52 protein-coding genes, 3 tRNA genes, 3 rRNA genes and 7 pseudogenes (2 of these 65 running past the window's edge) are annotated in these 56,157 nt (G+C 59.4%); 35 read left to right on the top strand and 30 right to left on the bottom strand.

Features of this window, described 5'->3' with window-relative positions:
* Window positions 1-64, top strand: partial view of a DUF3299 domain-containing protein gene (locus tag AU14_RS18045; RefSeq protein WP_236744657.1) — the 3' end only. Its footprint begins 338 nt before the window's first position; the window shows 64 of its 402 coding nt (coding positions 339-402); its start codon lies beyond the left edge, outside the window; it ends in the stop codon at window positions 62-64.
* A gap of 2 nt (window positions 65-66) precedes the next feature.
* Here the strand turns inward: AU14_RS18045 and AU14_RS18050 are convergent, their stop codons facing one another.
* On the bottom strand, window positions 67-660 hold the full coding sequence (locus AU14_RS18050) for a ZrgA family zinc uptake protein (RefSeq protein WP_041343230.1): 594 nt from the start codon (window positions 658-660) through the stop codon (window positions 67-69).
* Window positions 661-797: 137 nt separating this feature from the next.
* On the opposite strand from AU14_RS18050, the gene AU14_RS18055 reads away from it, so the two are divergent.
* From AU14_RS18055 to AU14_RS18075, 5 genes and pseudogenes are all read left to right on the top strand, one after another.
* A complete protein-coding gene (locus tag AU14_RS18055) occupies window positions 798-1,397 on the top strand; it encodes a UPF0149 family protein (RefSeq protein WP_041343233.1) in 600 nt (199 codons plus the stop codon).
* A 26-nt stretch (window positions 1,398-1,423) separates the two neighbouring features.
* Window positions 1,424-2,743, top strand: coding sequence for a Xaa-Pro aminopeptidase (gene pepP / locus AU14_RS18060; RefSeq protein ID WP_041343236.1), 1,320 nt, complete (start codon window positions 1,424-1,426; stop codon window positions 2,741-2,743).
* Between the two features lie 4 nt (window positions 2,744-2,747).
* Window positions 2,748-4,026, top strand: a pseudogene (gene ubiH, locus AU14_RS18065) (2-octaprenyl-6-methoxyphenyl hydroxylase).
* Entirely contained in the window at window positions 4,019-5,242 is a 1,224-nt protein-coding gene (locus AU14_RS18070) for an FAD-dependent monooxygenase (protein WP_041343239.1), read from the top strand. Before ubiH ends, AU14_RS18070 begins: the two are co-directional and overlap by 8 nt.
* A 43-nt stretch (window positions 5,243-5,285) precedes the next feature.
* A complete protein-coding gene (locus tag AU14_RS18075; RefSeq protein WP_041343242.1) occupies window positions 5,286-6,209 on the top strand; it encodes a DUF808 domain-containing protein in 924 nt (307 codons plus the stop codon).
* A gap of 1 nt (window position 6,210) precedes the next feature.
* On the opposite strand, the pseudogene AU14_RS18080 reads toward AU14_RS18075, so the two are convergent.
* From AU14_RS18080 to hisI, 6 genes and pseudogenes are all read right to left on the bottom strand, one after another.
* A pseudogene (locus AU14_RS18080) lies at window positions 6,211-6,928 on the bottom strand (16S rRNA (uracil(1498)-N(3))-methyltransferase).
* Entirely contained in the window at window positions 6,925-7,704 is a 780-nt protein-coding gene (gene tatC, locus AU14_RS18085; RefSeq protein ID WP_041343245.1) for a twin-arginine translocase subunit TatC, read from the bottom strand. The pseudogene AU14_RS18080 and the gene tatC overlap by 4 nt, the downstream one beginning before the upstream one ends.
* On the bottom strand, window positions 7,701-8,177 hold the full coding sequence (tatB, locus tag AU14_RS18090; RefSeq protein ID WP_041343248.1) for a Sec-independent protein translocase protein TatB: 477 nt from the start codon (window positions 8,175-8,177) through the stop codon (window positions 7,701-7,703). The genes tatC and tatB overlap by 4 nt, the downstream gene beginning before the upstream one ends.
* Window positions 8,178-8,188: 11 nt before the next feature.
* Complete coding sequence (locus AU14_RS18095; RefSeq protein ID WP_041343251.1) at window positions 8,189-8,431, bottom strand: Sec-independent protein translocase subunit TatA; 243 nt, start codon at window positions 8,429-8,431, stop codon at window positions 8,189-8,191.
* A gap of 89 nt (window positions 8,432-8,520) precedes the next feature.
* Window positions 8,521-8,850, bottom strand: coding sequence for a phosphoribosyl-ATP diphosphatase (locus tag AU14_RS18100; RefSeq protein WP_041343253.1), 330 nt, complete (start codon window positions 8,848-8,850; stop codon window positions 8,521-8,523).
* A 12-nt stretch (window positions 8,851-8,862) separates the two neighbouring features.
* Window positions 8,863-9,240 carry a phosphoribosyl-AMP cyclohydrolase gene (gene hisI / locus AU14_RS19250; RefSeq protein WP_041344108.1) on the bottom strand — a complete coding sequence of 126 codons (378 nt, stop codon included), beginning with the start codon at window positions 9,238-9,240 and terminating at the stop codon, window positions 8,863-8,865.
* A gap of 35 nt (window positions 9,241-9,275) precedes the next feature.
* On the opposite strand from hisI, the gene AU14_RS18110 reads away from it, so the two are divergent.
* The 12 genes and pseudogenes from AU14_RS18110 to fusA all read left to right on the top strand — a co-directional run bounded on the left by AU14_RS18110 (window position 9,276) and on the right by fusA (window position 24,577).
* Window positions 9,276-9,351: transfer RNA gene (locus tag AU14_RS18110), tRNA-Trp, on the top strand.
* Window positions 9,352-9,384: 33 nt separating this feature from the next.
* Entirely contained in the window at window positions 9,385-9,753 is a 369-nt protein-coding gene (gene secE / locus AU14_RS18115; RefSeq protein WP_041343256.1) for a preprotein translocase subunit SecE, read from the top strand.
* Between the two features lie 13 nt (window positions 9,754-9,766).
* The gene (gene nusG / locus AU14_RS18120; protein ID WP_041343260.1) at window positions 9,767-10,300 is read left to right on the top strand and encodes a transcription termination/antitermination protein NusG; all 534 of its coding nucleotides are present in this window, start codon (window positions 9,767-9,769) and stop codon (window positions 10,298-10,300) included.
* Window positions 10,301-10,418: 118 nt separating this feature from the next.
* A complete protein-coding gene (rplK, locus tag AU14_RS18125; protein ID WP_041343263.1) occupies window positions 10,419-10,850 on the top strand; it encodes a 50S ribosomal protein L11 in 432 nt (143 codons plus the stop codon).
* 1 nt (window position 10,851) lies between these two features.
* Entirely contained in the window at window positions 10,852-11,550 is a 699-nt protein-coding gene (gene rplA, locus AU14_RS18130; protein WP_041343266.1) for a 50S ribosomal protein L1, read from the top strand.
* A 221-nt stretch (window positions 11,551-11,771) separates the two neighbouring features.
* Window positions 11,772-12,301: pseudogene (gene rplJ / locus AU14_RS18135) on the top strand (50S ribosomal protein L10).
* A gap of 39 nt (window positions 12,302-12,340) precedes the next feature.
* Complete coding sequence (gene rplL, locus AU14_RS18140) at window positions 12,341-12,718, top strand: 50S ribosomal protein L7/L12 (protein ID WP_007154024.1); 378 nt, start codon at window positions 12,341-12,343, stop codon at window positions 12,716-12,718.
* A gap of 244 nt (window positions 12,719-12,962) precedes the next feature.
* Window positions 12,963-17,042, top strand: a complete 4,080-nt coding sequence (rpoB, locus tag AU14_RS18145) for a DNA-directed RNA polymerase subunit beta (RefSeq protein WP_041343269.1) — start codon at window positions 12,963-12,965, stop codon at window positions 17,040-17,042.
* A 76-nt stretch (window positions 17,043-17,118) separates the two neighbouring features.
* Window positions 17,119-21,332 (top strand): annotated as a pseudogene (gene rpoC / locus AU14_RS18150) (DNA-directed RNA polymerase subunit beta').
* A 164-nt stretch (window positions 21,333-21,496) separates the two neighbouring features.
* On the top strand, window positions 21,497-21,871 hold the full coding sequence (gene rpsL, locus AU14_RS18155; protein WP_012139854.1) for a 30S ribosomal protein S12: 375 nt from the start codon (window positions 21,497-21,499) through the stop codon (window positions 21,869-21,871).
* Window positions 21,872-21,982: 111 nt separating this feature from the next.
* Window positions 21,983-22,453: a 30S ribosomal protein S7 gene (gene rpsG / locus AU14_RS18160; RefSeq protein WP_041343272.1), complete on the top strand. Its 471-nt coding sequence runs from the start codon at window positions 21,983-21,985 to the stop codon at window positions 22,451-22,453.
* Window positions 22,454-22,471: 18 nt separating this feature from the next.
* Window positions 22,472-24,577: an elongation factor G gene (gene fusA, locus AU14_RS18165; protein WP_041343275.1), complete on the top strand. Its 2,106-nt coding sequence runs from the start codon at window positions 22,472-22,474 to the stop codon at window positions 24,575-24,577.
* On the opposite strand, the gene AU14_RS24075 is transcribed toward fusA, so the two are convergent.
* Genes AU14_RS24075 through imuA form a run of 3 tightly spaced genes read right to left on the bottom strand, consistent with a single transcriptional unit; the run spans window position 24,526 to window position 26,499 of the window.
* Complete coding sequence (locus AU14_RS24075) at window positions 24,526-25,083, bottom strand: DNA polymerase Y subunit UmuC family protein (RefSeq protein ID WP_236744212.1); 558 nt, start codon at window positions 25,081-25,083, stop codon at window positions 24,526-24,528. The genes fusA and AU14_RS24075 overlap by 52 nt on opposite strands.
* Window positions 25,071-25,802 carry a Y-family DNA polymerase gene (locus AU14_RS24080; protein ID WP_236744213.1) on the bottom strand — a complete coding sequence of 244 codons (732 nt, stop codon included), beginning with the start codon at window positions 25,800-25,802 and terminating at the stop codon, window positions 25,071-25,073. Before AU14_RS24080 ends, AU14_RS24075 begins: the two co-directional genes overlap by 13 nt.
* Window positions 25,803-25,809: 7 nt before the next feature.
* Entirely contained in the window at window positions 25,810-26,499 is a 690-nt protein-coding gene (gene imuA / locus AU14_RS18175; protein WP_041343279.1) for a translesion DNA synthesis-associated protein ImuA, read from the bottom strand.
* Window positions 26,500-26,746: 247 nt separating this feature from the next.
* Here imuA and AU14_RS18180 point away from each other — a divergent pair.
* The 4 genes and pseudogenes from AU14_RS18180 to AU14_RS18195 all read left to right on the top strand — a co-directional run bounded on the left by AU14_RS18180 (window position 26,747) and on the right by AU14_RS18195 (window position 30,067).
* Window positions 26,747-27,749, top strand: a pseudogene (locus AU14_RS18180) (DctP family TRAP transporter solute-binding subunit).
* Between the two features lie 70 nt (window positions 27,750-27,819).
* Window positions 27,820-28,326 (top strand): TRAP transporter small permease, encoded by a 507-nt coding sequence (locus tag AU14_RS18185; protein ID WP_041344109.1) that lies wholly within the window; start codon window positions 27,820-27,822, stop codon window positions 28,324-28,326.
* Window positions 28,316-29,620, top strand: a complete 1,305-nt coding sequence (locus tag AU14_RS18190; RefSeq protein ID WP_041343282.1) for a TRAP transporter large permease — start codon at window positions 28,316-28,318, stop codon at window positions 29,618-29,620. The genes AU14_RS18185 and AU14_RS18190 overlap by 11 nt, the downstream gene beginning before the upstream one ends.
* Before the next feature lie 99 nt (window positions 29,621-29,719).
* Window positions 29,720-30,067, top strand: coding sequence for a 4a-hydroxytetrahydrobiopterin dehydratase (locus AU14_RS18195; protein ID WP_041343285.1), 348 nt, complete (start codon window positions 29,720-29,722; stop codon window positions 30,065-30,067).
* 148 nt (window positions 30,068-30,215) lie between these two features.
* Here AU14_RS18195 and AU14_RS18200 read toward each other — a convergent pair whose 3' ends face one another.
* Window positions 30,216-30,533: a CcdB family protein gene (locus AU14_RS18200; protein WP_041343288.1), complete on the bottom strand. Its 318-nt coding sequence runs from the start codon at window positions 30,531-30,533 to the stop codon at window positions 30,216-30,218.
* Window positions 30,533-30,778, bottom strand: a complete 246-nt coding sequence (locus AU14_RS18205) for a type II toxin-antitoxin system CcdA family antitoxin (RefSeq protein ID WP_041343291.1) — start codon at window positions 30,776-30,778, stop codon at window positions 30,533-30,535. Before AU14_RS18205 ends, AU14_RS18200 begins: the two co-directional genes overlap by 1 nt.
* 210 nt (window positions 30,779-30,988) lie before the next feature.
* On the opposite strand from AU14_RS18205, the gene AU14_RS18210 reads away from it, so the two are divergent.
* Both AU14_RS18210 and AU14_RS18215 read left to right on the top strand, forming a co-directional pair.
* Window positions 30,989-31,231: a type II toxin-antitoxin system Phd/YefM family antitoxin gene (locus AU14_RS18210; protein WP_041343294.1), complete on the top strand. Its 243-nt coding sequence runs from the start codon at window positions 30,989-30,991 to the stop codon at window positions 31,229-31,231.
* Window positions 31,228-31,491: a Txe/YoeB family addiction module toxin gene (locus AU14_RS18215; protein ID WP_041343297.1), complete on the top strand. Its 264-nt coding sequence runs from the start codon at window positions 31,228-31,230 to the stop codon at window positions 31,489-31,491. Before AU14_RS18210 ends, AU14_RS18215 begins: the two co-directional genes overlap by 4 nt.
* A gap of 109 nt (window positions 31,492-31,600) precedes the next feature.
* On the opposite strand, the gene AU14_RS22445 is transcribed toward AU14_RS18215, so the two are convergent.
* Window positions 31,601-31,789, bottom strand: a complete 189-nt coding sequence (locus AU14_RS22445) for a hypothetical protein (RefSeq protein ID WP_236744668.1) — start codon at window positions 31,787-31,789, stop codon at window positions 31,601-31,603.
* On the opposite strand from AU14_RS22445, the gene AU14_RS22450 reads away from it, so the two are divergent.
* On the top strand, window positions 31,710-31,889 hold the full coding sequence (locus AU14_RS22450; protein WP_041343300.1) for a thiamine pyrophosphate-dependent enzyme: 180 nt from the start codon (window positions 31,710-31,712) through the stop codon (window positions 31,887-31,889). The two genes, AU14_RS22445 and AU14_RS22450, sit on opposite strands and share 80 nt — an antisense overlap.
* 70 nt (window positions 31,890-31,959) lie before the next feature.
* On the opposite strand, the gene AU14_RS18225 is transcribed toward AU14_RS22450, so the two are convergent.
* From AU14_RS18225 to AU14_RS18280, 11 genes are all read right to left on the bottom strand, one after another.
* Window positions 31,960-32,205, bottom strand: coding sequence for a hypothetical protein (locus AU14_RS18225; RefSeq protein WP_041343303.1), 246 nt, complete (start codon window positions 32,203-32,205; stop codon window positions 31,960-31,962).
* Between the two features lie 19 nt (window positions 32,206-32,224).
* Window positions 32,225-32,623: a TIGR00366 family protein gene (locus tag AU14_RS24010; protein ID WP_407942863.1), complete on the bottom strand. Its 399-nt coding sequence runs from the start codon at window positions 32,621-32,623 to the stop codon at window positions 32,225-32,227.
* Between the two features lie 53 nt (window positions 32,624-32,676).
* A complete protein-coding gene (locus AU14_RS18240; RefSeq protein WP_041343312.1) occupies window positions 32,677-32,859 on the bottom strand; it encodes a hypothetical protein in 183 nt (60 codons plus the stop codon).
* A 139-nt stretch (window positions 32,860-32,998) separates the two neighbouring features.
* A complete protein-coding gene (locus AU14_RS18245; protein WP_041343316.1) occupies window positions 32,999-33,898 on the bottom strand; it encodes a hypothetical protein in 900 nt (299 codons plus the stop codon).
* Window positions 33,888-34,367, bottom strand: a complete 480-nt coding sequence (locus tag AU14_RS18250) for a hypothetical protein (RefSeq protein WP_041343318.1) — start codon at window positions 34,365-34,367, stop codon at window positions 33,888-33,890. Before AU14_RS18250 ends, AU14_RS18245 begins: the two co-directional genes overlap by 11 nt.
* A complete protein-coding gene (locus AU14_RS18255; protein ID WP_041343321.1) occupies window positions 34,268-35,479 on the bottom strand; it encodes a hypothetical protein in 1,212 nt (403 codons plus the stop codon). The genes AU14_RS18250 and AU14_RS18255 overlap by 100 nt, the downstream gene beginning before the upstream one ends.
* A complete protein-coding gene (locus AU14_RS18260; protein ID WP_041343324.1) occupies window positions 35,425-36,315 on the bottom strand; it encodes a hypothetical protein in 891 nt (296 codons plus the stop codon). The genes AU14_RS18255 and AU14_RS18260 overlap by 55 nt, the downstream gene beginning before the upstream one ends.
* Window positions 36,312-38,108 (bottom strand): hypothetical protein, encoded by a 1,797-nt coding sequence (locus AU14_RS18265; RefSeq protein ID WP_041343327.1) that lies wholly within the window; start codon window positions 38,106-38,108, stop codon window positions 36,312-36,314. Before AU14_RS18265 ends, AU14_RS18260 begins: the two co-directional genes overlap by 4 nt.
* A 23-nt stretch (window positions 38,109-38,131) precedes the next feature.
* Complete coding sequence (locus tag AU14_RS18270; RefSeq protein WP_052472126.1) at window positions 38,132-39,550, bottom strand: poly-gamma-glutamate biosynthesis protein PgsC/CapC; 1,419 nt, start codon at window positions 39,548-39,550, stop codon at window positions 38,132-38,134.
* Window positions 39,543-39,902 (bottom strand): response regulator, encoded by a 360-nt coding sequence (locus AU14_RS18275; RefSeq protein WP_094191261.1) that lies wholly within the window; start codon window positions 39,900-39,902, stop codon window positions 39,543-39,545. Before AU14_RS18275 ends, AU14_RS18270 begins: the two co-directional genes overlap by 8 nt.
* Before the next feature lie 15 nt (window positions 39,903-39,917).
* Window positions 39,918-40,562: an ATP-binding protein gene (locus AU14_RS18280; RefSeq protein WP_094191262.1), complete on the bottom strand. Its 645-nt coding sequence runs from the start codon at window positions 40,560-40,562 to the stop codon at window positions 39,918-39,920.
* Window positions 40,563-40,933: 371 nt separating this feature from the next.
* Between AU14_RS18280 and AU14_RS18285 the strand changes: the two genes are divergently transcribed.
* The 5 genes from AU14_RS18285 to rrf all read left to right on the top strand — a co-directional run bounded on the left by AU14_RS18285 (window position 40,934) and on the right by rrf (window position 46,170).
* Window positions 40,934-42,473: ribosomal RNA gene (locus tag AU14_RS18285) — 16S ribosomal RNA — on the top strand.
* An 89-nt stretch (window positions 42,474-42,562) separates the two neighbouring features.
* A tRNA-Ile gene (locus tag AU14_RS18290) sits at window positions 42,563-42,639 on the top strand.
* Window positions 42,640-42,684: 45 nt separating this feature from the next.
* Window positions 42,685-42,760 (top strand) — tRNA-Ala (locus AU14_RS18295).
* A gap of 319 nt (window positions 42,761-43,079) precedes the next feature.
* Window positions 43,080-45,972 (top strand): 23S ribosomal RNA (locus AU14_RS18300).
* 83 nt (window positions 45,973-46,055) lie between these two features.
* Window positions 46,056-46,170, top strand: a 5S ribosomal RNA gene (gene rrf, locus AU14_RS18305).
* Together the 16S, 23S and 5S rRNA genes with 2 tRNA genes alongside form the textbook arrangement of a ribosomal RNA operon.
* 2 nt (window positions 46,171-46,172) lie before the next feature.
* Here the strand turns inward: rrf and AU14_RS19565 are convergent.
* The 6 genes from AU14_RS19565 to AU14_RS18330 all read right to left on the bottom strand — a co-directional run bounded on the left by AU14_RS19565 (window position 46,173) and on the right by AU14_RS18330 (window position 51,470).
* Window positions 46,173-46,334 carry a hypothetical protein gene (locus tag AU14_RS19565; protein WP_158498340.1) on the bottom strand — a complete coding sequence of 54 codons (162 nt, stop codon included), beginning with the start codon at window positions 46,332-46,334 and terminating at the stop codon, window positions 46,173-46,175.
* On the bottom strand, window positions 46,331-47,623 hold the full coding sequence (locus tag AU14_RS18310; protein WP_041343334.1) for a hypothetical protein: 1,293 nt from the start codon (window positions 47,621-47,623) through the stop codon (window positions 46,331-46,333). Before AU14_RS18310 ends, AU14_RS19565 begins: the two co-directional genes overlap by 4 nt.
* Window positions 47,624-47,736: 113 nt before the next feature.
* Window positions 47,737-49,566 carry a hypothetical protein gene (locus tag AU14_RS18315; protein WP_041343337.1) on the bottom strand — a complete coding sequence of 610 codons (1,830 nt, stop codon included), beginning with the start codon at window positions 49,564-49,566 and terminating at the stop codon, window positions 47,737-47,739.
* On the bottom strand, window positions 49,556-50,287 hold the full coding sequence (locus tag AU14_RS18320; protein WP_148312787.1) for a hypothetical protein: 732 nt from the start codon (window positions 50,285-50,287) through the stop codon (window positions 49,556-49,558). The genes AU14_RS18315 and AU14_RS18320 overlap by 11 nt, the downstream gene beginning before the upstream one ends.
* Entirely contained in the window at window positions 50,263-50,679 is a 417-nt protein-coding gene (locus AU14_RS19450; RefSeq protein WP_148312788.1) for a hypothetical protein, read from the bottom strand. Before AU14_RS19450 ends, AU14_RS18320 begins: the two co-directional genes overlap by 25 nt.
* Window positions 50,680-50,807: 128 nt before the next feature.
* Window positions 50,808-51,470: a hypothetical protein gene (locus AU14_RS18330; RefSeq protein ID WP_236744669.1), complete on the bottom strand. Its 663-nt coding sequence runs from the start codon at window positions 51,468-51,470 to the stop codon at window positions 50,808-50,810.
* On the opposite strand from AU14_RS18330, the gene AU14_RS18335 reads away from it, so the two are divergent.
* From AU14_RS18335 to AU14_RS18355, 5 genes and pseudogenes are all read left to right on the top strand, one after another.
* Entirely contained in the window at window positions 51,441-52,094 is a 654-nt protein-coding gene (locus tag AU14_RS18335; protein ID WP_407942864.1) for an NAD(P)H-hydrate dehydratase, read from the top strand. The two genes, AU14_RS18330 and AU14_RS18335, sit on opposite strands and share 30 nt — an antisense overlap.
* Window positions 52,091-52,587: pseudogene (gene tsaE, locus AU14_RS18340) on the top strand (tRNA (adenosine(37)-N6)-threonylcarbamoyltransferase complex ATPase subunit type 1 TsaE). The gene AU14_RS18335 and the pseudogene tsaE overlap by 4 nt, the downstream one beginning before the upstream one ends.
* A gap of 90 nt (window positions 52,588-52,677) precedes the next feature.
* A complete protein-coding gene (locus AU14_RS18345) occupies window positions 52,678-53,991 on the top strand; it encodes an N-acetylmuramoyl-L-alanine amidase (RefSeq protein ID WP_094191264.1) in 1,314 nt (437 codons plus the stop codon).
* 20 nt (window positions 53,992-54,011) lie between these two features.
* Window positions 54,012-55,136 (top strand): annotated as a pseudogene (mutL, locus tag AU14_RS18350) (DNA mismatch repair endonuclease MutL); the annotation flags it as partial.
* Window positions 55,137-55,270: 134 nt separating this feature from the next.
* Window positions 55,271-56,157, top strand: the 5' portion of a protein-coding gene (locus tag AU14_RS18355; protein ID WP_041343352.1) for a biotin--[acetyl-CoA-carboxylase] ligase. It continues 79 nt past the right edge of the window; 887 of the gene's 966 nt are visible here — the first part of the coding sequence; it begins with the start codon at window positions 55,271-55,273; the stop codon falls past the right edge of the window.

Here is a 56,157-nt window from a genome sequence, read left to right on the forward strand (position 1 = left end):
GAATGATCTGGGTACTTCATCCTACTCGATCGTTGCTGAGTCCGTGGAGCTATATGAGCAGTAAGCTCAGGGTTCAAGGCTAAATTCTGCAATGCCCGGCTCCAGGCGCAGGGCGCCCTGGCCCTCAGGCCCGGCCCATTCGATGTCCAGATCTTCGATGGCCGGGAACTGCTCTCTCAGGGGCGTGACCAACTGGCTGTCAGGTGCCAGGTCCGGGCAATTCAGGGTCTGGAAAACTTCAATGTCGGTGTGAGTGGCTTCCCCGCCGTCGTGGTGTTCGTGTTCATGATCGCCATACTCCTCATAATGGCCATGATCCTCTTGATGAGCATCATCGCCCTCGTCGCCCGCATAAGCGTAGTGAACTTCACTGGTCTGAATGCTGCAGGACCCGCTCACGGTATTAATAAGCGGGGTATCCGTCAGCCATGCAAGCGCTGACTCTACCGCTTCCCGCTCTGCTTCCGTGCGGGGTTCGTGCTCGAATCCCAGTAAATTATGGGCAGGTGACAATGCCATCAGTTCAACCGACTGGCCGTCCATAGCCAGTTGCAGTTCTGCTTGACCGTGCTGATGGGCATTCAGATTTTCGGCGGATGCAGTCAGGGCGCTGAGCAATAGCACCGGCAATGGCAGTAGGCGGGTTGTGGTGGAGAGCATGGCGTCGTCCCTTGTCTGGATTGATATGTTATAACATTTTGATCAGTTGCACCGGGATTGGCAATGGAAAAGTGTCTTGGATGCGCCTGAATGCTAGGATAGAGACTTCATTCAACAACACAGGAATGGCACGGTTCATGTCCGAAACCGATACCTCCGGTGCTGCCCGCGCCGCTGAATTCGAGCGCTGGGCCAACGTATTTACCGCTCACAAGGCGTTTAGTCATCCGTCCGAGCTGCACGGTGTGCTCTGTGGTCGGCTGGCGGCCGGCTCACGTATTGAAGAGCCGGAATGGCTGAACATGGTGTGTGAGCATATGGGGCTGCCCGAAAACGCGGCCGATGACTCTGAAGATCTGGCGCCATTCATGAATAAGGCGTATGACCAGACGCTGTCGCACTTGAAATCGACTGACATGAGTTTCCATCCTTTGCTGCCGGACGATGATTACGCTATCGAGCAGCGTCTGGAGGCCCTGGTGGCCTGGGTCCGTGGTTTCCTTGAGGGAATGGCACTGTCCGCCGGTGAAGCCCTCGGACAGGCACCCGATGAAATCCGCGAACTGATCGAAGACATGGTCGCGATCAGTCAGCTCGCGGATGACGAAGAGGCCAGCGACGAAAGTGAACAACAGTTGCTGGAAATCACCGAATACATCCGGCTGGGGGCGCTGGCGGTCTTTACCGAATTCAATGCGCCCGAGCGGCCGGCTTCGCCATCGCCGACCCTGCACTGAGCAGGTTAACCATTGCGGGAGAGTTTATGCCGTCCATGATACCCGTTAAGGAATTTGCCGAACGCCGGCGCAAGCTGATGGAGCGCATGGCCCCTGAGAGCATTGCGATCATCCCGGCAGCCCCGGAGCGAGTGCGCAATCGCGATGTGCTGCACCCGTTCCGCCAGGACAGTGATTTCCAGTACCTGACCGGCTTTGGTGAGCCCGAAGCTGTACTGGCGCTGATTCCAGGTCGGGAGCATGGCGAGTCGGTACTGTTCTGCAAGGAGCGCAATCCCGAAAAAGAGCTGTGGGATGGCTTCCTGGTAGGCCCAGAAGGGGCTATTGAGCGCTATGGTCTGGACGATGCCTTCCCGATTTCCGACATCGACGACATCCTGCCGGGCATGATCGAAGGTCGCAGCCGGGTCTACTACCCGCTGGGCAAAGACCAGTACTTTGACGGCAAAGTGATGGAGTGGGTCAAGACCATTCGCAGCAAGGTCCGCACCGGAGCCCACCCGCCGGGGGAGTTTGTGTCCCTGGAGCATTTCCTGCACGACCTGCGCCTGTTCAAGAGCGCCAATGAAATCAAGGTGATGGCCAAGGCTGCCGAGATCAGTGCAGAGGCGCATTGCCGCGCCATGAAGCGTGCACGTCGAGGTGGCAATGAGTACAACCTGGAGGCGGAGCTGATCCACACCTTTATGGATCACGGTGCGCGCTCCACGGCCTATCCGTCCATCGTCGGTGGCGGCGCCAATGGCTGCATCCTGCACTACATCGAAAACAGTGCACCGCTGAACGACGGCGATCTGGTGTTGATCGATGCCGGCTGCGAGTACGACTGCTACGCCTCGGACATTACCCGCACCTTCCCGGTCAGTGGTACCTTCAGCCCCGAACAGCGCGCTCTGTACGAGGTAGTGTTGTCAGCCCAGTACGCGGCGATTGATGCGGTGCGTCCGGGTAACCACTGGAACCATCCCCACGAGGCGGCCCTCCGGGTGCTGACCCAGGGGCTGATTGATCTCGGCCTGTTGTCAGGAACCCTGGACGATGCCATTGCGGCGGAAGCCTACAAACCCTTCTTCATGCATCGCACCGGACATTGGCTTGGGCTGGATGTGCACGATGTGGGTGACTATAAAGTCGGAGATGCCTGGCGTTTGCTGGAGCCTGGCATGGCGTTGACGGTGGAGCCGGGGCTTTACATCGCACCGGACAACACTAGCGTCGACGAAAAATGGCGCGGTATCGGCATCCGCATCGAAGACGATGTGGTGGTCACCAAAGACGGCTGCCGGGTGCTGACCGACGGCGTTCCCAAGACCATCCCTGATATTGAAGCCCTGATGGCGGACTGAGCCTGTGAGTCAATTCGACACCGATCTGATCATTGCCGGCGGCGGCCTGGCCGGGGCGACCCTGGCCCTGGCGCTGGCCCGCGCGGTGCCCAGCCTGCGAGTGACGGTGGTCGAAGCCTTCCCGCTGTCGGCCGAGGCGCTGCCGGAAGACTACCAGCCAGCTACGATGCCCGCTCCACCGCCCTGGCGTGGGGCTCACGGCTGATCTTCGAGGAGCTCGGGCTGTGGCGCCGGTTGTCTGAACACGCCACGCCGATTCGGCACATCCATGTGTCGGACCGGGGGCGCTTTGGTGCCACCCGCCTGAATGCCGACGAACATCAGCAGGATGCCCTGGGCTACGTGGCGGACAACCGCTGGATGGGGCTCTGCCTGATGCGTGAGCTGCTCGATACCAACGTGCAATGGCAGGCGCCGACGGAAGTGGTCGACATGACGCCGATTGCAGCTGGCGTGGACGTCGCTTGAAAACCGGTGACGACAGCCACCGTATGACTGCCCAGTGCCTGGTGGTCGCGGATGGTGGCCGGTCCGGTTTGCGGGAGCGACTTGGATTTCAGGTGCGCCACCGCAGTTACGGCCAGAACGCCCTTATTGCCAACGTATCCACCAGTGAAAGCCATCAATTCAGCGCCTACGAACGCTTTACCGACGCCGGTCCTATGGCGCTGCTGCCCCATGGCGGGGCCAACCGGGCCGGCCAACAGTCGGCGCTGGTCTGGACGCTGACCGATGAGATGATGGAAGAGGTGCTCGCACTGCCTGACGCCGATAAATGTCAGCGGCTGCAGGAGCGCTTTGGCTGGCGTCTGGGTCGGTTCACTCGCATTGGTGAGTGCAGCCACTACCCACTAAAGCTGTCTACCGTGGATGAGCCGGTGCGACCCGGCGTCGCGCTGGTAGGCAACGCCGCCCACGCCTTGCACCCGGTGGCCGGGCAAGGCTTTAATCTGGCGCTGCGCGGTTTGATGACGCTGGTGGAGCAATTCCGACTGGCGGTGGAGCAGGGGCAGTCCCTTGGGGATCTGCAGGTTCTGAGCCGCTACCAGCAGCTGCACCGGCAAGACTGGCAGCAGACCGCCCAGTTCTCCGACTCGTTGATCCGTCTGTTCGGTCCCTCCCTGACACCGCTGGCTGTGGCTCGCGATGCTGGGCTGGTGGGGTTAGACCTGGTGCCCGGGGCGAAACGCTGGTTCGCGCGCAAGGCCATGGGGCTGGGCGGTCGCCGGGCAGTTATCCACAAACCGAAGACCGGTACCGGAGAGCCCGCGAGCCATGACTGAATTCCGTGCCTTTGACATCCTGGTGGTCGGTGGCGGCATGACCGGTTCCGCCCTGGCCCTTGGCCTGTCCCGTCAGGGCTGGCAGGTGGGATTGGTTGAGGGTAGTGCGCGAGCGACGCTGCTACAACAACTCGAGCCCGCCGAAGGCGTGGCCGAGTTTGAGCCTCGGGTCAGTGCCATTTCCCGGGCCAGTCAGCAGTTGCTGGAGAGCCTGGGGGTTTGGCCGGCCGTGGTATCGGGGCGCCATTGCCCTTACCAGAAAATGACCGTGTGGGATGGCGATGGCACCGGACGCATTCATTTCGATGCCGCCGATCTTCAGGCTCGGGACTTGGGTACCATTGTCGAGAACCGTGGCCTGGTGCGGGCGCTGTTCCAGGCCCTGGAAGACAGCAGCGTAGAGTTGATTGATGGCGTGAAGGTGACCGGTTGGTGGCAGGACGGCAACCAGCGTGGCATTGAACTGGCGGATGGCCAGCGATTGGGCGCCCGGTTGGTGGTGGCGGCCGACGGCGCCAACTCCCGCTTGCGTCAGTGGGTCGGGTTACCGGTACGGGAATGGGACTACGACCAGCAGGCCATCGTTTGCACCGTGCGTACCGCCCAGAGTCACCGCTTTACCGCCTGGCAGCGGTTCTCGCCCACCGGTCCGCTGGCGTTCCTGCCCTTGCGGCCGGAATCGGGCGACGAGCATTTCTGTTCCATCGTCTGGTCCCAGGATACCGACGAGGCCAGACGACTGATGGCGCTGGATGATGCTGGCTTTACTGCCGAGCTGGAGCTCGCCATTGAGCGGGAGCTGGGGGAGGTGCAGGCCGTTTCGCGCCGTTACGCCTTCCCGCTGCGCCAGCGCCATGCCAAGGATTACATCGCGACCGGATTTGCCCTGGTGGGCGATGCTGCCCACACCATCCACCCGCTGGCGGGCCAGGGTGCCAATCTGGGGTTTGCCGATGTCCGGGCCCTGCTGGACGAGCTGTCCCGGGCCCAGCGCGCGGGCCTCAGTCCGGCCGAGGAGTTGGTGCTGGCGCGGTATCAGCGTCGCCGAAAGGCTGAAAACCTGGCCATGATGGCGGCCATGGAAGGGTTCAAGCAGTTGTTTGCCCGCGATGAGCTACCGCTGAGATGGTTGAGGAATACCGGCATGCGCTGGCTCGACGGTCTTGGTCCGATCAAGCACCGGCTGGCCGCCGAAGCCATGGGCCTGACTCGCTGACACTTGTTCTCCAATCACTTGTTCTCCTAATAACCCGCTAAGGATAACCGATCATGCAGGAAGCAGCCTTCTCGCCCTTCTCGATGACATCGCCACCATCCTGGACGATGTCTCTCTGATGACCAAAACCGCCACCAAGAAAACCGCGGGTGTGTTGGGCGACGATCTCGCGCTTAACGCCCAGCAGGTGACTGGTGTGAAACCGGCGCGTGAACTGCCAGTGGTGTGGGCGGTGGCCAAAGGCTCGATGCTGAATAAGGCGATCCTGGTGCCGGCCGCGCTGGCCATCAGTTATTTCGTGCCCTGGTTGGTCGTCCCGCTGTTGATGCTCGGCGGCGCATTTCTGTGTTTTGAGGGCTTTGAGAAGCTGGCGCACAAGTTCTTGCATCGGCAGGAGGCCGAGGCCCACAAGAAAGAATTGCACGAAGCCCTGAAAAATCCGGGCGTGGACATGAAGGAGTTGGAGCGGGACAAGATCAAAGGCGCCATCCGAACCGATTTCATCCTGTCAGCCGAAATCATTGCGATTACCCTGGGTACAGTGGCCGGCGAAAGTATTGGCATGCAGTTTCTGGTGCTGGCGGTAGTGGCAATTATGATCACAGTCGTGGTTTACGGACTGGTCGCCGGCATCGTGAAGCTCGACGACGGCGGGCTCTACCTGAGTCAGCAGGACAACGAGGCCGTGCAGAAAGTGGGGCGGGGAATTCTCTGGCTAGCACCGTACATGATGAAAACCCTGTCGATCGTGGGCACCATTGCCATGTTCCTGGTTGGCGGTGGCATTCTGACCCACGGCCTGCCGCCGGTGTACGAGGCCATTCACCACTTCGCTCAAGGCCTTGGCGGTGTGCCCGAGATCATTGTGCCTACCTTGGCTAACGGTGTGTTTGGGGTGATTGCCGGTACGTTACTGGTGGCGGTGATTACCCCGCTACAGAAGCTCTGGGCGGCGCGCTCGGCCTGACTTAACCACAGGCATCGAACAGGCGGCTGACCAGGACCGGCACGGCCGTCTCTACCCGTAAAATGCGTGGCCCCAGGTGCACGGGGTCACAGCCGGCTTCCTCGAGTTTACCCACCTCGTAAGGGGTAAAGCCGCCTTCCGGCCCAATGCACAGGGCGGTAGGCTGGTCCATATGGGTAGGGCAGGGTTGCTCCGTGCCCGGGTGGGCCACCAGGGCGCGCTTGCCGGCCAGCAGGGCGGGCAGCTCATCTTCCACGAACGGTTTGAACAGCTTGCGAATGTGCACCTGAGGCATCACCGTATCCCGGGCCTGTTCCAGCCCCAGCGTCAGGTTCTCGCGCAGGTTGTCATCGGACAGCCACGGCGTCTGCCAGAAGCTTTTCTCCACCTTGTAGCTGTTGATCAGCCAGATGTCCTTCACCCCCAGGGTCGCGCACGTTTGCAGCACGGCGAAACATCTTGGGGCGGGGCATGGCGAGCACCAGGGTCAGTGGCAGGGCGGGTGGTGGCGTCTGATCGAACGATACCCGCAATTTCGCTTCGGTCTCGGTCAGACCGAGCACCTCACCGGTGCCTATGTCGCCGTTGACTCGGCCGACGGGAATGCAGTCACCGGTTTCAATTCGTATCACCGAATGCAGGTGCTGCAGCCGGCGTCCGGTCAGTGTGACCTGGTCTTCCGCGGTGAAATCCTCATCAAACAGCAGTGCCAGGTTCATTCGCCGGCGGGCTCGTCGGTCTCGGTCACTTCCCGCTTCGCCAGTCGGCCAAAGATGATGCCCACCTCAAATAGGATCCACATGGGGACGGCCAGCAGGGTCTGGGAGATGATATCCGGCGGGGTCAGCATCATACCGATGATGAAGCAGGCCACCACCACATAGGGGCGTTTGGCGGCCAGATCGGCCGGTGTGGTCGCGCCGGTGAGAATCAGCAGCACGGTGGCGATGGGGATTTCAAAGGCGACCCCAAACGCGAAGAACATCTTCAAAACGAAATTCAGATAGCTGCTGATGTCCGGCAGCTCAACGATACCTTCCGGCCCAATGGCGGTGAAAAAACCAAAAACCAGCGGGAACACCACATAGTAGGCGAAGGCAGCACCGGCGTAAAACAGCAGCACCGAGGTGAACAGCAGGGGAAACGCCAGCCGTTTCTCGTGGGCGTACAGGCCCGGTGCGACGAAGCTCCAGAGCTGGTACAGGATGATGGGAATGGCGGCAAAGACCGCCAATACCAGCGCCAGCTTCAGGGGTGCAAAAAACGGGGAGGTCACGTCGGTGGCGATCATGGTCTGCCCAATCGGCAGCAACGAACGGATCGGTTCCGACAACCACAAGTACAGGTCGTTAGCGAACGGGTAAATGGCGGCGAAGCAGATAACCACTGCCAGCACCATTTTCAACAGGCGGTTACGCAGCTCCAGCAAATGCTCGATCAGAGGCATTTCGTGGTGTTCGGGGGAAGCAGGCTTGCCGTCTGGCTGAGAAGTCATGAACGGTCATCCGATGGAGCATGCCCCGAGCGGGGCTGATCGGTGCCCTCGGCCTCGGTGCCAGTGTTGGGTTCGTGTTCGGGTGCCGCGGCGGACTCGGCCGATGACGTCGGCTCGTTGGTGTCGTCCTGCTTTTTCGAGGCCACGCGACGGGTCGCCGGGGCCGGGCGTGGGCTCTGGTGGTCACCGTGCGGCATGATCATGTGTTCGTAGCGCTTGGCATCGTCGAGCGCACCGCGCACGGATTTCTGGACATCTTCGAGCCCGACATCACCGGCTTTGCGCAGTTCTTCACGCAGCTCTTCGGCCTTGAGTTGGCGATCCAGCTCCGAGGTGAACTGGCTGACCATGCGCCGGGCACCGCCAATCCACCGCCCGGCAGCCCGGGCAGCAGTGGGCAGGCGCTCGGGGCCGAGCACCAACAGAGCAATGACGCCGCAGATCAGCAGCTCAAGAAAGCCAATATCGAACATTCAGCCTGGTCTCAGCTGTGGGACTTGTCCCGTGGCTTTTCTTCGGTTTTGGCCGGCTGGCCCTGGTCTTTCGCGTCGGTATCCCCTTCCAGGGAGTCCGGGTCGGCGGCCTTGCTGTCCTCATCGTTCATGGACTTCTTGAAACCGCGGATAGCGCCACCCAGGTCGGTGCCGATGTTGCGCAATTTCTTGGTTCCGAACAACAGAATCACGATACCGAGTACGATAAGAAGCTGCCAGATACTGATACCCATGGTGGGGTCCTCGTTTTAAGTTGTCGCTACACAGTAGTGTACGTTAACAGATCGGATTGACGTTAATCTCCCGATCAGCCTGTTTTTTCTTATTGGTCCCGGGAGGCTTTCTCTTCCAATCCGGAGAGATCAAAACGCCGGGCCAGTTCGTCCAGAATCTCGTTCGGGCCAAGGCCCAGCCGGGACAGCATCACCAGGCTGTGAAACCACAGGTCAGCAGTCTCGTACACCACATTCGAGGTGTCGCCCGAGTGCTCTGCGTCCTTGGCGGCCAACAGGGTCTCGGTGCATTCCTCACCGACTTTTTCCAGAATCTTGTTCAGGCCCTTGGCATGCAGGCTGGCCACGTAGGACGTGTCCGGATCGGCCTGTTTGCGCGCTTCCAGTACCTGTGCCAGTTGTTGCAATACGTCACTCACTGTCGGTACTCCTTATTTGCTGCCGTAGATGGCGTCGGGGTCCTTGATCACCGGATCAACGCTGACCCACTGGCCGTCTTTCAGGCTGCGATAAAAGCAGCTGCGTCGGCCGGTGTGGCAGGCGATGCCGCCTTTCTGTTCCACCTTGAGTACGATCACGTCCTCATCGCAGTCCAGGCGAATGTCCTTCACCACCTGCTGGTGGCCCGAAGTTTCGCCCTTGCGCCAGAGTTTGCCGCGGGAGCGAGACCAATACACCGCCTGGCCCTCCAGGGCGGTCAGCCGCAGTGATTCCCGGTTCATCCAGGCCATCATCAGGATATCGCCAGTGGCAGCGTCCTGGGCGATGGCAGGCACCAGACCGTCGTCGGTCCAGCGGATGACATCCATAGACTCGAAGAAAGTGCACTGTGTAGTTTCGGTGCAGGCCAGTAGCTCAATTGGCAGAGCAGCGGTCTCCAAAACCGCAGGTTGGGGGTTCGATTCCCTCCTGGCCTGCCATTTTTTAACATCCGGATACATAAGCTGATTCCTATGGAGTCAAAAGCCGTTCAATCAACCAGCCGTTTCGATGCAGTGAAGTGGCTGGTTGTTTTCGTTCTGATCGCCATTGGTGTGGTCGGGAACCAGTACTTCAGTGCTGAGTCCCTGCTGTATCGTGTTCTGGCTCTCGTGGGGCTTTCGATCGTGGCCGCTTTGGTGGCGCTTCAGACCGATCGTGGTCGTCGTTTCGCCACGCTTCTTAAAGAGGCGCGCGTTGAGATCCGGAAGGTAGTGTGGCCTACCAGGCCCGAGCTGGTTCAAACCACTGTGATTGTAGTGGTATTTGTTCTGGTGGTGGCATTGTTGTTGTGGGGTATGGATTCGCTGATCAGTATGCTGGTCGCCGGATTTATCGGTTAAACAGGAGTGGGCAATGGCTAAGCGCTGGTACGTCGTTCATGCGTATTCTGGCTTCGAAAAGCACGTAATGCGCACTCTGAAGGAGCGCGTTGCGCTAGACGGCATGGAAGACAAATTCGGCGAGATCCTGGTCCCGACCGAAGAAGTTGTCGAAATGCGCGAGGGTAAGAAGCGCAAGAGTGAGCGCAAGTTCTACCCGGGATACGTACTCGTGCAGATGGAAATGGACGACGCTACGTGGCACCTTGTTAAGAATACGCCGCGGGTTCTTGGCTTTATCGGCGGCACCAAGGATAAGCCAGCTCCGATTACTGAGCGTGAAGCTGAGGCAATTCTCCGTCGCGTTGAAAGTGGCGCCGAGAAGCCGAAGCCCAAGACTCTGTTTGAGCCAGGTGAAATTGTCAGGGTTGTTGAAGGCCCGTTTGCGGACTTCAACGGCGTTGTAGAAGAAGTCGACTACGACAAGAGTCGAGTCAAGGTTGCTGTCTTGATTTTCGGCCGTTCAACTCCGGTAGAGCTGGAGTTTGGGCAGGTTGAGAAGGATTAAGCGGCAGTCTAAAAGCTGAAAGCTCGCGCGCTCTGGCGACGCGGGCTTTTTGTGTCTGCTATTGGCAGGATTAACCACAGGGGAGCCGAGAGGCGTTTGAACCCACAGGAGATGAATCATGGCAAAGAAGATCGAAGCGTACATCAAGCTTCAGGTTGCTGCCGGCAAGGCTAACCCGAGCCCCCCCGTTGGTCCGGCTCTGGGTCAGCGCGGCGTAAACATCATGGAATTCTGTAAGGCGTTTAACGCCCAGACTCAGGACATGGAACCTGGTCTGCCGATTCCGACTGTTATCACAGTATACAGTGATCGCAGCTTTACCTTTATCACCAAGACTCCGCCGGCGCCGGTTCTGCTGAAAAAAGCAGCTGGCATCAAGAGTGGTTCTGGCCGTCCGAACACTGAGAAGGTTGGCACTGTTACTCGCGAGCAGCTGGAAGAAATTGCCAAGACCAAAGAGCCTGATCTGACTGCGGCCGATATGGACGCAGCAGTTCGTACCATTGCAGGAACTGCCCGTAGCATGGGCCTGAACGTGGAGGGCCTGTAACATGGCAAAGCTGAGCAAGCGTCAAAAGCTGATTCGTGAAAAAGTCGATGCTACCCGTGCCTACTCCGTAGACGAGGCTGTTGCCCTGTTGGTTGAGCTGGGTCAGAACGTCAAGTTCAAAGAGTCGGTAGATGTTGCTGTAAACCTCGGGGTTGATGCGCGTAAATCGGACCAGGTGGTTCGTAGCAGCACGGTTCTTCCTCACGGTACCGGCAAGACCGTACGTGTCGCCGTGTTTACCCAGGGTGCCAATGCCGAGAAGGCGACGGCAGCTGGCGCAGACATCGTGGGCATGGACGATCTGGCAGCAGAAGTTAAGAAAGGCAACATGGATTTCGACGTGGTTATCGCCACTCCGGACGCCATGCGTGTTGTTGGTCAGCTGGGCCAGATCCTGGGTCCCCGTGGCCTGATGCCGAACCCGAAGGTTGGCACGGTAACTCCTGACGTTGAGACCGCGGTGAAAAACGCCAAGGCCGGTCAGGTTCGCTACCGCACCGACAAGAACGGCATTATCCACGCTCCGCTGGGTAACGTTGAATTCTCTGCGCAGAACATCAAGGAAAACCTTGAGTCGCTGATCGCAGATCTGAAAAAGGCCAAGCCTTCATCGGCGAAGGGCGTGTATCTCAAGAAGATCACCGTTTCTTCGACCATGGGTCCTGGTCTGACTATCGATCAGAGCGGTCTGGCAATCTGATCCTCTGAGCGGTAGTTACTTTGTAGTCTAGGCGGAAGCCAAGGCTGTCAAAGACCGCAGGCCCCCGAGACCCTCTGCTTGCAGAAGGGTCGCAAGGGTTAAAGCAACGCCTGCGCAGACGGTGTGAAGACGTTCTCTCTGAACCCAAACACCGTTAAGGCGCCCGCAAGGGCAATGATGGGTTTGCCGGGATAACCCCGGCGAAATCGAGGAGAAATCCAGTGGCAATTAGACTCGAAGACAAGAAAGCGATCGTCGCTGAAGTCAACGAGACTGCCGGTGGTGCTCTGTCTGTGGTAATGGCTGACTACCGTGGTGTCACTTCCGGTGACATGACGGCTCTTCGTGCCAAGCTCGTGCCGAAAACGTGCGTCTGAAGGTTGTTCGTAACAACCTGGCAAAGATCGCGATTCGTGGTACTGAGTTCGAGTGCATCGATGAGGCTCTAGTAGGCCCGACCATTTTGGCATTCTCTATGGAAGATCCGGGCGCAGCAGCACGTCTGCTCAAGGATTTTGCCAAGGAGAAAGAGGCGTTTGAGATCAAGGGACTGGCCGTCGGCGGAGAGCTGATGGGTGCAGACCAGATTGATCGCCTTGCCAAGCTGCCAACACGTCACGAAGCGTTGACGATGCTGGCCGCGGTTACACAGGCACCGATCACCAAGCTGGCACGGACACTGAACGAAGTTCCTTCGAAAGTGACTCGTGCTGTAGCGGCAGTTCGCGACCAGAAGCAAGAAGCTGCTTGATTCTGTTGAACACCATTTTTTATTTTTTGGGAGAAAGTCATGGCTCTGTCTAACGAAGACATTTTGAACGCAATCGCAGAAATGAGCGTAATGGACGTAGTTGCGCTTGTTGAAGCAATGGAAGAGAAGTTCGGTGTATCTGCCGCTGCAGCCGTAGCTGCTGCACCTGCAGCTGCTGGTGGCGAAGCTGCCGCTGCTGAAGAGCAGACCGAATTTGACGTTGTTCTTACCGGTCCTGGTGAGAAGAAAGTCAACGTAATCAAGGCCGTTCGTGAACTGACCGGCCTGGGTCTGAAAGAAGCTAAGGAAATGGTCGACAGCGCACCTTCCGTTATCAAGGAAGCTGCTAGCAAAGACGACGCTGAAGAAGCCAAGAAGAAGCTTGAGGAAGCAGGCGCTTCTGTTGAGCTCAAGTAAGAGTCGGCTGTTGATCGAAACCGTGCATTAAGCATGGATAGCTGGTGGCCTTGTGCCACCGGCCTTTTTCTGTTTGTTGTATATGCTATAGAGTCTGGTGAGCAATTACAGGTCGATGTCGGATCTTTAACCTACAGCCAGAGTCTTGTTCAAGACGGCGCGATATGCCGAGCAATTCGGCCCCGAAGCAGAACAATGGTTGCTTCTTGATACCAGGTATCAGGTCTAAAGCTGGGGAATGCAGATGACTTACTCCTACACTGAGAAAAAGCGGATTCGCAAAGATTTTAGTAAATTGCCTTCCGTGATGGACGTCCCCTATTTGCTGTCTATTCAGCTAGATTCATTCCGGGACTTCCTCCAAATGGAAGCCGCTCCTGAGGACCGTCGGGAAACCGGTCTTCACGCAGCATTCAAATCCGTATTCCCGATTGTCAGTTACTCTGGCAACGCCGCGCTCGAATACGTGAGTTACCGTATTGGCGAGCCGGTTTTTGATGTCAAGGAATGCCAGCTTAGGGGCGTAACCTACGCAGCACCGCTGCGCGTGAAAGTCCGCCTTATCATTTACGATAAGGAATCGTCCAACAAGGCGATCAAGGACATTAAAGAGCAGGAAGTCTACATGGGCGAAATGCCCCTGATGACTGAAAACGGTACCTTCGTTATCAACGGTACCGAGCGTGTTATTGTTTCCCAGTTGCACCGTTCGCCCGGTGTATTCTTTGATCATGACAAGGGTAAGACCCACTCATCCGGCAAGCTGCTGTATTCGGCCCGGGTGATTCCTTACCGTGGCTCCTGGCTGGACTTCGAGTTCGATCCGAAGGACTCCGTGTTCGTTCGTATCGACCGTCGTCGTAAACTGCCGGCGTCCATTCTCCTCCGTGCTCTTGGCTACACCTCCGAGCAGATGCTGGAAACGTTCTTTGAAACCAGTAAGTTCAGCCTGGGCGCGGAAGTGTGCAAGCTTGAGCTGGTTCCGAGCCGTCTGCGTGGCGACATCGCGACCTTCGACATCAAAGACAATGACGGCAAGGTTATTGTTGAGGAAGGTCGTCGGATTACCGCGCGCCATATCAAGCAGCTTGAAAAGGCCGGCATCAGCGAGCTGGAAGTGCCGACTGAGTACCTGTACGGCCGTGTTCTGGCCAAGGACATGGTTGATACCAAGTCCGGTGAGGTGCTGGTTGAGTGCAACGCCGAGCTGACTGAAGAACTGGTTACCAAGATTCTGGACGCGGGTGTTACAGATATCGAAACTCTGTACACCAACGACCTGGACTGCGGTCCGTTTATGTCAGACACCCTGCGTATCGATCCGACCCGCACGCCGCTGGAAGCGTTGGTCGAGATCTATCGCATGATGCGTCCTGGCGAGCCGCCTACCAAAGAGTCGGCTGAGAACCTGTTTAACAACCTGTTCTTCTCCGAAGAGCGGTACGACCTGTCTGCTGTGGGTCGGATGAAGCTGAACCGTCGTTTGCGTCGCGAAGAGAGCACCGGTGCAGGCATCCTGACACACGAGGACATCATTGATGTCCTGAAGACGCTGATCGATATCCGTAACGGTCAGGGCAATGTCGATGATATCGACAACCTGGGTAACCGTCGTGTTCGTTGCGTTGGTGAAATGGCCGAAAACCAGTTCCGCGTTGGTCTGGTGCGGGTCGAGCGCGCCGTGCGCGAGCGTCTGAGCCTGGCTGAAAGCGAAGGCTTGATGCCGCAGGATCTGATCAATGCCAAGCCGGTTGCGGCTGCGGTCAAAGAGTTCTTTGGCTCAAGCCAGCTGTCCCAGTTTATGGACCAGAACAACCCGCTGTCAGAAGTCACCCACAAGCGACGTATTTCTGCGCTTGGGCCAGGTGGTCTGACCCGCGAACGTGCTGGCTTCGAAGTCCGTGACGTACACCCGACCCACTATGGTCGTGTGTGCCCGATCGAGACTCCGGAAGGTCCGAACATCGGTCTGATCAACTCGCTGGCGACCTATGCCCGTTCCAACTCCTACGGTTTCCTTGAGAGCCCGTACCGGAAGGTTGTTGAGGGTGTGGTCACTGATGAGGTGGTTTACCTGTCCGCCATTGAAGAGAGCAACTTTGTTATCGCCCAGGCCAGCGCGGCTATGGACGATGAATCCAAGCGCCTCACCGATGAGCTGGTTACGGTACGTCACCAGAACGAATTTACGGTTACTCCGCCGGAAAGCGTTAACTTCATGGACGTATCGCCGCGCCAGGTTGTGTCGGTTGCTGCGTCTCTGATTCCGTTCCTTGAGCACGACGACGCTAACCGGGCCCTGATGGGCGCGAACATGCAGCGTCAGGCTGTGCCGACCCTGCGTTCACAGGTACCGCTGGTTGGTACCGGTGTTGAGCGGACAGTGGCTCAGGACTCTGGCGTCTGTGTGACGGCTCGCCGTGGCGGTGTGATTGAGAGTGTAGATGCGGCCCGTATCGTGGTTCGCGTCGACAACGCCGAAACTGAGGCCGGTGATGCGGGTGTGGATATCTACAACCTCACCAAGTACACCCGGTCGAACCAGAACACCTGCATCAACCAGCGTTCGATCGTTCGTCAGGGTGATGTCATTGCCCGCGGCGACGTGCTGGCTGACGGTCCGTCGGTTGATCTGGGTGAGCTGGCTCTGGGGCAGAACATGCGCATCGCGTTCATGCCCTGGAACGGTTACAACTTTGAGGACTCCATCCTCATTTCCGAGAAAGTGGTACAGGAAGATCGCCTGACCACCATCCACATCCAGGAACTGACCTGTGTGGCTCGGGATACCAAGCTGGGTAGCGAAGAAATCACCGCGGATATTCCGAACGTTGGTGAAAGTGCGCTGTCCAAGTTGGACGAGTCCGGCATTGTGTACATTGGTGCCGAAGTTGGCGCGGGTGACATCCTGGTCGGCAAGGTCACGCCGAAGGGCGAGACCCAGCTGACTCCGGAGGAGAAGCTCCTGCGTGCCATCTTTGGTGAGAAGGCTTCCGACGTGAAGGACACGTCGTCACGGGTGCCAACCGGTACCCGCGGTACGGTTATCGACGTACAGGTCTTCACCCGCGACGGTATCGAGAAGGACCAGCGCGCTCAGTCCATCGAGAAAGAGCAGCTGGACCAGTACCGCAAGGATTTGAAGGACGAGTACCGTATTGTTGAAGGTGCCACCTTTGAGCGTCTGATGAACGCGCTGAAAGGGCAGGAAGTCATCAGTGGTCCGGGCCTGAAAAAAGGCGCCACACTGGAAGAAGGCTACCTGGCCGAGCTGCCGCGTTCAGACTGGTTCAAGCTGCGTATGAAAGACGACGGCCTGAACGAACTGCTGGAGAAGTCCGAGCAGGGTCTGGAAGATCGCAAGAAGGAGCACGAAGAGCGGTTTGACGACAAAAAGGGCAAGCTGCAGCAGGGCGACGACCTCGCTCCGGGCGTCCTGAAGATCGTCAAGGTATACCTCGCGATCAAGCGTCGTATCCAGCCGGGTGACAAGATGGCCGGTCGTCACGGTAACAAGGGTGTTATTTCATCGGTTATGCCGATTGAAGACATGCCTTACGACGAGTTCGGCAACACGGTTGACGTTGTTCTGAACCCGCTGGGTGTTCCTTCGCGGATGAACGTAGGTCAGGTGCTTGAGACGCATCTGGGCGCCGCGGCCAAGGGTCTGGGTGAGCGTATCAGCCAGATGCTGGACGAGCAGCGCAAGATCGCTGAACTGAGAAAGCTGTTGGATGAGATCTACAACCACTCTGATGAAGTGTTCAAGGTGGATCTGGATTCTCTGACCGACAAGGAAATCCTGGAAATGTGCCACAACCTCCGTGGCGGTGTACCGATGGCAACACCGGTATTCGACGGAGCCAAGGAAGCCGAAGTCAAGCGTATGCTTGAGTTGGCCGGCCTGAGCACAACCGGGCAGACCATGTTGTACGACGGCCGTACCGGTGATGCGTTCGATCGTCCGGTGACTGTTGGCTACATGTATATCCTGAAGCTGAACCACCTGATCGACGACAAGATGCACGCTCGTTCCACCGGCTCCTACAGCCTGGTTACCCAGCAGCCGCTGGGTGGTAAGGCTCAGTTCGGTGGCCAGCGCTTCGGTGAGATGGAAGTGTGGGCCCTTGAGGCTTACGGTGCGGCGTATACGCTGCAGGAAATGCTCACCGTTAAGTCTGATGACGTGAACGGTCGGACCAAGATGTACAAGAACATTGTCGATGGCGATCATCGCATGGAGCCGGGCATGCCCGAATCCTTCAACGTTCTTGTCAAGGAAATCCGCTCGCTGGGTATCGACATCGAGCTGGAATCCGAGTGAGCCGAATTGTTTTTGGCAGCGTGAGCGGGCACCTCGTGTGCCCGCCCGAGATTAACGCCATCCGGAGCTTTTACTGATGAAAGATTTGCTGAATCTTCTCAAGAGCCAGAACCAAAGCAAGGAATTTGATGCCATCCGTATCGGGCTGGCATCGCCTGACATGATTCGCTCATGGTCTTTTGGTGAAGTGAAGAAGCCTGAGACCATTAACTACCGTACCTTCAAACCGGAGCGTGACGGTCTTTTCTGTGCCAAGATTTTCGGCCCGATCAAAGACTACGAATGCCTGTGCGGTAAGTACAAGCGCCTCAAGCATCGCGGTGTTATCTGCGAGAAGTGTGGCGTAGAAGTAGCGCTGGCGAGTGTTCGCCGGGAGCGTATGGGCCACATCGAGCTGGCCAGCCCGGTTGCTCACATCTGGTTCCTGAAATCATTGCCGTCCCGCATCGGCTTGATGCTGGACATGACGCTGCGTGACATCGAGCGCGTGTTGTACTTCGAATCGTTCATCGTGATCGATCCGGGTATGACCACCCTTGAGCGCGGCCAGCTGCTGAACGACGAGCAGTATTACGAAGCCCTGGAAGAGTTCGGTGACGAATTCGACGCGCGTATGGGCGCCGAGGCCGTCAAGGAGCTGCTCGAGGGTATCGATCTGCAGGCCGAGGTTGATTCCCTGCGTGAAGAAATCCCGCAGACCAACTCCGAGACCAAGATCAAGAAATTCAGCAAGCGTCTGAAGATTCTTGAGGCGTTCCTTTACTCTGGCAACAAGCCGGGCGACATGGTCATGACCGTGCTGCCAGTGCTGCCGCCGGATCTGCGTCCGCTGGTACCGCTGGACGGTGGTCGTTTTGCCACCTCCGACCTGAACGACCTTTACCGTCGTGTGATCAACCGGAACAACCGTCTCAAGCGCCTGCTGGAGCTCAACGCTCCGGACATCATTGTGCGCAACGAGAAGCGGATGCTGCAGGAAGCGGTCGACGCCCTGCTGGACAACGGTCGTCGCGGCCGTGCCATCACCGGCACCAACAAGCGCCCGCTGAAGTCCCTGGCTGACATGATCAAGGGTAAGCAGGGTCGTTTCCGTCAGAACCTGCTGGGTAAGCGTGTCGACTACTCCGGTCGTTCCGTTATCGTGGTCGGTCCATACCTGCGTCTGCACCAGTGTGGTCTGCCCAAGAAGATGGCTTTGGAGCTGTTCAAGCCGTTTATCTTCTCCAAGCTGGAACACCGTGGCCTGGCGACCACCATCAAGGCCGCCAAGAAGATGGTTGAGCGTGAGGAAGGCGTAGTCTGGGATATCCTGGACGAAGTCATCCGTGAGCACCCGATCATGTTGAACCGTGCGCCGACACTGCACCGTTTGGGTATCCAGGCGTTCGAGCCGGTTCTGATCGAAGGTAAGGCTATCCAGCTGCACCCGCTGGTTTGTGCGGCCTACAACGCCGACTTCGACGGTGACCAGATGGCTGTTCACGTGCCGCTGACTCTGGAAGCCCAGCTCGAAGCGCGTGCGTTGATGATGTCTACCAACAACGTGCTGTCGCCCGCCAACGGCGAGCCGATCATCGTGCCGTCCCAGGACGTGGTACTGGGTCTGTACTACATGACCCGTGAGCGTGAAAGTGCGCAGGGTGAGGGCATGACCTTTGCTGACGTCAAGGAAGCGCATCGCGCTTACGGCGCTGGCAAGGTGGATCTGCAGGCCAAGGTCAAGGTTCGTGTCAAAGAAGTTGCGATCGCTGAGGACGGTTCACGTACTCACGCATACAACATCGTAGACACCACCGTCGGTCGTGCTCTGCTGTTTGATATCGTTCCTGACGGTCTGTCCTTCGAGCTGGTCAACAAGCCGATGGTCAAGAAGGCAATCTCGAACCTGATCAACACCTGTTACCGGGATGCGGGTCTGAAAGACACCGTTATCTTCGCCGATCAGCTCATGTATATGGGTTATCACTACGCGACGGTTTCCGGTATCTCGATCGGTTTCAACGACTTCGAGATTCCGCCGGAGAAGTACGAGCTGGTTGACGCGGCTTCCCAGGAAGTGAAGGACATCGAGACCCAGTACGCGTCCGGTCTCCTGACCCAGGGCGAGAAGTACAACAAGGTTATCGATATCTGGTCCCGGGCCAACGACAAAGTGTCCAAGGCCATGATGGAGCGCCTGGCGAAAGAGCAGGTTATCGGTCCTGATGGCAAGCCGGTTAAAGGTGAGGACGGCGAATACCTGATGCAGGAGTCGTTCAACTCGGTTTACATGATGGCCGATTCCGGCGCACGGGGTTCCGCAGCGCAGATTCGCCAGCTGGCCGGTATGCGTGGTCTGATGGCTAAGCCGGACGGCTCCATCATCGAGACGCCGATCACCGCGAACTTCCGTGAAGGTCTGAACGTACTCCAGTACTTCATCTCGACTCACGGTGCTCGTAAGGGTCTGGCGGATACCGCTCTGAAGACCGCGAACTCTGGTTACCTGACTCGTCGCCTGGTTGACGTGTCCCAGGACCTGGTTGTTACCGAAGAAGACTGCGGTACCGACGAAGGCCTGCTGATGACACCGCACATCGAAGGCGGCGACGTTGTTGTGCCACTGGGTGACCGTGTCCTTGGCCGGGTAACGGCACGTGATGCCTTTACTCCGACCGACAAAGATAACGCAGTTGTCACCGCCGGTACGCTGCTCGACGAGAAAACCGTTGAGTCGCTGGAACGTGCGGGTGTGGACGAAGTTGGGTACGCTCTGCGATTACCTGTGATACCCGTCACGGCATCTGTTCGAAGTGTTATGGCCGGGATCTGGCGCGTGGCCATCGGGTCAACGTTGGTGAGGCAGTCGGTGTTATCGCCGCTCAGTCCATCGGTGAGCCGGGTACCCAGCTGACCATGCGTACCTTCCACATCGGTGGTGCGGCAAGCCGGGCATCCGCGGTTGATAACATTCAGGTCAAGCACGGCGGCACCGTTCGTCTGCACAACCTGAAGTCGATCGAGAAGACTAACGGTTCGCTGGTTGTGGTGTCTCGTTCTTCCGCCCTGGCCATTGCCGATGAGCAAGGTCGTGAGCGTGAGTGGTACAAGCTGCCATACGGCGCGGTACTGTCGGTCAAGCACGGCGACACTGTTGAGGCCGGCGTTGCGGTAGCCAAGTGGGATCCGCACACCCACCCGATCATTGCCGAGGCCGAAGGTACTGCCAAGTTCGTCAACATGGATCAGGGCATCACCGTCCGTACCCAGACCGACGAGCTGACTGGTCTTTCGACCATGGAAGTTATCGATCCGAAGGAGCGTCCGGCTGCTGGTAAGGACATTCGTCCGGCTATCCAGATGCTCGACGAGAACGGAAACGACGTTGAGCTGCCAGGTGGCGGTGCCGCGATGTTCTTCCTGCCGGCGAACGCCCTGGTCACGATGGCCAACGGTGCGCGCATCGAGCTGGGTGACGTGGTTGCCCGTATTCCGCAGGAAAGCTCGAAGACCCGTGACATCACCGGTGGTCTGCCGCGGGTTGCCGACCTGTTCGAGGCCCGTCGCCCGAAAGAGTCGTCCATTCTTGCTGAAATCAGCGGCATGGTCTCCTTCGGTAAAGAAACCAAGGGCAAGAAGCGCCTGGTAATCACTCCGAAAGACAGTGATGCCTACGAAGTGCTGATTCCCAAGCATCGCCAGCTCAACGTATTCGAAGGTGAAACGGTTGAGAAGGGCGAGGTGATCTCGGACGGTCCGTCCAACCCGCACGACATTCTGCGTCTGCTGGGTGTGGTCGAGCTGGCCAAGTACATCACTAACGAGATCCAGGACGTTTACCGTCTGCAGGGCGTTGTCATCAACGATAAGCACATTGAGGTTATCGTTCGACAAATGCTGCGGAAGGTTGAGATCACCGATCCGGGTGACACCACGTTGCTGTCTGGCGACCAGGTGGAAATCACCCAGGTGCTGGAAGAGAACGAGAAGGCCAATGCTGGCGATAAAGAGCCGGCGCGTTTCGACCGTCTGCTGCTCGGTATCACCAAGGCGTCACTGGCAACTGAATCGTTCATTTCAGCCGCTTCGTTCCAGGAGACCACGCGTGTCCTGACCGAAGGCGCGGTGACCGGCAAGCGGGATTACCTGCGCGGCCTGAAGGAAAACGTTGTGGTTGGTCGACTGATTCCTGCGGGAACCGGCCTTGCCTACCACGCGGAGCGTCGTCGCAAGCGCGAACTGGATTCACAGGGCGTGACTGCGGCCGACGTGGAAGAAGCTCTGAGCGCCGAGCTCAACCGCGAAAGCTGAGTTGGGCCGGTGCGCCGCCTCCGGGTAGATACCTACGCGGGGTGGTTAAAAAGAGACCAGTCATCTTGACTGTCCTGGGGCGCAGGCTTACACTTGCGTCCCTTAAATTTTACCCCCTGCATTGGGGGTAAGTTTCATTGATATGGTTTTTGGAGTTTGCTTACATGGCAACGATTAATCAGTTGGTGCGTAAGCCTCGTAAGCGCAAGGTAGCCAAGAGCGATGTTCCTGCTCTTCAGGCCTGTCCTCAGCGCCGTGGTGTATGCACTCGTGTATACACCACAACGCCGAAGAAGCCGAACTCAGCACTGCGTAAAGTGTGCCGTGTTCGTCTGACTAACGGCTTCGAGGTTTCGTCATACATTGGTGGTGAAGGTCACAACCTTCAGGAGCACAGTGTTGTGCTGATCCGTGGCGGTCGAGTAAAAGACCTTCCGGGTGTGCGCTATCACACTGTTCGCGGTACTTTGGATACCCAGGGTGTTCAGAACCGTAAGCAGGGCCGCTCCAAGTACGGTGCAAAACGACCCAAGTCCTAATGTCCCAGACGGGTGTCTTTTATCGTTGCTTGTCAGAACGGTAAGAGTAAGGCTGAGTAGCAGGTGCTATCTCAGGGGTTCCTGAAGACCTTTAAATAGAAGGGCTTATCGATGCCTAGAAGAAGAGTTGCAGCAAAACGGGAAATTATCCCGGATCCGAAGTTCGGCAGTTCACGGCTTGCCAAGTTCATCAACCACGTGATGGAAAGCGGCAAGAAATCCGTAGCGGAGCGCATTGTTTATGGCGCGCTCGACATCGTTGCCGACAAGTCTAAAGAAGAGCCGATCGACATGTTCGAGAAGGCCCTGGAAAACATCCAGCCGATGGTCGAAGTTAAGTCCCGTCGTGTGGGTGGTGCTACTTACCAGGTGCCTGTAGAAGTACGGCCTTCCCGTCAGAACGCGCTGGCTATGCGCTGGCTCGTAGAATACTCGCGGAAGCGCGGTGAGAAGTCCATGGCGCAACGTCTGGCCGGTGAAATTCTGGACGCCGCTGACAGCAAAGGTTCTGCGGTTAAGAAGCGCGAAGACGTTCATCGCATGGCAGAAGCCAACAAGGCGTTCTCTCACTTCCGTTTCTAAACAGCCGAGGTTAATACAGTGGCACGCAAGACTCCTATCAAGCGTTACAGAAACATTGGTATTTGTGCGCACGTTGATGCGGGCAAAACCACAACCACCGAGCGGGTCCTGTTCTACACAGGTATTTCCCACAAAATCGGTGAAGTTCATGATGGTGCGGCTACCATGGACTGGATGGAGCAGGAGCAGGAGCGTGGTATCACCATTACCTCTGCTGCGACGACCTGTTTCTGGCAGGGCATGGACAAGCAGTATCCTGAGCACCGGATCAACATCATCGACACCCCGGGGCACGTTGACTTTACCATCGAGGTAGAGCGTTCTCTGCGTGTTCTGGATGGTGCGGTTGTCGTATTCTGTGGTTCTTCTGGTGTAGAGCCGCAGTCCGAGACTGTATGGCGTCAGGCCAACAAGTATGAAGTTCCCCGCATGGTGTTCGTCAACAAGATGGACCGTGCCGGCGCTAACTTCCTGCGCGTAGTTGACCAGATCAAAAACCGTCTGGGCGCGAACTGTGTTCCCATTCAGCTGCCGATCGGTGCCGAAGATAACTTCGCAGGCATCGTCGACCTGATCCGGAACAAGGCGATCTACTGGAACGAAGACGATGCCGGTGCTACCTACGACCAGCGCGACGTTCCGGCAGAAATGGTTGAAGAAGTCGCCATGTACCGCGAGCAGATGGTTGAGGCGGCTGCCGAAGCCAACGAAGAGCTGATGGAGCGTTACCTGGACGAAGGTGACCTGAGCATCGAGGACATCAAGAAAGGTCTGCGTATGCGTACGCTGGCTAACGAGATTGTCCTGGCTACCTGCGGTTCTGCGTTCAAGAACAAGGGTGTACAGGCAGTTTTGGACTCCGTTATCGAGTTCCTGCCGGCACCGGACGAAGTTAAGGCAATCCGCGGTGAAGTCGACGAGGACGGAACCGAAGAGACGCGTCAGGCTGATGACGATGCTCCGTTCGCGGCGCTGGCGTTCAAGATCGCCACCGACCCGTTCGTAGGTACGCTGACCTTCTTCCGTGTTTACTCCGGTAAGCTGGAAAGCGGCAACGCGGTCTACAACTCTGTGAAGGGTAAGAAAGAGCGTGTTGGTCGTATGGTTCAGATGCACTCCAAAGATCGTCAAGAGATCAAGGAAGTGCTGGCTGGCGATATCGCTGCTGCCATCGGCCTGAAGAGCGTTACCACCGGTGATACTCTGTGTGACGAGAATAACAAGATTATTCTTGAGCGCATGGAATTTCCGGAGCCGGTTATCTCTGTTGCCGTTGAACCGAAGTCCAAGGCCGATCAGGAGAAGATGGGTGTTGCACTGGGCAAGCTGGCTCAGGAGGATCCGTCATTCCGGGTCAAGACCGACGAAGAGTCCGGTCAGACGATCATCTCTGGTATGGGTGAGCTGCACCTGGACATCATCGTTGACCGTATGCGTCGCGAGTTCAAGGTTGAAGCCAACATTGGTAAGCCGCAGGTAGCTTACCGTGAGCGCATCCGTAAATCAGTGGATGTGGAAGGTAAGTTTGTTCGTCAGTCTGGTGGTCGTGGTCAGTACGGTCACGTCAAGATCAAGCTTGAGCCGCTGCCGCTGGACGAAGAAGATGGCGAAAACTTTATCTTCGTGAATGAAATCGTTGGTGGTGTTGTTCCTAAGGAATACATCCCAGCTGTTCAGCAGGGTATTGAAGAGCAGATGCAGAACGGCTGTCTGGCCGGTTATCCGCTGCTGCGCATCAAGGCCACGCTGTACGACGGTTCATACCACGATGTCGACTCCAACGAAATGGCGTTCAAAGTCGCCGGTTCCATGGCAATGAAGAAGGGCGCTCTTGAAGCCAACCCTGCGTTGCTTGAGCCGATGATGAAGGTCGAAGTTGTGAGCCCGGAAGAGTACATGGGTGACGTTGTAGGTGATCTTAACCGTCGCCGCGGCTTGATCCAGGGTATGGATGAGTCACCGGCCGGTAAAGTTATCCGTGCCGAAGTTCCGTTGTCGGAGATGTTCGGTTACGCCACCGACCTGCGTTCTGCTACGCAAGGCCGGGCGTCTTATGCGATGGAGTTTGCAGGTTATTCTGAAGCTCCTTCGAACATTGCCGAAGCGATCATTAAACAGGGTTGATCCCCAGGACTTAAGAAACAGGAAGAGGTGTAACCGTGTCTAAAGAAAAATTTGACCGTAGTAAACCCGGAGGCGCTCCAGGCCCGTTCCGGACGGTGGTCGGCCTGGGGCGAAAGCTGTTGCAGGGCTTGATCGCCAAGCCGGGCCTGCAGCCGGCTCATCAGGGTGTGCCAGGCTTCGTTCAGATCCTGGGTTTCGCCCAACAGATCCTGGCCGGTGTCGGCTTCCCGGCCCAGAAAGCGTTTTACGGATAACTGCAGTGAGACCACCGGTGCCCGTAACGGCTGTTGCTCAAACCGCAGGCGCACCAGATTCAGGAACGCATCGGCCCGGTGTTCAGGGCCGGAGGTTCGGATACGAATACGGGTGGGTTCTTCGTGCCGGTGCCGGAGTACCAGCAACAGGCTGTCGGTTTCCTGCTGGCGCCAGCACAGGTCTTCTTCCAGTTCTGCCAGGATGCGCTGTAGCGGGAATAGCAGCCCCTGTGACTGTTCTATCTCCTGCACAAAATCCGCCTGCTGCCGGAAGTGGTGCGGCGGTTGCCAGGGCGCTTGTGGGTCTGGCCGGGTGCCCTGGATTTTCTGAACCCGGGCCAGGGTTTCCGGCGACAGCGGCGCGCCAGCTCGGCTGCGGGCAGGGCAAAGACTTCTCCCAGGGTGTTCAGCCCCAGCCGCTGCAGGCGGGTGCAGGTGCGGGCATCAAACTCCGCCGCCAACAGCGGCATCTGGTCCAGGGTGCGTTGAATGTGGCCCTTATCATCGGTGCATTCACCCTTGCCGGCGTGGGCAATCAGGCGAGCGGCTAGGGGGGTGTGGCCAAGGCCCGGCCAGGCGGTCAGCTGGCGTTCATCCAGGGCCTGTTCCACGGTTTGCCAAGCTGCGGGCAGGCCGCCATAAAGCCGTTTCAGGCTGCCGATTTCCGCCATCAGGCCATCCGGTGGTACCAGCACGATGTGGGCAGCATAGCGGTACAGCCAGCGGGCCTGATCCTCCAGAATCCGGGCTTCCTGTTGCTGGTCTGCACGCACGGTGCCCAGCTCTGGCACCAGGCTGAGGGCGGTTTTCAGACGCATGCCCGCATGCACGCCTTGGTCCCGGGCTTCCGGGCAGGCCTGTATTACCTTTTGTCCGGATCCCTCAACAATCACCAGCGCGCCCGCTTCTTCGCGGGAGCGGCGAATGTGGTCCAGCAGCAGGTGCGGGAAGTGCAGATACAACCAGAGCATCGCGATATTACCGGGTAGAAGCGGGCCAGGGTCCCTGAACCACACGGGGAGCCTCACGGAAGGCCAGGTCAGCCCGGTGCGCCATGGCCAGGGCACAGCGTTGGCCGGGCCAGCTGCCCCGGCGTTTCACGATGTTGATCTTCAGCTCCTGGTTGTCGCCGGGTTCCAGTTCCAGGCGCAGGGCCGCGGGGGAATTCTGGTCGGCATAGCGGCGCTCGCGAAAGAGTACACACACGTTGCTGCCGGCTTCCGCCGCCAACTGCAAGCGCCGGATGTCCCGGGACGCCAGCTTGCCGGGCCAGGCCATCACCAGGCCGGTAACTGGCGATCGCAGGCAGTTTTCTAGCGTCCACAGGAAATCACCGGCCTCGTCGGTGTGGATCATCACTACCTGATCCAGGTTCACGTCTTCCCGGGCCAGCGCCGGGGCATAGGGCATGTGTGGTGGGTTCAGCCAGAACACGGTCTTACCGCTGTGGGACAGCCGCTGCATCAAGGGCAGCAGCAGGTGCAGTTCGCCAATGCCGGAGTTATCCAGCAGACACTCGCTCAGCGCCCCCCTGGGCCAGCCGATGCCACCAAGCTGGTTGTCCAGGATCTGGTAGCCGGTAGGTTCCGCCGGTTGGCTGGTTGGCCGGTGCTGGTGCCCCTGCCAGACACGGGCATCCTGCATCAGCGTGTTCAGAAGTTCGCTCATGGGAAAAGTCTCAAATACTGTTTAAATATACAGTATTCTGAATGAGGGCAGATTTCAAGGTATGGGTGAGAGGAACTGTGGGAGGAGGAATGGGCAATTTGTAAAACTGATTTTCATATATCCGATATAGACTTTTTATTTTTGCGTCTCGTTAAAACCCCCTTCTATAATCGCCTGCTGGTGCTGTAGATTTAAACTCTTACAGCGTAACCAGCTGGATATCCATAACCATAAAAAGGAAAACGACATGTTGAAGCGCCGGATTCTCCTGGCTACCACAGCCGCCACTTTGCTGTTCAGTGCTGCGGCCACCGCCCAATACAAAGATGAATACACCGTTTCCACCGTGCTGCCATCCGCCTTTCCCTGGGGGCAAGCTGCCGACAAATGGTTGAGCTGGTGCGGGAGCGCTCAGACGGGCGCATCAACATGAAGATTTACAGTAACTCCCAGCTGGTGTCCGGGGACCAGACCAAGGAATTTTCAGCCATGCGTTCGGGCCTGATCGACATGGCCGTTGGCTCCACCATCAACTGGTCGCCCCAGGTGCCGGAGCTGAACCTGTTCTCCCTGCCGTTCCTGATGCCAGATTACGAGGCCATCGATGCCATCACCCAGGGTGAGGCCGGCGAGACTATTTTCGCAGCGATCAAAAAGCGCGGTGTTACCCCGCTGGCGTGGGGCGAGAACGGCTTTCGTGAGCTGTCCAACTCCAAGCGCAAGATCACCAGCCTGAAGATGTTGAAGGCCTGAAAATCCGCGTGGTGGGTTCCCCGCTTTTCCAGGATACCTTCACCACACTGGGCGCGAACCCGACGCAAATGAGTTGGGCCGATGCCAAGCCTGCGCTGACCACCGGCGCCGTTGATGGCCAGGAGAACCCGATTTCAGTATTCGACGTGGCCCGTATCGATCAGGTGGGGCAGGAACATCTTACTCTGTGGCATTACATGGCCGACCCGCTGGTATTCGCGGTGAGCAACCGGGTGTGGAGCCAGTTCAAGCCAGAAGACCAGGCTTTGCTGAAGCAGGCCGCCATTGATGCCGGCCAGTGGGAAATTGAAAAATCCCGTGGCGAACTGGAAGCAACTCTGGCCGCCATCAAAGAGCGTGGTGTTCAGGTGGTTGAGCTGACGCCGGAGCAGCACGCCGCTTTTGTTGAGGCGACCCGCTCCGTGTACGACAAGTGGACCGACCGTATCGGTGAGGAACTGGTTGAGCAGGCCCAGGAAGCCGTGGCTAACCGCTAATCCCTTACCCTTACTAACCCCCAGGCACTGTCTGTTAAAGCACCCGTCGGCTGACGGGTGCTGCTATTCAATCCGGAGTTTTCATGTCTGCTCGCCCCCGAAGTTCAGGCCTGATGCCTGGCTGGCCGCCCTGGCTTTGACTGGAATTTGTGTCATCAGTTTGGGCAACGTCATTGTCCGCTACACGACCGATGCCTCGTTTGCCTTCACCGAAGAGTATTCCGTGTTCCTGCTGGTGGTGCTGACCTTTGCCGGTGCTGCGGTTGCCGCCCGCCACAACCAGCACATTCGTATCGAGCTGATCGAAGACTTTCTGCCACCGCCCTTCAAGAAGGCCGTGTATGTGCTGCAATGGCTGGCCGGGGTCACCGTGATGGGCATCACCGTGTGGTACGGCAGCAAGTTTGCGCTGGAGGAGTACCAGTGGGAGTCGCTGTCGCCGGGGCTGGGATTGCCGAACTGGATCTACGTGATCTGGCTGCCGGTGTTGTCGCTGGCCATCATCATCCGGATGACCCAGAACCTCATTGATCGCTTGCGCGGCAAGGTTGATCCGGAGGTTATCCATGAGTCCTGACCTGCTGCTGATCGGCAGTTTTCTACTGGCGCTGTTACTCGGTGTGCCGGTTGCGATCGCCCTTGGCCTGGGCGGCGTGGTGGGCATTCTGGCCGGTCTGTCACCGGACATGCTGGCAACGCTGGGCACCAACACCTATAACAGCGTGGCTAAATACCCGTTGATCGCCATTCCGTTGTTTATCCTCACCGGGCTGATCTTCGAGCGGGCCGGGGTGGCAGCCAGCCTGGTGCGCTTTGCCCAGGCCATTATCGGCCCCCGCCATGGTGGGTTGACCGTGGTCGCCGTGCTGGTCTGCCTGATCATGGGTGGCATGAGCGGTTCCGGGCCCGCAGACGCGGCGGCCGTGGCCATGGTGATGCTGCCGAGCATGCGCAAGGCCGGCTACCCGCAGCCGTTTTCCGCGACACTGATTGCGGCGTCTTCTTCGACCGCCATACTGATTCCGCCCTCCATTGCGCTGATTCTCTATTCGATCGTGGTGCCGGGTGTGGACCTTCGTGCGCTGTTTGCCGCGGGCGTCTTCCCGGGGATTCTGGCCGGGTTGTCTCTGCTGGTGCCGGCCCTGTTTCTGGCCCGCAAGTACCGCTGGGAAGACCCGAAAGATTCCGAACGACCACCGTTCTGGCCCAGCTTCAAGGCGGCGTTGCCGGCGCTGTTTGCCCCGGTGATCATTCTGGGTGGGCTGCGCTCCGGATTGTTCACTCCCACCGAGGCCGCCGTGGTGGCGGTGACTTACGGGGTGATCGTGGGCTGCCTGGTGTATCGAAACCTGAGCATCCGAAACCTGTTTGACTTGATCACCGATGCCGCCGTGACCTCCGGCGTGGTCATGCTGATCATCGCATTGGCCGGGATCTTCGCCTGGGCCGGCACCACTCTGGGTACCTTTCAGCATCTGGCTGATGCCTTGCTGTCGCTGTCCGATAACGGCTGGGTGCTGTTGGGGCTAGTGATGGTGCTGGTATTGATCGCGGGCATGCTGCTGGATGCGGTATCGATCTACCTCATCCTGATTCCCATTGTGCTGCCACTGATGAACCACTTTGGCTGGAACCCGGTGTGGTTTGGCATCCTGCTGGCCATGAACATTGCCATCGGCCAGTTCACCCCGCCCGTGGCCGTGAACCTGATGGTGACCACCCGCATCGCCAATATCCGGCTGGAACACACCATTGGCTGGGCCCTGGTGTTCATTGCTGCCATGGGCGTTAGCTTACTGCTGGTGATGCTGTTGCCAGGGATTGCCCTGTGGCTACCGGACAAGCTCGGGTTTGTGGTGGGGCAGTGGTAGGCCTGATGAGGTGAAAGCGAAGTCGTGCCAGGGTGGGCTTGATAATGCGGGCCTTGGCACCCACGCTAGTAACACAGTCATCAACCAGGGAGGTTGGCCATGAGCGAGTTGACCCAACAACACTGCGAAGCCTGCAATAAAAACGCACCCAAGGTGACCAGCGATGAGAAGCAAACGCTGCATAAGGACATCCCGGACTGGAAAATCGTAGAGACCGACGGGGAAGAGCAGCTGCACAAGGTGTTCAAGCTCAAGAACTTCGCCCAGGCCCAGGCCTTCACCAACAAAGTGGGCGACCTGGCCGAAGCGGAAGACCATCACCCCGCCATACTGCTGGAATACGGCAAGGTGACCGTGAGCTGGTGGACCCACGCCATTGGCGGCCTGCATCGCAATGACTTCATCATGGCGGCGAAGACTGACGCGGCTTTCAACGCCATGCAATAATCTGCCGTGGCGGAGCTGAGTCTCCGCCACCGTTACGAGGTAATCAGTCTTCGTTCGTCAGCTCAATGCTTACTAAACCGCTTAAAGTCGTTCCCGGTCTGACGACCGTCCACTTGACGTCCTTGTCAGGGCGCCGCTTAGCTTCGCGTTAAATGCCGGTGATCGCGAGGTCCAGAGCTCCAATAATCTGGTCTCTGAAATGGGAGAGGGAGCCAATGGGGCTTTTGAGGTGTTTTTCGGGCACGGAGGAAATTTGCGGAGTTAACAGCAACAGCTCTTGATCGGCAAAGCTGATTTCTGGAGTGAGCCCTTGCATGGCGTCACCACCGAAGGCAGAGCGTTTGCCCAAAGGGATAACAATGCGAGTTGCCAAATCGCTCAGGAGGCTGCTCTGAATATCTACCAGGTAAGGGTAGTGAGCCTTGCTGGTTTTGCTCGGGTTGGGGTACACATCGAACTGTGCCATCAGAACTCCCTGAATTCGTCGCCGAAGCATCCATGTTGTTCGACGAAATCGTTGTAACTTTCTATCGCAGCGCGATTTTCTTCAACCCATTGTGCGGCTTCGCGTTTCGAAAGCTCTTCTTTCAGAGCTCGTTCCAGGGTGGCAGACAAATTAATGTTCAGTTCTCGGGTTTTACGCAGCAGATCGCTATTGATTGAGAGGTTCGCTGCTTTTTTGGGGGCGGCTGAATTATAGAGTTCGGCCATGAGGGCCTCCAAGAAGATTAAGAATTCACAGCTTGATCTTATGCGCATGATTATGCGCATGCAAGCATCTAACCAATGGCTGTTGTCGGACGCGCCTGCGCTGGCGCTCCGGTACGCCGCAAAGCTAGGGCGTTATGGGATCCGTCCGTCTTGACGTACGTACCCAAAAGCGTACACTTGGTTAAAAGTTGAACACGCAAGAGGTGCGTCATGACCGGAATCACAGCAACTGAGGCGCGCAGCAACCTTTATAGGTTGATTGACGAGACCGCCGAGTCCCACCAACCAATCGTCATCATGGGTAAGCGGAACAAAGCCGTCCTGGTTTCCGAGGAAGACTGGTCTGCAATTCAGGAAACACTTTACCTACTCTCCGTACCCGGTATGCGGAGATCTATTCGTGAGGGAATGGAAACCCCGGTTGATGAATGCGATGAGGAACTGGACTGGTGACATGGAAGTTGGTTTACACCAAGCAAGCCCAGAAAGACGCAAAGAAGTTGGCCTCCAGCGGCCTCAAACCAAAAGCTCAGGAACTTTTAGCGCTGGTAGCGGAAGATCCATACCGCAAGCCGCCTCCATGTGAGAAGCTCATTGGTGATCTTGCGGGGGCCTATTCACGCCGAATCAATATTCAGCACCGTCTGGTCTACCAGGTGCTAGAGGACGAGCAAGTGGTGAAAGTCCTCAGGCTCTGGAGCCACTACGAATAATGCATAACCAGCCGCTGTTGCTGGACAATTTTTCCACCGCTTCGCGGCTCCAAGATTGCCGCAAAGCTTCGCGTTACGGGCACTCGACACCAGCCAGGCGCAACCGAAGCTACAGCCCGCGAAACGGCCGGGCCGGCCACGGGGCAAGCTGACCGCCGGGGCACCCCGCCACGACATGATCACCCTCACCGGTGGCGCCATCGGCCAGGGGCTGCTCAATGCCGTGGGTGCCGCTGTGGCGTGCCCCGGACCAGCCAGTGATCGCCCTGATCGGCGACGGCACTGCCATGTACACCATTCAGTCCCTTTGGACTATGGCGCGGGAGCAATTGAACGTAACCTCCATCATCTTGTCATTGTCAGTTTCCAAGGCGCTGAAGCGCAAATTGGCGCCCTAGGATTGACGAACGTCTGCATAAAATTGAGTGAAGGCCGAGGGGAGTCAATGATCCCGCCAAACCGGCTCTGTCAGAGCCTGGAGATCTCCGTATCGAATGTTCTGGCGCCCGCATCGGTAAACTCATAGGCTCCACGAATATACTTCAGCGTTGCCATTTCTATATCTGTAACGCCTTGCCCATCTTTAGCGGACTTGAACAGGTCTTTTGCTTCGTCGACTGAGATTTTGCCCTCGCCCTGACCCGTGGTGTGTTTTACAGCGAGATCAATCAGCTCTTTCTCATATTTGTTGCCATCAATTGTCACATAAGCCATGAGAGTATCCTTCCGTGAGTTACTGGATCGTTCTTTCCGGAACGTTAATGCTTATGCCGGAGAGAGTGCCGTGAGTCGACACTTTCTTTAATTTAGCTTGTTGTTCAAAAAATGAACAGGTCTTCGCGATGAGATCCGGGTAGTTTAAGAGCTCCCCGGATTCAGTCGCTGGGCAGGCGTCACCCCAGGCTACGGCCATGGCCACCCTGGGAATATCCGCACCCAGCTTCTGCGCTGCCGGCAGCATAACCGGAGCCTGCACCGCCCATTGGCCGCCGCCCGAGGGAACAAAGATGTTTACCAGGCCGGCACTGATGAAACTCCAGAACGGCAGACTCTCGGCACTGGCAATGGAAACAAACCCACTGGAAATGCTGGCTGCCAGGCCAGAGTGCGGCTGCTTCCAGATAGTCGGCAGGGCGGTTGATCACCACGGAGGTGGACTTATCCCGATACTCATGACAGTTCCTCTTATGCTCTAATCTGAAACCAGCCACCGGTCCGGGACTGCAGCACCTCCAGCGCGGTCAGGGACGAGGTTTCGCCCCAGGGCCGCAAGCGCAGGTAGCGCCCGGACTCGACCAGGAACCGGGCACTCTGCCCCGGATCCAAGGCGGTAATGGCGCCGGCACTGGCGACTTCGTTGCCGGGCACGGCGCCCTGAAAAGGCCGGACAATCTGCCAGACCAGGGCGCGCGCTGGTCGGGTCCAACCAGTTCGTTATCCACCGCCAGTCCGACCTTGGCTGGCAGCACCAGCAGGCAGCCCAGCAGCGCCGGCAGCCACCGAGGCATCATGGGCGACCGCCCGCCAGGGCCTGAACGCAGCCACTGAAGCGATCAAACTCGGCACGATCCACCCGCAGCCGGTCCCGCAACGGCCGCGACAGCTCCAGATGCACAAACCGGTTGTTGCCCAGGCGCCGGAGCAACGCGCCCTGAACGTTGGTGGTACCGCCCAGCTCCCCGACATCCACCGGGTAGCGCAGCACCTGCCAGCGGCCGAATTCGGCAAAACAGGCGGCGAACTCGGCGGCCTGGGGCTGCAGCCAGCGCTGACCGCTGCTGACAATCAGGTCGGCCCGGCGCCCTTCCGGCGATTTCCGTTTGCCGGCGGCAAAGCCATGCAACTGGACCACCGCGGCGTCCGGGCGAGTCTGACTGAAGGCGCGAGTCAGGGCATCGAACACCGTGCCCTCCAGGTGGGCCAGATCGGCCTTGCCACTGCGATGCCGGATGGGCGTGCGCCGATGGGCACTGTTCAGTGCCAGCACCGAGCCACGGCCGGCCAGAAACAGATTCAGCGCCAACTCGCCCGAGTGCCGGTCGAAAAACTGATGCGGGGCCTGCACCATCAGCGGCGAGTCGGACGTCAGCCGGAATAGATAGTGTCCCAGCCCGCGTTCGTCGGCGTCGGTCAGCAGCAGCACACCATCATCTAGCTGATGCCAGCCGAAACCCGCCTGCTCCAGCTGATGGCGCACCGAATCCAGGTCCCGATCGTCGTCCCGGCTCAACAGGGTGCGAAACTGCGCCTCAAGATCAAGCAGGACCTCGGCGTCCAGCACCAGGTACCGGTCCGACTTGCGCTGCAGGGCGTCCCGCAGGTCGCCAGGCTCCATCGCCAGGGCGGGGCAGGCGGCCAGCAGCCCCAGCAGCACACAACAGGCTTTCGATGCGAACTTAGTAGCCATCCAAGGATCTCCTGAAGAAACGGTATGTCTGTCGTTGTCCTTCCCGAACCGTGTACGCGGACACCAGGCCCCCGGCCCGATCGGCTCGCACCGAGATCCGGTAACGCCCTGGCGGCATATCCTCGCCCAGGGGCAAGGCGACACTCATGGGCGCGGCCGCGGGCTTGGACTGGGTGCCCAGCACCAGCGTGGTCCGCTCCTGCACCTCCAACTCGAACCGGCGCTTGAGCACACTGTAATCGGTCAGCAACCCCGTCGCCCGCCGGTCCGCAGCAACCGCCACCTCGACCGCAAACCGGTCCATCCCGGGCGGCGCCACCACGTCAAAGTTCACCACTTCCCGGGCCTCGGTCTTGTCCAGCTCGAAGGTCAGGCCCGCGCCGTCCAGACTGTAGACGGAGCGCTGCAGATAGCCGGCGCCGACCGGCGGCCGGTTGTGATTAAGAAACCACTGACCGTCCCCCTGCACCTCAATCCGGTACTGGCCTGGCGCCACCACCGGCAATGAAAACCGGCCGGTACGCCCGGCGATGCCTCGCCTGAGCCAGACGGCCCCGTCCTTGAGGACCGTAACCGTGGTCGCTGCGCCACGGTGCGCTGATAGATCAGCTCGGGCCGGAACGGGAGACCGGGGCTCGGCGGCACCAGCTCCAACGAGACCGCACCCCCGGGCAAAGCGCGAAACACACTGCCGACCGCCGTGTCCCGCAGGGGGCCGCTAAGCTGGTGCGGGAACAGCACGTCCCGTTGCAGGCTGGCGCCCTGGATGTCCAGGCCCTGCCAGTCGTACTGACCGCTGAACAGGGCCTCGTTGCGCTCGATCGGCTGGAAGAACCACTGCAGGGAAACCGGACCCTGGCCACTGGCTGCGGTCGCCACAGGGTTCATCAGGAACCAGCTCGGCACCCGATCGCCGTAGCTCTGCCACGGCCGGCGCGACTCAGGCAACGCCCGAACCAGGGGTAGACTGGCCAGTCTGGTATACCCGGTCACCAGCACCGGGGTGTTGCTGATCACCGCGACCTCGGCCGCCCCCCGGCTGGCTTCCAGGAACAGGCTCTGGCCTTCCGATACCCCGCTGTCCGACGCGTCCTGGCTGAAACGCTGGTAAAAGCTGGGGGCCGGCGTGATCGACTGTTCGAAGTTTTGCAACACCGTGCCGTCGGCAGCCCGGATCTCGAGGCGCACGCGCGGGTCCGGACCGGAGCCGGCCCGCTGCGGGTGACTGAAGGTCCGAACATCCAGGCGCACGGGCTGGGGTTCGGCGCTGTCCGGATCGAGCGCAAATCGAACCGGTTGGTCGGCGGCCACCGGGTGCGCCTGGAGGTAGCGTTTGTCCGGTGTCACATCGGCGCCGGTACTGACGTCAAACAGCCGCACCGTCACCGGCGCACTGGGGATCAACTGCAGCAGCCCCGGTTCCAGGTCGCCGGTCCAGGTCAACGAGGGCGCGGTACCGGTCAGCAGCTGTTGCCGGGTCTCCAGATCCTGGTTGCGCTGGTGCGCCAGACTCACGTTGAGGTCGGTCACCAGCGGGTCGGCGGACTGAATCTCCAGCCGGTAGCTACCGTCATAGTCCACGGGCAGGGTGACCCACTTGTTCGGATCGGCGTAGAGCCGGGCGGCAGCGCCTGCTCCGCCTCGGCCGGCGGCGCCGGTGGCACCGACAGGGTGTACAGGTAATCGCTGGCAAAATCATCACCGGCGACCCCTTCCGGCCCCAGGGGAACCCAACGCAACTGCAGGGCGTTCTCGATTTCGAACGAACTGACCAGATGCGGCGGATAGACGTGCGGCCTGAGCAGGCGGTCGCGAGTCTCCGGCTTCAGTCGGGGCCAGAGTCGTCCGACTTCCTCCCGGGAGCGGGTTTCGCGGCCGGTGACCTGCACGCCGACCCGGTTCCGGGGCTCGGGCAGATACGCCGCACGCAGCTCCAGAGTGACCGCCCCCGTCAGCGCCGACAGGTCAACGAACAGGTTTTCCGCGGCGCTGGCCACCAGGGTGGGGTCGTCGTAGAAGCGCGCCGGGAACTCACGGCCATCCGCCAGCGGCCGGGGCGGCAGGGTCACCGCCTTGTAATGGTAGCGCCCGGACGTCAGCACCTCGCCATCCCTGGCCAGCACCCGGTAATCCAGGGCGTAACGCACCAGCGCTTCCTCCGCATCCTGCTCGGGCTGCATCTGCAGGTGCGACAGAATGCGCAGGGTCGGGGTGTTCTCGGCCAGCGAGAAGCGCAGCCAGTCTGCGGACTCGAGCCAGAAGACAGTGCTCTGCTCCGCCTCCTCCGGCAGGTTCGCCCGTTGCGGGCTTGTGGCCCAGAACAGGCCGGTCACCGGCGCCAGGACATAACGCTGGGCTAGCGGCCACACCAGGAAAACCACCAGCGCCAGCAGGCACAGTCGGCCAAGCAGCCTCATGGTTCTGCTCCCCGGCCAATCAGGAAGGCCTGGCGCCTGCTGCTGAATTGGCGCACGGCGTCCGCCAGCTCAGCGGCGCCGACCCGGTCGCCATTGATCAGCGCTCGCTCCTCGTTGCTCGGTTGCAGATTCGCGACCGCAACCACCTGGCTGGCGGCGTTCTGGACCAGCACGAAAGCCTGCTGGCTGTTCAGGTCCACTAGATGACGGAAAGCCAGGCTCCGATGCTCGCTCACCAGGGTACGCAAAAAGCTGATGTTGCCGCTGCGCCGATAGTCCGCCAAGGTTGCCATCAGCTCCTGCGCCTGCCCTGGCGCCAGATTGGCCAGGCCCTGGCGCCGGATGTAGCCAGGCAGGGAGGCAAGCTCGCTGGGCAGCCCCAACGCCTTGAACTGGCTTTCCTGCTGGCGGTCGTTCTCCCCGGAACGGAACAGCCGGCGGGTGTCCGGGGTCAGCCAGAGACTGGTTAAATCCTTGTTGTCGGCCAGCCGCAGGTACAGGCTCTGGGCATTGAGCGGTGTCTCATAGCCCAGGGTCGACAGGTCACCCTGGACCCGGGCGACGGTCAGCCCGAACTGGCCCAGGGTCGATTCGATCAAGGCCCGGCGCGGCTGGTTGTCCAGGCCGTAGTAGGACGACACCACGACATCGGCGGCGCTGTTCGCCAGGGTCCACGAATCCCCCAGGCCCCGCATCTGAACGGTTTCCATCGGCGCCGAGCCGGATTCCCGCTGCCAGACCTGGTGCACCAGGTTGAACAGATTCTGCTGATTGGCCGGGTGGGCCACGTCGGCCCGGCCGTCGGCGTTGGCGTAGGGGTGGGTTCCGGCAATCATCAGCGTCCGGGCGCCGCTTTCCTCGAAAAAGGTGGCGCCAAATTCGAAGGTGTTGAGTTCGTAAAGAGGCCGGGGCACCTGGACCATCAGGGGCGCCGCCTGCCCGACCCGAAAGACGTAGACGCCCCAGTAGCGCGCCGGGTTATCCAGCCCGGGGTCGGGCTCCAGAATCAGGTAGTTGGCCTGGGTTTCAATGTGCTGGTACCGGGAAATGCGGTAGCCCTGGCTCTGGGCCAGCACCGACAGCCGCACCAGCTGGGGCTCGAAGCGGGGCTCCCACCCCTGGCGCAGGTCGCTGTGAATCAGCTCGAACAGGGGCTTGAGCACCAGCTGGTCAAAAAACGCCAGGGTACCCAGATCCGGCGCCTGGAAAGCGTTGGTTCCCGCCCGGGCAATGAGGGTTTTGTTGTCGCTCAGCCAGCGCTGCAGGTAGCCATCGATGCGTTCGTTCTGCAGCTGGGTCTGCAGCCGGTAGTGATCGCTGTAGGCGATCCAGCGCCTCAGGTCCCCGGCGCCGATGAACAGCTCGGCAAAACCGCCCGCCACCGCATCCCGCTGCCGGTTGTTGAGCGGCGACGGCCGCCAGTTCACCTGCAGCTGCTCGGTGCGCTCTTTAATGCCCCGGAGGTTCAGGCCCTCGGGCAGACTCTGCTTGATCCAGAGCATGGACTGCTGCACCCGGGCCTCCAGGCTCAACCCCTCGGTCCGCAGCCCCAACAGGGGCCGGAGGTTGGCCTGGATGTAGTTGCGCAACTGCAGCACGTTGTCGTCGGCAAAGGTGCGGTGGAAGGCCTGAAACACCGTGGCCGGATTCAACAGCGCATCGCCGGCACCGTCGGCACTGGCGAACCGCCGGGATCCGGCCATGGCCAGCGCCCTGGGACGATCCTGGACAAACATCCAGAGCCCGGCCTCGGCCGCTGCACTCTCGTCCAGGGGGGCAGGCACCTGCACCATCAGCGGGATGTCCGGCGCCAGGTTCAGAAAGTAGCGCCCCAGCCCCGTTCGGGCTTGGCGTCGAATACCGCCAGGATCTGCTCGTTCACCAGCGCCAATTGCATGCCGTTGGCGGCCAGCAAGGCGTTGCCCCGGGCCAGGGCTTCGGCATCGCCGCGTTCGCTGAATTGCCGGAGCCAGGCAAAGCCGGCTTCGATGCGATCCAGCTCCACCGGCGTGGGCGCCTGGAACAGCGCCTGGTTTTCCGATTCGTACAGATCCGCGTACCGCCGATGCAGATAGTCCAGGGGCTGGGCGCTGGTCACCCGCTCAACCCGGACCCGTTCGTCGACCGGCACCTGGGCGAAATCCCGCTCGGGAATCAGGGTCAGGCCGAAGCCAATGATGCTGGCAACCACCACCGCCACCGCCGAGGTTTGCAATGACGCCCGGGTTACCAGCGCGGGCATTTCCTTCTGGTGCATCTTGAGCGCAATCAGGGTGGCCAGCAGATAGCCAAAGCCGTAATAGTCGGTGATCTTGGCCTGGGGCAGCCACTCAATGAGGGCGAAGCCCAGGATCATCTTGTAGCCAAAGCTGATGGTGAAGAACAGCAGCAACAGCCGGGCGCCTTCGATGTTGCGGTGCCGCAGCAAAGGCACCGTCAACAGCATTCGGGCCAGGAAGAAGATGACGAACGTTTCCACGAAGGTGGCGAGCAGCTTGAACGGCTGATACCACTGCAGGGCCAGCAGGGAGGGCACCAGAATGCCGTTGTATTCCCAGCCGTAGCGAATGTTCATCCGCGACGCCAGGAACGCCGACACCAGCAGGATGATGTAGGCCTTGGGACTGGCGAGGATGGAACTGGCCAGGTCCTCGTACATGTAGCTCAGGGTGTTGATGTTGAAGTTGGTGAACTCCATGAGCACGAAGCGCACCAGCACGTAGGTGAGGCCCAGGTAGAGCGCCAGGGAGACGGCGCCAAACCGCAGCCCGCCGTTCCAGAACTGGTTGGCGATCAGGGCCACCACGATGAGCCCGAAGCTGTGCAGGTTGTTGCGCACGCTGTAGTCGATCCCCTGCTCCGCCAGCACGCCCTCCAGCCAGGGGAAGGCCGCGCCGTCGAACACCAGGCGCACCAGAATGCTCAGCAGGATCAGGGCGAAGAAGCGGTCACGACCAAACAGCTCGGCGTAGCCCAGGGCCTTGGGCAGCTGTTCCGCCAGCAGGCGGGCCAGCAAGTAGGTAACCACCCCCTCGAACAACACCACATAGCCACTGATCGGGCGTACGATCAGCAGCGGGATGACGTAGCCCGGGACCACCAGCCCCGACAGGGTGGTGCCAAACCGCAGGTTGAGGAACACCACCACGCACACCCCCACCCAGACGGTGGTGATGACCGAACTGGACAGCCCGCCAGTTGGGAACAGCGTGAGGGGGAACAGGCTTTCAAGCATCCAGAGAGTCCAGGGTCTCCAGAAGTTGGTCGATTTTGTCGTCGGTCAGGGGTTTGCGGATCACGCCCAGGAGCTTGTAACGGTCGAGCACCCCGCCACTCTGCTGGGCACTGGTGCCGGTAACCACCAGCACCGGCAGGTCTGGGCGCTCCCGCGCCAGCCACTCGATAAGTTTAGTGCCGTCCATCTCGGGCATGGCCAGGTCGGTGACGACCGCCGCCAGCTCCGGATGCCGCTCGACCTGAGCCCGCGCTTCCACGCCATTGCTGGCCGCCAGTACCGACCGGCCGGTACTGGCGAGCAATTCCTCGATCAATTCGAGAATCAGCGAGTCATCCTCGACGATGAGGATAGGTCCGGTGTCTTGTCAGCTGTTGTCGTTGTCATGACCACTCTGCATCTGGTTTCCTACAGGGTCATGACCCCGTTCGGAGAGAATGTGCTCATCCCTGAAACCCAAGGTCGAGAAGTCCATCTCCAGGCGAAAGCCTTTGCCAACCCGTGTACTGACCTGCGCTCGTCCGCCCCAACTTTCGAGGGACTTTAACATACCCATGGTCTCTTCCAGCGGATCATCGCTGTCCACCAGATCGGCGACGGATTGGTTCCAGATCCGGTCGAGGGTCTGCTGGGGCAACCCATAGCCTTCGTTGCTCAGGACCAGGCGCGCCTGTTGGCGCGGCTCCAGATGCTCGCTCAGGGTGATGAACAATCGCCCGTCCGGCGTTGCATCCTTTAAGAGTAGCACCAGCACCCGGTCCAGGACCCGGGACAGAACCTCGGCGTCGGCCCAGACCAGGGACGGCGCGTAGGGCCAGTCCGAGGCCAGGTCGATGCGTTTTTCGTTCAACGGCGACTGGTTGCGCAACAGCGCATCCTCCACCAGCCGGACCAGGTTGACCGGGGTGGTGGACGCCAGCCTCAGGGCCTCCCGCCGGTCTTCCATCTGCTCTTCCACCTGGGTCAGGGCCTTTTCAATGCCTTCGACCGTGCCGCGCAGGGCCGACAGCACCCGCTGGCCGGAGGCCAGGGGCGTCAGCTCCGGTTGAAGAAATTGAGTTTCAAAATTCTTCAGAAAGCGGTTGACAGAGAGGTGAATCGCTGTAGAATGCGCCCTCTCGAAACAAGCAGTAAGCCGGTTGATTTTCGGCGCTTTCCGGAGACGGAAAACATTGAAAATAAACGGTTGACAAGGCGGCGACACGATGTAGAATACGCCACCTTGATTGAGCAACAGCTCAAACGCTCTTTAAAAAATTGACCAAGTAATTCGTGTGGGCGCTGGCCGAGGTATTTCGGATACGAAATATCAGGACAGTGACTCGTCGAAATTGAGTTTTGTCTTGAGCAAGAATAGAGAATCTTCGGATTCTTGTATGATTTAAACTGAAGAGTTTGATCATGGCTCAGATTGAACGCTGGCGGCAGGCTTAACACATGCAAGTCGAGCGGTAACAGGGGTAGCTTGCTACCCGCTGACGAGCGGCGGACGGGTGAGTAATGCATAGGAAACTGCCCAGTAGTGGGGGATAGCCCGGGGAAACCCGGATTAATACCGCATACGTCCTTCGGGAGAAAGCAGGGGATCTTCGGACCTTGCGCTATTGGATGTGCCTATGTCGGATTAGCTAGTTGGTGAGGTAATGGCTCACCAAGGCGACGATCCGTAGCTGGTCTGAGAGGATGATCAGCCACATCGGGACTGAGACACGGCCCGAACTCCTACGGGAGGCAGCAGTGGGGAATATTGGACAATGGGGGAAACCCTGATCCAGCCATGCCGCGTGTGTGAAGAAGGCTTTCGGGTTGTAAAGCACTTTCAGTGAGGAGGAAAAGTTAGTCCTTAATACGGGCTAGCCTTGACGTTACTCACAGAAGAAGCACCGGCTAACTCCGTGCCAGCAGCCGCGGTAATACGGAGGGTGCAAGCGTTAATCGGAATTACTGGGCGTAAAGCGCGCGTAGGTGGTTTGATAAGCGAGATGTGAAAGCCCCGGGCTTAACCTGGGAACGGCATTTCGAACTGTCAGGCTAGAGTATGGTAGAGGGTAGTGGAATTTCCTGTGTAGCGGTGAAATGCGTAGATATAGGAAGGAACACCAGTGGCGAAGGCGGCTACCTGGACCAATACTGACACTGAGGTGCGAAAGCGTGGGGAGCAAACAGGATTAGATACCCTGGTAGTCCACGCCGTAAACGATGTCAACTAGCCGTTGGGACTCTTGAAGTCTTAGTGGCGCAGCTAACGCACTAAGTTGACCGCCTGGGGAGTACGGCCGCAAGGTTAAAACTCAAATGAATTGACGGGGGCCCGCACAAGCGGTGGAGCATGTGGTTTAATTCGACGCAACGCGAAGAACCTTACCTGGCCTTGACATGCAGAGAACTTTCCAGAGATGGATTGGTGCCTTCGGGAACTCTGACACAGGTGCTGCATGGCCGTCGTCAGCTCGTGTCGTGAGATGTTGGGTTAAGTCCCGTAACGAGCGCAACCCCTATCCCTAGTTGCTAGCAGTTCGGCTGAGAACTCTAGGGAGACTGCCGGTGACAAACCGGAGGAAGGTGGGGATGACGTCAGGTCATCATGGCCCTTACGGCCAGGGCTACACACGTGCTACAATGGTGCGCACAGAGGGCTGCAAACCCGCGAGGGGGAGCTAATCTCACAAAACGCATCGTAGTCCGGATCGGAGTCTGCAACTCGACTCCGTGAAGTCGGAATCGCTAGTAATCGTGAATCAGAATGTCACGGTGAATACGTTCCCGGGCCTTGTACACACCGCCCGTCACACCATGGGAGTGGATTGCACCAGAAGTGGTTAGTCTAACCTTCGGGAGGACGATCACCACGGTGTGGTTCATGACTGGGGTGAAGTCGTAACAAGGTAGCCGTAGGGGAACCTGCGGCTGGATCACCTCCTTAAACGAAGCCGAATGCTTCGGTCAGAGTCCACACGAATTACTTGGTTGATTAATAAAGAGAGCAGATGGGTCTATCAGGCCCGTACCATTGGGTCTGTAGCTCAGGTGGTTAGAGCGCACCCCTGATAAGGGTGAGGTCGGTGGTTCAAGTCCACCCAGACCCACCAAAATTGCTCAACTCCTGGAGTTGAACAATTTGAGGTAGCTTAAATGGGGCTATAGCTCAGCTGGGAGAGCGCCTGCCTTGCACGCAGGAGGTCGGCAGTTCGATCCTGCCTAGCTCCACCAATATTTACTGACTAACTTCGGTTAGCAGTGTACAGAAACAAGCATTTCGGTTTAATGACATCGGTTGTTAAGCGAAGTTCTTCTTTCTGATCACTGGGTCAGATTTGCTCTTTAACAAATTGGACGAGAAAGAACACGAGTACGATTCTCTCATTATCTCCGAGAGGACGTATTCAAGTGATAGCGATTTCAAGCGTTATCCGGTGTTGTCGTTGAAGTGGTTGTTATATCGCTTCAAGGAACTGTCTCGAACTAACCTTTTTATCAGGCTTGCCTGGTAACGAGCGTTGCTTCGGTCACAGTTGTCTTGGGGTTATATAGTCAAGCAACTAAGCGCATACGGTGGATGCTTGGCAGTCAGAGGCGATGAAAGACGTGGAAGCCTGCGATAAGGTTCGGGGAGCTGGCAAACGAGCTGTGATCCGGACATTTCTGAATGGGGAAACCCACCCGATTTCGGTCGGGTACCTTGCACTGAATACATAGGTGTAAGGGGCGAACCGGGGGAACTGAAACATCTAAGTACCCCGAGGAAAAGAAATCAACCGAGATTCCCTAAGTAGCGGCGAGCGAACGGGGATTAGCCCTTAAGCTAAACAACTGGTAGGAGAAGGCTCTGGAAAGTGCCGCCATAGTGGGTGATAGCCCCGTATCCGAAACCTGAGTTTAGTGAAATCGAGTAGGACGGGACACGTGGTATCCTGTCTGAATATGGGGGGACCATCCTCCAAGGCTAAATACTCCTGACTGACCGATAGTGAACCAGTACCGTGAGGGAAAGGCGAAAAGAACCCCTGTGAGGGGAGTGAAATAGATCCTGAAACCGTATGCGTACAAGCAGTCGGAGCGGACTTGTTCCGTGACGGCGTACCTTTTGTATAATGGGTCAGCGACTTATGTTCAGTGGCGAGGTTAACCGTTTAGGGGAGCCGTAGGGAAACCGAGTCTGAATAGGGCGATTTAGTCGCTGGGCATAGACCCGAAACCGGGCGATCTATCCATGAGCAGGTTGAAGGTTGAGTAACATCAACTGGAGGACCGAACCCACTGTCGTTGAAAAGCCAGGGGATGACTTGTGGATCGGAGTGAAAGGCTAATCAAGCCCGGAGATAGCTGGTTCTCCCCGAAAGCTATTTAGGTAGCGCCTCGGACGAATACCACAGGGGGTAGAGCACTGTTTCGGCTAGGGGGTCATCCCGACTTACCAACCCGATGCAAACTCCGAATACCTGTGAGTACTATCCGGGAGACACACGGTGGGTGCTAACGTCCATCGTGAAGAGGGAAACAACCCAGACCGCCAGCTAAGGTCCCCAAGTACCAGTTAAGTGGGAAACGATGTGGGAAGGCTCAGACAGCTAGGAGGTTGGCTTAGAAGCAGCCATCCTTTAAAGAAAGCGTAATAGCTCACTAGTCGAGTCGGCCTGCGCGGAAGATGTAACGGGGCTCAAACTGGTCACCGAAGCTGCGGCTGCATACTTTGTATGCGGGGTAGGGGAGCGTTCTGTAAGCCTGCGAAGGTGAGTTGAGAAGCTTGCTGGAGGTATCAGAAGTGCGAATGCTGACATGAGTAACGACAATGCGGGTGAAAAACCCGCACGCCGGAAGACCAAGGGTTCCTGCGCAACGCTAATCGGCGCAGGGTGAGTCGGCCCCTAAGGCGAGACCGAAAGGTGTAGTCGATGGGAAACGGATTAATATTTCCGTACCTTGGATAGCTGCGATGGAGAGACGGAGAAGGCTAGGTGAGCCGGGCGACGGTTGTCCCGGTTTAAGCGTGTAGGGAGTGGACTTAGGCAAATCCGGGTCCACAATTCTGAGACGCGACGACGACTGCTCTTTTAGAGCGGGAAGTCATTGATGCCATGCTTCCAGGAAAATCTTCTAAGCTTCAGGCTATTCGAGACCGTACCCCAAACCGACACAGGTGGTCAGGTAGAGAATACCAAGGCGCTTGAGAGAACTCGGGTAAAGGAACTAGGCAAAATGGTGCCGTAACTTCGGGAGAAGGCACGCTGGTAGTAGGTGATACCCCTCGCGGGTGGAGCTGATGCCAGTCGAAGATACCAGGCCCCTGCGACTGTTTATTAAAAACACAGCACTGTGCAAACACGAAAGTGGACGTATACGGTGTGACGCCTGCCCGGTGCCGGAAGGTTAATTGATGGGGTTAGCATTCGTGCGAAGCTCTTGATCGAAGCCCCGGTAAACGGCGGCCGTAACTATAACGGTCCTAAGGTAGCGAAATTCCTTGTCGGGTAAGTTCCGACCTGCACGAATGGCGTAACGATGGGGGCGCTGTCTCTACCCGAGACTCAGTGAAATTGAAATCGCCGTGAAGATGCGGTGTATCCGCGGCTAGACGGAAAGACCCCGTGAACCTTTACTATAGCTTCACAGTGAACTTTGAGCATGTTTGTGTAGGATAGCTGGGAGCTTTGAAGTGGGAACGCCAGTTCTCATGGAGCCAACCTTGAAATACCAGCCTGACATGTTTGAGGTTCTAACTTGGACCCCTTATCGGGGTTGAGGACACTGTGTGGTGGGTAGTTTGACTGGGGCGGTCTCCTCCCAAAGCGTAACGGAGGAGCACAAAGGTGGGCTAAGCATGGTCGGACATCATGCGGTTAGTGTAATGGCACAAGCCCGCTTAACTGCGAGACAGACACGTCGAGCAGGTACGAAAGTAGGTCATAGTGATCCGGTGGTTCTGTATGGAAGGGCCATCGCTCAACGGATAAAAGGTACTCCGGGGATAACAGGCTGATACCGCCCAAGAGTTCACATCGACGGCGGTGTTTGGCACCTCGATGTCGGCTCATCACATCCTGGGGCTGAAGCCGGTCCCAAGGGTATGGCTGTTCGCCATTTAAAGTGGTACGCGAGCTGGGTTTAGAACGTCGTGAGACAGTTCGGTCCCTATCTGCCGTGGACGTTGGAGATTTGAGGAAAGCTGCTCCTAGTACGAGAGGACCGGAGTGGACGAACCGCTGGTGTTCGGGTTGTGTCGCCAGACGCATTGCCCGGTAGCTATGTTCGGATAGGATAACCGCTGAAAGCATCTAAGCGGGAAGCCCCTTCCAAGATGAGATCTCCCTGGACCTTCGAGGTCCCTAAAGAGCCGTTCAAGACCAGGACGTTGATAGGTCGGGTGTGTAAGCGCTGCGAGGCGTTGAGCTAACCGATACTAATTGCTCGTGCGGCTTGACTATATAACACCCAAGACAATTGCGGATAACGCAACGAAATCACTATCACAAACTCTTTCTCGTCCCCCCAGTGATCAACCGTTTTGTCTGACGACCATAGCGGCTTGGAACCACCTGATCCCATCCCGAACTCAGAAGTGAAACAGGCCTGCGCCGATGGTAGTGTGGCATTGCCCATGTGAGAGTAGGTCATCGTCAGACTCTTAATACCCCCGGGCCAGCTCTGGCGCCAGGCCGGCCTCATCGCAGTATCGCTCCAGAGCGTCGATGTCGGTGCCATCGGGGGCGTCGGAGCCGGGTTCAAGCCCCAGCCCTGACAGCATGGCGCGGATACGTCCGGCCAGCATCGACTCGCTGGTGCTCACCCGCAATTGGTGGGCGTACTCGGCCAGTCGCTCGGCCAGCGCCGGGCCACTCTGTTGGGCAAAATTCTCGTTCCCGAGCCGGTCGGCCCAGGCCTGGTCGATGTAGCTTTCAGCCCGTCCAGGTTGGTCCCGATCAGGAAGTGGCGGTCGGCGCTCAGGTCGTCCACCAGCATGCGGGCGAACACCTGGGATCGGGGTACCCGGTCGGCGCGGTTGTTGATCACCGTGACCACCCAGGCGTCCGGCTTGTCGGCCGGGTGGTACTGGTCAAACCGCAGGCGGCGCCAGTTCGCCAGGGCGGCGTGGCGTTCGTTCGCCGACATGCCGTTGATGAAGGTCAGGTGGCGGCCGTCCACGGTGACGCGCGGATAGATCTTGAGCACGCCCAGATCCGGCACCACCCGGTCTGCCATTTCCTTCAAGGCGTAATCCGGCTCCAGGCCCAGTTCTTCGGCCATCCTCAGCACCAGGGCGATGTTGGAGGGGTGCTCCTCGTAGGGAAAACGCGCCAGCACATCGGCCGGCAGCAGCTCGGCGTCCAGGTCACTCACCTTGATGATGGCACTGCCCTTGTCCTGCGCCGCAGCGCGGAGGAACGGGAACATGTTGTGCTCGGTGGTGATCAGCTTGCTGCGTTTGGGCACGAACTTGCGCATGACCCGGGGAATCTCGATGCCCGACGGCCCCTGAATATCCTCGTGATCCGGGTAGCAGTTGGTGATGGTGGCCAGGTCATCCCGCATCCACTGTTCCTGGAGGATCTGGACGTAGCGAGGCGTCAGCCCCATGCATTCCCACAGGAAGACATCGGCCCGGAAGCGCGAGGCCAGTCGGACCAGATCCACCTGTTCCCAGATCGAGGCCTTATCGTACGGCCGGAACAGGAACATCTCCCGCAAATTGCCGTGCGCCGGGCTGTAGAGGAACATGGCCTCGCAACCGGTGGTTTTCGATACCACGCCCAAACCTTCGGCGTTGAATACCGCCGCTTTCAGGCGTTCGGTCCCGGACTTACCCCGAGTGCCCCAACCGCCGACGACCAGCGGCAGCGTGGCCCGGGCCTTTTTCATCTGGCGGCCGATGTAGACGTGCCGGCCGAAGAACACCGCCGCGGCGGCACCGAGAAAGATCACCAGATGCTGTAGGTTGTTTTCGTAGACCGAGTAAAAGTAGGTTTTGAAATCCGACCACAGCACCGGCACGGGCGCAATGCTGGCCAAGCCCGGGAAAAACCGCCGGACCCGGGGGTCGGTCTGGTAGCGCTCGCCGGCCGGATCCCGATGGCCCAACAACTCGAACCGGAACCCCAGCTTCTCCAGTTCCGCCAGATAGCGCTCCGGCGCCTGGGCGCTGGACGAGCGCCAGTTGCGCAGTCGGCTGAGACGGGCAAACCGCAGGGTGATCAGGCTGCGAGCCCGCAGCCGGGCGAACAGTCCCCGCGGCGGTGGATGCGGGTAATGCCCTCCGGGGTGTAGATGTCCACGGGCCGGGTCGGCCAGCCCTGGTCCAGAGCCGAGAGCACCTGGTCCACCAGCGGCAAGTAGGGGCGCCAGTCGCCGTCCTCGGCCATGTGCACCGCCTCCCCGGGCACGGTGGTCTGGCTGAGTTCAGCCAGGTGCCAGGCCGGTGCCTGCAGATGGCCGTGGAACACCCGCCCCTTGGTGTGATTGTAGTTCTGCCGCTTGTCGCTGGCGCTGGTTCGAAACTCATGGAGGAAGCGCCAGGTCCGGAACTGGTAGCGGGACCCGCTGGTCAGACTCAGCCGAGCGCCCCGGCGCCGGACGTCATAGCCGAAGCTGTCGCCCGCCTGGCTGGCGAAAAAGCGCCCCAGTTCCTCATCGCTGGCGTTGTGCTGGAGCCGCAGCCGAGACCGCTGTTGCCAGTCCAGACTCTCAAGCAACTGGAACTTGGGCCATTGGGCCAAAGTATGCTGGCTGGCCCACAGCCGTTCCCGAGCCTGGGCCGCGGCCCGGCGTATGGCGGTGTCTTGATGCTGCAGGTTCAGCCGGGTCAGCACACCGGCGACTTCGGTCAGCTGCGCGCCGGACAAGGCGCCCGCCTGCCCCAGTGCCACCAGGACCTCAAAGGCCGCGCGCGCGACCAGCCCGGGGCCGTCGGGAGTCAATTCAGCGGTCACCCGGGCCAGCGCCTGCGCCGGCGGGCACAGATCCGACTCGACCAACACCGGCAGCACCTGCAGCACACGGGCCCGGACCCGGTCGCATTGCTCCTGCTCGAGCAGCAGATCGATGAGCTGCTGGCCCAGCGCCCGCTCCAGAACCGGCAGCAACCGCACCAGACTCTGGCGCACGTGCTCGCTGGTGTCGGTGCAGGCCTGACGGAACAGGTCCTGGGCGTCAGCCTGGGCCTGAACGGTCGTCAGTACCTTCAGAGCGCGCGCCCGGAAGAAGATCTGGTCGCCGGTCTCACCCCGGTTGAAACGTTCCTGAACGATGTCCAGGGCCGCACTGCTATCGAGCCAGGTAATGACATCCAGCGCCTGGACCTGCAGCCACACCGGCTGGCCCGGATCGTTGCACAGCCGGTAGCAGTACTGCAGCAACTGCGGCTCAATGTATCGGCCGAACTTGCCGTCACTGACCTCCAGCAAACCGGACATCAGCGACAGCCCCGCCAGGGTGGCCCGGTGATCCAGCTTGCTGGTGAGCAAGCGTTCCATCAGCGCGTTGTTGCTGATGGCCTCGAGACTTGCGGACCGTTCCCGGGCCTGGGTGAACTGCCCGATGAAAAAGCAGATGTTGGCGTTCAGCCGGTGGACGCAGAAGGTCAGCAGTCGCTCCTGCTCACTTACCTTGCGCCGATACCGGTCCCGCAGCCGAGGCGTCCAGCCAGCGGTCCAGGCCCGACGATCGGCGCGCAGGCCTCGCCGGCTCTGGCCCAGTTCCGCGGCATAGTCCAGGCTGTGCTGGCGCCGTTCCAACTCACTGCTGGCGCCCTGGTAGCGGGCGACAAAAGCCTGGTACCCGGCGTGCAACTCACCGAGACTGTTCAGGGTCTGGCTGACCCGATATTCCAGAAAACTGGCCACTTGCTGCACCCGCCACTGGGACACCGCCAGCGTCTCTGGCCGGTTACCCGCCTGCTGCCAGCCCTGGAATTCCCGCTCAAGCTGCCGCGCCAGGTGGTCGTAAACCCGGCGCCATTCGCCGGCCAGCCCCAGCAGCATGTGTTCCCGGAGCGTCATGTCCGCCAGATTGGAGTTATTCGACATAGTTCAGCTCATTCGTGTCCACGGCCCGGGCCGCATTGATTTCCTGCAGTGGGAAAAACGGGAAGCGCTCGGCCCGGAAGTCCTCAAGGCGCTTGGCCCCCGGATTGTCGAACCCGAGGGACAGCGCCAGGGCCGGCTGGGACTGGTTCAGATCCATGCTCAGGTCGAACCCCAGGGACCAGCGCCGGCCCTTGCGTTCCCAGAGTCGCCAGTCGACGCCGGCACTCAGCAGCTGCTGAGTGCCGGCGCCCGCGCGATCATCATCGGCCATCAACCAGCGCTGCTCCAGCCCCACATAGGTGCGGGTGTCCCGGTGCCAGAATTCGTCCCAGCGCAGTGACACGCCGAACCGGTCCGGGCTGAAATCCTCGTTGGTCCTAACGCCCACGCCCGCGCGCCAGCGGCTGTCCTGCCAGGGCTGGTAGTTCAGGGCCTCCTGCCACTCCAGGCCATGGCGATGGTCGGCTTTATACTCGGTAAACACATCGTCATCGTAGGCTTGGCGCCGTGGGTTCGAACTCACCGACAGCCAGCGGCCGAACCCGGTCAGCTCACTGTCCAGACTCCAGTGGTAGGCCAGCGGGGTGTTGGCGTGCAACTGGGCCTGTCCGTACAGGCTGCCTGCGCCCTCTCGTGGCTGCCAGTAACCGCCGGCAAACAGGTTCAGGCGCCAGTGCCGGTTGTCCGGTCGCAAGGTCAGCCATTGCTGACTCCCCACCACCAGACTCTCGTCGCCACTGTGTTCACGCAGGAACAGATCGGACTGCCAGGTCCAGCGTGAAAACAGCGGTTGCTGCTGATACCGCCAGCCCAGTTCCAGATAGCGCTCGGTCTGGGCGTCGGCGCCACCATCAAAATTCCGGCGCTGCGCCAGCTCGGCGTAAGCGCCTGGGTCCCGTCGTCACGGGTGGGCATGGCCAGGGCGTCCGACATCAACGCCTCCGGGCGCGCCACGTCCGCCTTCTGGACCGGCTCCGGCCAGGGTGACAGCACCGGGGTCGATACCGGCGGTGGGGCCGTCAGCTTGCCGGGCTGGTGCCGCAGGGCATAGACCCGGACATAGGGCCCACCCAGATCGCGTTGGCGCAACACCAGATTGCCGGCGGACGCCACGTACCGGTAGCGCTGGACCCGCTGCTGGCCGTCGTAGACTTCCAGACGCAGCCAGGACGGTTGGTCGAGGTAAATGACCAGGGGCTGGCCCGGCAGACTGGTTTGGTAGGCCCGGCGCTCGGGCCGCTCTACCGGTTGCCAGGGGCCGTTGGCCGCCGCACGCGCCGACAGCTGGGCATAGACCAGTGCCGGCTGGTCGGTGCCACCAACTGCAGTTCAAGCTGGCTCGCGCCGGCCGGAAGTTGCATCTGCACCCGACCACTGGGCGCGGCTTCACTCAGGGTCTGGCGCGCGTACCACTGGCCATCAATCCGAACATCCACCGCCACCGGCGTCACCCGCTGAAAGCCTACCTTGTCGAGCCGCAGGTCCAGACGATAGCGCCGCCGCTCGCCCTGGTTGATCTCGACCACGACCGGCTCAGGCCCGCTCAGGGCAAGCTCCGAGGGCGCAGGCTGCTGGCTGAGCAGTCGCTGGCGCTGGCGCAGATAGGGCAACGCCGGCGGCCAACCACTGGCATCGAACTGGCGAATACCGGCGCTGTCGATGACCAGCTCCTCGCGCTCCCAGTAGTGGTCGGCATTGATCAGCGCCAGGCGCTGCTGAATGCCGGCGTCATCCGGATGCTGCGCCGCCAGGGCGTTGCTTCGGGCCACCAGCCCGGGATTCCGGGCAAAGTCGTCGGTCTTGAGCACCTGGTCCAGGGCTCCGGTGCCGGGCTGGTAACGCTCGCCACGCGGCCGGAGCATGTAACCGCTGCGCTGGCGCGGTGCCCGTCGGTTATGGTGCATGGCCTTATTCATGGTTCCGAACTGCCGCCCCTGCTGGAGGCGGCTTCGGTGGTGGTGTGTGGGCCAGGTATGGGGCAGGGCGCCTGGGCCCAGCAGATGCTGGAGCAGGTTGTCGAAAGTAGCAAACCCCGAGTGCTCGATGCCGATGCCCTGAACCTGCTGTCAACGCGGGTGGCGCTTCCGGCCGAAAACCAGGTTCTGACGCCGCATCCGGGCGAGGCGGCCCGCTTGCTGGGTTGCCTGGTTCCGGAGGTGGAGGCTGATCGGATGGCGGCAGCGCGCACGCTTCAGTCGGTGTACGGTGGCACGGTTTTGCTCAAGGGTGCAGGTACGGTGATTGCGTCTGATCGGGAAACTGTTGATATTGTCAGCGGCAGTAACCCGGGCATGGCAACCGGTGGCATGGGAGATGTGTTGGCCGGCATTATCGGTGCGCTATACGGCCAGTTGGATAACGCCCGGCGGGCGGCTGCATTAGCGGCGTCGGTGCACTTGGCTGCGGCCAACCTGGCGTCAGAGGAAAAAGGTTTTATGGGGTTAATTCCAACAGACGTGATCGATGCCTTGCCCAAGGTATTGCGCCAGTCGGAAGCCCTCAGCTCACAGGGTCGGGAGGAGCCATGAGTATTTTTGGAAATGAGCGCCGCCTGTTCCTGGATGGCGAATCAGAGACCGAGCAGCTGGGCCAGGAGCTGGCGCGCTGCGTCGTCGCCTCCGGTGAAGGCTTGATCGTCTTTTTGGACGGTGATCTGGGCATGGGCAAGACCACCTTGAGTCGCGGGGTCATGCGCGGGCTCGGGCATCAGGCGCGGTGAAGAGTCCAACCTATACCCTGGTGGAGCCCTATGAAGATTTGCAGCCGCCGGCGTATCACTTTGATCTTTATCGGGTCGGCGACCCGGACGAGTTGGAATACATGGGCATCCGGGATTACTTCTCCGGCCAGTATCTGTGTTTGATTGAGTGGCCCGAGCGTGGCAAGGGGCTGTTGCCGGAGCCGGATGTCGAGATACACCTCGAGCGCGAGCATGATGGCCGTTCGGTCGTGCTGCGTGCGGGTTCGGAGCGGGGTGCATCGCTGTTGAACCAATTGGAACTGATCGGGCCCGGTCATTGATGTTTTCGGCCTGGGTCACCGGCCGTGTCGTTTGTTAAGCAGGACAGCAGTATGAGCAAGGTAAGGTCAACAACGAGTGTATGGACAGGCATGGCGGCAGTGTTGCTGCTGTTTCTGTCCCTGACCACCCACGCCGCTACCCGGGTAGAGGGCGTGCGTGTGTGGCCGGCGCCGGACCACACGCGTCTGGTGCTGGATACCGAAGGCCAGGTCGCACACAACATCTTTTCACTGGAGAACCCGTCGCGCCTGGTCGTTGATTTGAAGAATACCGCCCTGAAAGCGGAATTCGACAAGCTGGACCTCTCCGGGAGCCCGATTCGTCGTATTCGCAGCGCACCCCGCAATGGCAGTGACCTGCGGGTGGTGCTTGACCTCAAGAGCAAGATCAAACCCCGAAGCTTCCAGCTCGAGCCCAACGATCAGTATGGCCACCGTCTGGTGATCGATCTGATCGACGAGGATGGCAGCCGCCTGGAGAAGGCCAGCAAGGCAACGGTGACCCAGGAATCCGGTGGCAAGCGGGATGTGATCGTGGTGATCGATGCCGGTCACGGCGGTGAGGATCCTGGTGCCATCGGGCCCAGAGGCACCCGTGAGAAAGACGTGGTGCTGAAAATGGCGAAAAACCTCGCCAAACTGATCAACGACAAGCCGGGCTATACCGCCAAGCTGACCCGGACCGGTGATTACTACATCGGCTTGCGTAACCGAACCTTGCTGGCGCGGAAATACAACGCTGATCTGTTCGTGTCGATGCATGCCGATGCCTTCCGTACGCCGCAACCCAAAGGCGCCTCGGTTTTTGCGCTGTCCCAGCGCGGAGCTACCAGTGAGACCGCTCGCTGGCTGGCGCAAAGCGAAAACCGGTCGGATCTGACCGGCGGTGTGTCGCTGGATGGGCGGGATGACATGCTCGCTGGGGTGCTGCTGGATCTGTCCATGACCGCCAGTATTAATGCCAGTCTGGGTGTAGGCAGTTCGGTGCTGGGCAAGCTCGGCAGCGTGGCCAAGCTGCACAAATCCGGGGTTGAGCAGGCTGCCTTCGTGGTACTGAAATCTCCGGATATTCCGTCGATTCTGGTTGAGGCCGGTTTTATCTCCAATCCCACGGAAGAGAAGAACCTTGCCACCGAGTGGTACCGGAACCGGCTGGCCAGTGCGATCATGAAAGGAATAGACGATTATTTCCGCAAGACACCACCGCCGGGCACTCTGCTGGCGTGGGAGAAGCAGCAGCGTCAGGGTGGCAGTTCCGTCAGTCATTACCGGATCCAGCGCGGGGATACGCTGTCGGGCGTGGCTCGGAGAAACCAGACCACTGTCAGCGAACTGATGCAGTTTAACGGCTTGCGGGATGACCGTGTTATGGTAGGGCAGACCATTCGAATTCCTGCATCCTGATCAAGAGGTTTCCCCGAAACATGCCCCCCATTCAATTGCTCTCGCCGCGGCTCGCGAACCAGATCGCTGCTGGCGAGGTGGTGGAGCGCCCCGCGTCTGTCGTAAAAGAACTGGTTGAAAACGCCCTTGACGCCGGTGCTGACCGGGTCGATGTGGAGATAGAGCAGGGTGGCGTTAAACTGATTCGGGTCCGGGATGACGGCAGTGGTATCGCAGAGCAGGATTTGCCGCTGGCGCTCAGTCGCCATGCCACCAGCAAGATTGTCAGCCTGGATGATCTGGAAGCCGTGGCCTCCCTCGGTTTCAGGGGTGAAGCCCTGGCCAGTATCAGTTCCGTTTCCCGCCTTACCCTGACTTCGCGCACTGCTGCTCAAGAGGCTGCGTCCCGGGTTGAGGTGGAAGGGCGCGACATGGACGCCCGCATTTCACCCGCGGCGCACCCGGTGGGCACCACCGTGGAAGTGCGTGACCTGTTCTTCAATACCCCGGCCCGCCGGAAATTCCTGCGCACGGAAAAAACCGAATTCAATCATGTTGAAGAGTGTGTCCGTCGTCAGGCATTGAGCCGTTTCGATGCCGGCTTCACCCTGCGCCACAATCAGCGCGTGGTGCAGAGCCTCCGCCCGGCCGAATCGCCGCTCGACAAGGAACGCCGTATCGGCGCCCTCTGTGGGCAGCAGTTCATCGACAACGCCGTGCTCATCGATGCCGAAGCGACGGGCCTGAGGTTGTGGGGCTGGGTGGCGCTGCCAACGTTTTCCCGCAGTCAGGCAGACCTGCAGTACTTCTTCGTCAATGGCCGGGTTATCCGGGATCGGCTGGTGGCCCACGCCGTGCGCCAGGCCTACCGGGATGTGCTGTACAACAACCGTCACCCGGCCTTCGTGCTGTATCTGGAAGTGGATCCGGCGACGGTGGACGTGAACGTCCACCCCACCAAGCACGAAGTCCGTTTCCGCGATGGCCGGCTGGTGCATGATTTTATCTTCCGTACCTTGCACAAAGCCTTGGCGGACGTCCGTCCGGACGATCACCTGCGCGGGGCCGTGGCCCAATCCTTTGGCCGCGAGAATGCCCAGGGAGTGCCAGGGGCGGCTGGCCATCCTGATCCCTCGGCGCCGGCGTGGTCGGGCCAGCCCGCAGGGGCTGGGGTTTTTTATTGCCTGAACGAAAGTCCTCGAAGTGCCGTTGGCCGCAAAAAATGCCGGCCAACTTTGTCTTTTTTGTTCGCCTGGTGTTTAATCCGGCGTTACCCATTCTTCAAGCTGGATACTGTCTAATGAAATCCAAAGCCCTGATCAACTTGCTGAGCGATGGCGACGTCCACTCTGGCGAATTCCTGGCCGCTCAGCTCGGCGTCAGCAGGACCGCAGTTTGGAAGCAAGTCCGGCGGGCGATGGACGAAGGGGTAAAGATTGAGACCATTCGTGGTCGGGGTTACCAGTTGCTGTCCTCGGTAGACCTGCTCGATCGCGATGCCATCCTGGCCGATGTTGATAACGGCTATCGCTCAGCACTGTCATTGGTGGTACTGGATGAAGTCGATTCCACCAACGCTGAGGTTTTGCGGCAAGTGGCCGACGGCGTTTCCGGTGTGCCGGTGGCCATTGCAGATTGCCAGACCGCTGGTCGAGGTCGTCGTGGCCGGGTCTGGAGTAGTCCGCGCGGTCAGAATCTGTACCTCAGTATTGGGCTGACTTTTCATGGCGGTTTCTCTGTGCTGGACGGCTTGAGCCTGGTGCTGGGGGTGGCTGTGGCCAACGCCCTGGAAACCCTGGGGGCTTCGGATATTGGTCTGAAGTGGCCCAACGACATCTTCCTTCCCAGTGGTAAGTTGGGCGGCATCCTGATCGAGTTGCAGGGGGAGTTGCAGGAGGGGGTGGTTCAGGTGATTGCCGGTATTGGCATCAATGTGCACATGGCTGAAGCTGAGGAAGTGGATCAACCCTGGAGCAGTCTTGGAAATGCCAGTCCGGGCATTGACTGGTCGAGGAATGCCATTGCCGGCAACATCATCACCGCCGTACTCGATGCGGCCCATCAGTTCTCTGAAAATGGCTTTCCCGATTTCCACGCGCCTTGGCAGCGCCGGGATATCTTTGCGGGTATGCCGCTGGAGGCGCGCAATGGCGAACTTCACGGTACTGGCGAAGGTATCGATGAGGC

It is taken from the genome of Marinobacter similis, assembly GCF_000830985.1.
Taxonomy (GTDB): domain Bacteria; phylum Pseudomonadota; class Gammaproteobacteria; order Pseudomonadales; family Oleiphilaceae; genus Marinobacter; species Marinobacter similis.

Bases quoted from the DNA above. Each gene is read 5' to 3' on its own strand.
- AU14_RS18050 (WP_041343230.1), bottom strand. From the start codon at position 660: ATGCTCTCCACCACAACCCGCCTACTGCCATTGCCGGTGCTATTGCTC.
- AU14_RS18055 (WP_041343233.1), top strand. From the start codon at position 798: ATGTCCGAAACCGATACCTCCGGTGCTGCCCGCGCCGCTGAATTCGAG.
- pepP (WP_041343236.1), top strand. From the start codon at position 1,424: ATGCCGTCCATGATACCCGTTAAGGAATTTGCCGAACGCCGGCGCAAG.
- AU14_RS18070 (WP_041343239.1), top strand. From the start codon at position 4,019: ATGACTGAATTCCGTGCCTTTGACATCCTGGTGGTCGGTGGCGGCATG.
- tatC (WP_041343245.1), bottom strand. From the start codon at position 7,704: ATGACTTCTCAGCCAGACGGCAAGCCTGCTTCCCCCGAACACCACGAA.
- tatB (WP_041343248.1), bottom strand. From the start codon at position 8,177: ATGTTCGATATTGGCTTTCTTGAGCTGCTGATCTGCGGCGTCATTGCT.
- AU14_RS18095 (WP_041343251.1), bottom strand. From the start codon at position 8,431: ATGGGTATCAGTATCTGGCAGCTTCTTATCGTACTCGGTATCGTGATT.
- hisI (WP_041344108.1), bottom strand. From the start codon at position 9,240: ATGGATGTCATCCGCTGGACCGACGACGGTCTGGTGCCTGCCATCGCC.
- secE (WP_041343256.1), top strand. From the start codon at position 9,385: ATGGAGTCAAAAGCCGTTCAATCAACCAGCCGTTTCGATGCAGTGAAG.
- nusG (WP_041343260.1), top strand. From the start codon at position 9,767: ATGGCTAAGCGCTGGTACGTCGTTCATGCGTATTCTGGCTTCGAAAAG.
- rplK (WP_041343263.1), top strand. From the start codon at position 10,419: ATGGCAAAGAAGATCGAAGCGTACATCAAGCTTCAGGTTGCTGCCGGC.
- rplA (WP_041343266.1), top strand. From the start codon at position 10,852: ATGGCAAAGCTGAGCAAGCGTCAAAAGCTGATTCGTGAAAAAGTCGAT.
- rplL (WP_007154024.1), top strand. From the start codon at position 12,341: ATGGCTCTGTCTAACGAAGACATTTTGAACGCAATCGCAGAAATGAGC.
- rpoB (WP_041343269.1), top strand. From the start codon at position 12,963: ATGACTTACTCCTACACTGAGAAAAAGCGGATTCGCAAAGATTTTAGT.
- rpsL (WP_012139854.1), top strand. From the start codon at position 21,497: ATGGCAACGATTAATCAGTTGGTGCGTAAGCCTCGTAAGCGCAAGGTA.
- rpsG (WP_041343272.1), top strand. From the start codon at position 21,983: ATGCCTAGAAGAAGAGTTGCAGCAAAACGGGAAATTATCCCGGATCCG.
- AU14_RS24080 (WP_236744213.1), bottom strand. From the start codon at position 25,802: ATGCTCTGGTTGTATCTGCACTTCCCGCACCTGCTGCTGGACCACATT.
- imuA (WP_041343279.1), bottom strand. From the start codon at position 26,499: ATGAGCGAACTTCTGAACACGCTGATGCAGGATGCCCGTGTCTGGCAG.
- AU14_RS18190 (WP_041343282.1), top strand. From the start codon at position 28,316: ATGAGTCCTGACCTGCTGCTGATCGGCAGTTTTCTACTGGCGCTGTTA.
- AU14_RS18195 (WP_041343285.1), top strand. From the start codon at position 29,720: ATGAGCGAGTTGACCCAACAACACTGCGAAGCCTGCAATAAAAACGCA.
- AU14_RS18200 (WP_041343288.1), bottom strand. From the start codon at position 30,533: ATGGCACAGTTCGATGTGTACCCCAACCCGAGCAAAACCAGCAAGGCT.
- AU14_RS18205 (WP_041343291.1), bottom strand. From the start codon at position 30,778: ATGGCCGAACTCTATAATTCAGCCGCCCCCAAAAAAGCAGCGAACCTC.
- AU14_RS18210 (WP_041343294.1), top strand. From the start codon at position 30,989: ATGACCGGAATCACAGCAACTGAGGCGCGCAGCAACCTTTATAGGTTG.
- AU14_RS22450 (WP_041343300.1), top strand. From the start codon at position 31,710: ATGCCGTGGGTGCCGCTGTGGCGTGCCCCGGACCAGCCAGTGATCGCC.
- AU14_RS22445 (WP_236744668.1), bottom strand. From the start codon at position 31,789: ATGGTGTACATGGCAGTGCCGTCGCCGATCAGGGCGATCACTGGCTGG.
- AU14_RS18225 (WP_041343303.1), bottom strand. From the start codon at position 32,205: ATGGCTTATGTGACAATTGATGGCAACAAATATGAGAAAGAGCTGATT.
- AU14_RS18245 (WP_041343316.1), bottom strand. From the start codon at position 33,898: ATGGCTACTAAGTTCGCATCGAAAGCCTGTTGTGTGCTGCTGGGGCTG.
- AU14_RS18260 (WP_041343324.1), bottom strand. From the start codon at position 36,315: ATGAGGCTGCTTGGCCGACTGTGCCTGCTGGCGCTGGTGGTTTTCCTG.
- AU14_RS18265 (WP_041343327.1), bottom strand. From the start codon at position 38,108: ATGGTGCAGGTGCCTGCCCCCCTGGACGAGAGTGCAGCGGCCGAGGCC.
- AU14_RS18270 (WP_052472126.1), bottom strand. From the start codon at position 39,550: ATGCTTGAAAGCCTGTTCCCCCTCACGCTGTTCCCAACTGGCGGGCTG.
- AU14_RS18315 (WP_041343337.1), bottom strand. From the start codon at position 49,566: ATGTCGAATAACTCCAATCTGGCGGACATGACGCTCCGGGAACACATG.
- AU14_RS18330 (WP_236744669.1), bottom strand. From the start codon at position 51,470: ATGCACCATAACCGACGGGCACCGCGCCAGCGCAGCGGTTACATGCTC.
- AU14_RS18345 (WP_094191264.1), top strand. From the start codon at position 52,678: ATGGCGGCAGTGTTGCTGCTGTTTCTGTCCCTGACCACCCACGCCGCT.